The 56,937-nt window shown below is 56.3% G+C and carries 54 protein-coding genes (2 of these 54 running past the window's edge); 34 read left to right on the forward strand and 20 right to left on the reverse strand.

Annotated features, from left to right (window positions below):
- On the reverse strand, positions 1–253 hold the 5' end (the start) of the coding sequence (locus CPJ18_RS22375; RefSeq protein WP_077106081.1) for an efflux RND transporter periplasmic adaptor subunit. 935 nt of this gene lie to the left of the window's left edge; 253 of the gene's 1,188 nt are visible here — the first part of the coding sequence; it begins with the start codon at positions 251–253; its stop codon lies off the left edge, out of view.
- Positions 254–303: 50 nt separating this feature from the next.
- The gene (locus CPJ18_RS22380; RefSeq protein ID WP_103660074.1) at positions 304–1,101 is read right to left on the reverse strand and encodes an alpha/beta hydrolase fold domain-containing protein; all 798 of its coding nucleotides are present in this window, start codon (positions 1,099–1,101) and stop codon (positions 304–306) included.
- A 147-nt stretch (positions 1,102–1,248) separates the two neighbouring features.
- On the opposite strand from CPJ18_RS22380, the gene CPJ18_RS22385 reads away from it, so the two are divergent.
- A complete protein-coding gene (locus CPJ18_RS22385) occupies positions 1,249–2,217 on the forward strand; it encodes a LysR family transcriptional regulator (RefSeq protein ID WP_083716561.1) in 969 nt (322 codons plus the stop codon).
- A 3-nt stretch (positions 2,218–2,220) separates the two neighbouring features.
- On the opposite strand, the gene treZ is transcribed toward CPJ18_RS22385, so the two are convergent.
- The 3 genes from treZ to phnF all read right to left on the reverse strand — a co-directional run bounded on the left by treZ (position 2,221) and on the right by phnF (position 5,865).
- Positions 2,221–4,020, reverse strand: a complete 1,800-nt coding sequence (gene treZ / locus CPJ18_RS22390; protein WP_103660075.1) for a malto-oligosyltrehalose trehalohydrolase — start codon at positions 4,018–4,020, stop codon at positions 2,221–2,223.
- Positions 4,021–4,163: 143 nt separating this feature from the next.
- Positions 4,164–5,027, reverse strand: coding sequence for an SDR family oxidoreductase (locus tag CPJ18_RS22395; RefSeq protein ID WP_181013803.1), 864 nt, complete (start codon positions 5,025–5,027; stop codon positions 4,164–4,166).
- A gap of 103 nt (positions 5,028–5,130) precedes the next feature.
- Positions 5,131–5,865 (reverse strand): phosphonate metabolism transcriptional regulator PhnF, encoded by a 735-nt coding sequence (gene phnF / locus CPJ18_RS22400; protein WP_077106084.1) that lies wholly within the window; start codon positions 5,863–5,865, stop codon positions 5,131–5,133.
- A gap of 118 nt (positions 5,866–5,983) precedes the next feature.
- Here phnF and phnG point away from each other — a divergent pair, with 118 nt between their 5' ends.
- The 11 genes from phnG (at position 5,984) to CPJ18_RS22455 (ending at position 15,161) form a co-directional block, all read left to right on the forward strand.
- On the forward strand, positions 5,984–6,430 hold the full coding sequence (gene phnG / locus CPJ18_RS22405) for a phosphonate C-P lyase system protein PhnG (RefSeq protein WP_245445461.1): 447 nt from the start codon (positions 5,984–5,986) through the stop codon (positions 6,428–6,430).
- A complete protein-coding gene (gene phnH / locus CPJ18_RS22410; RefSeq protein ID WP_077106086.1) occupies positions 6,430–7,026 on the forward strand; it encodes a phosphonate C-P lyase system protein PhnH in 597 nt (198 codons plus the stop codon). Before phnG ends, phnH begins: the two co-directional genes overlap by 1 nt.
- A gap of 3 nt (positions 7,027–7,029) precedes the next feature.
- Positions 7,030–8,121 carry a carbon-phosphorus lyase complex subunit gene (locus CPJ18_RS22415; RefSeq protein ID WP_077106087.1) on the forward strand — a complete coding sequence of 364 codons (1,092 nt, stop codon included), beginning with the start codon at positions 7,030–7,032 and terminating at the stop codon, positions 8,119–8,121.
- On the forward strand, positions 8,118–8,999 hold the full coding sequence (locus CPJ18_RS22420) for an alpha-D-ribose 1-methylphosphonate 5-phosphate C-P-lyase PhnJ (protein ID WP_077106088.1): 882 nt from the start codon (positions 8,118–8,120) through the stop codon (positions 8,997–8,999). Before CPJ18_RS22415 ends, CPJ18_RS22420 begins: the two co-directional genes overlap by 4 nt.
- Positions 8,996–9,769 carry a phosphonate C-P lyase system protein PhnK gene (phnK, locus tag CPJ18_RS22425; RefSeq protein WP_077106089.1) on the forward strand — a complete coding sequence of 258 codons (774 nt, stop codon included), beginning with the start codon at positions 8,996–8,998 and terminating at the stop codon, positions 9,767–9,769. The genes CPJ18_RS22420 and phnK overlap by 4 nt, the downstream gene beginning before the upstream one ends.
- 1 nt (position 9,770) lies before the next feature.
- Complete coding sequence (gene phnL, locus CPJ18_RS22430) at positions 9,771–10,517, forward strand: phosphonate C-P lyase system protein PhnL (RefSeq protein WP_077106090.1); 747 nt, start codon at positions 9,771–9,773, stop codon at positions 10,515–10,517.
- The gene (locus CPJ18_RS22435; RefSeq protein WP_103586373.1) at positions 10,511–11,128 is read left to right on the forward strand and encodes a DapH/DapD/GlmU-related protein; all 618 of its coding nucleotides are present in this window, start codon (positions 10,511–10,513) and stop codon (positions 11,126–11,128) included. Before phnL ends, CPJ18_RS22435 begins: the two co-directional genes overlap by 7 nt.
- 85 nt (positions 11,129–11,213) lie before the next feature.
- Positions 11,214–12,056 carry a phosphonate ABC transporter ATP-binding protein gene (phnC, locus tag CPJ18_RS22440; RefSeq protein ID WP_077106092.1) on the forward strand — a complete coding sequence of 281 codons (843 nt, stop codon included), beginning with the start codon at positions 11,214–11,216 and terminating at the stop codon, positions 12,054–12,056.
- 25 nt (positions 12,057–12,081) lie between these two features.
- Entirely contained in the window at positions 12,082–13,077 is a 996-nt protein-coding gene (gene phnD, locus CPJ18_RS22445) for a phosphonate ABC transporter substrate-binding protein (protein WP_103660077.1), read from the forward strand.
- A gap of 68 nt (positions 13,078–13,145) precedes the next feature.
- Complete coding sequence (gene phnE, locus CPJ18_RS22450) at positions 13,146–13,955, forward strand: phosphonate ABC transporter, permease protein PhnE (RefSeq protein ID WP_083716562.1); 810 nt, start codon at positions 13,146–13,148, stop codon at positions 13,953–13,955.
- A gap of 66 nt (positions 13,956–14,021) precedes the next feature.
- Positions 14,022–15,161 carry an alpha-D-ribose 1-methylphosphonate 5-triphosphate diphosphatase gene (locus CPJ18_RS22455; protein WP_103660093.1) on the forward strand — a complete coding sequence of 380 codons (1,140 nt, stop codon included), beginning with the start codon at positions 14,022–14,024 and terminating at the stop codon, positions 15,159–15,161.
- 45 nt (positions 15,162–15,206) lie between these two features.
- Here CPJ18_RS22455 and CPJ18_RS22460 read toward each other — a convergent pair whose 3' ends face one another.
- Positions 15,207–15,644, reverse strand: coding sequence for an Lrp/AsnC family transcriptional regulator (locus CPJ18_RS22460; protein WP_103660078.1), 438 nt, complete (start codon positions 15,642–15,644; stop codon positions 15,207–15,209).
- A 128-nt stretch (positions 15,645–15,772) separates the two neighbouring features.
- On the opposite strand from CPJ18_RS22460, the gene rocF reads away from it, so the two are divergent.
- Complete coding sequence (gene rocF / locus CPJ18_RS22465; protein WP_077106095.1) at positions 15,773–16,693, forward strand: arginase; 921 nt, start codon at positions 15,773–15,775, stop codon at positions 16,691–16,693.
- A gap of 16 nt (positions 16,694–16,709) precedes the next feature.
- Positions 16,710–17,798 (forward strand): ornithine cyclodeaminase, encoded by a 1,089-nt coding sequence (locus CPJ18_RS22470; RefSeq protein WP_077106096.1) that lies wholly within the window; start codon positions 16,710–16,712, stop codon positions 17,796–17,798.
- On the opposite strand, the gene CPJ18_RS22475 is transcribed toward CPJ18_RS22470, so the two are convergent.
- The gene (locus tag CPJ18_RS22475) at positions 17,793–18,677 is read right to left on the reverse strand and encodes a DMT family transporter (RefSeq protein ID WP_077106097.1); all 885 of its coding nucleotides are present in this window, start codon (positions 18,675–18,677) and stop codon (positions 17,793–17,795) included. The genes CPJ18_RS22470 and CPJ18_RS22475 overlap by 6 nt on opposite strands.
- Before the next feature lie 251 nt (positions 18,678–18,928).
- On the opposite strand from CPJ18_RS22475, the gene CPJ18_RS22480 reads away from it, so the two are divergent.
- The 3 genes from CPJ18_RS22480 (at position 18,929) to CPJ18_RS22490 (ending at position 22,388) form a co-directional block, all read left to right on the forward strand.
- Entirely contained in the window at positions 18,929–20,077 is a 1,149-nt protein-coding gene (locus CPJ18_RS22480) for a mandelate racemase family protein (protein ID WP_077106098.1), read from the forward strand.
- A gap of 6 nt (positions 20,078–20,083) precedes the next feature.
- A complete protein-coding gene (locus CPJ18_RS22485; protein WP_077106099.1) occupies positions 20,084–20,713 on the forward strand; it encodes an SGNH/GDSL hydrolase family protein in 630 nt (209 codons plus the stop codon).
- A 76-nt stretch (positions 20,714–20,789) separates the two neighbouring features.
- Positions 20,790–22,388: an ABC transporter substrate-binding protein gene (locus CPJ18_RS22490; RefSeq protein WP_103660079.1), complete on the forward strand. Its 1,599-nt coding sequence runs from the start codon at positions 20,790–20,792 to the stop codon at positions 22,386–22,388.
- Positions 22,389–22,466: 78 nt separating this feature from the next.
- On the opposite strand, the gene CPJ18_RS22495 is transcribed toward CPJ18_RS22490, so the two are convergent.
- From CPJ18_RS22495 to CPJ18_RS22515, 5 genes are all read right to left on the reverse strand, one after another.
- On the reverse strand, positions 22,467–23,294 hold the full coding sequence (locus tag CPJ18_RS22495) for a sugar phosphate isomerase/epimerase family protein (RefSeq protein ID WP_077106101.1): 828 nt from the start codon (positions 23,292–23,294) through the stop codon (positions 22,467–22,469).
- Complete coding sequence (locus CPJ18_RS22500) at positions 23,291–24,721, reverse strand: enolase-like domain-containing protein (RefSeq protein WP_103660080.1); 1,431 nt, start codon at positions 24,719–24,721, stop codon at positions 23,291–23,293. The genes CPJ18_RS22495 and CPJ18_RS22500 overlap by 4 nt, the downstream gene beginning before the upstream one ends.
- Position 24,722: 1 nt before the next feature.
- The gene (locus CPJ18_RS22505; RefSeq protein ID WP_077106103.1) at positions 24,723–25,886 is read right to left on the reverse strand and encodes a dihydrodipicolinate synthase family protein; all 1,164 of its coding nucleotides are present in this window, start codon (positions 25,884–25,886) and stop codon (positions 24,723–24,725) included.
- A gap of 10 nt (positions 25,887–25,896) precedes the next feature.
- A complete protein-coding gene (locus CPJ18_RS22510) occupies positions 25,897–27,039 on the reverse strand; it encodes a Gfo/Idh/MocA family protein (protein WP_077106104.1) in 1,143 nt (380 codons plus the stop codon).
- Between the two features lie 244 nt (positions 27,040–27,283).
- Positions 27,284–27,988 carry a TetR/AcrR family transcriptional regulator gene (locus tag CPJ18_RS22515; RefSeq protein WP_077106105.1) on the reverse strand — a complete coding sequence of 235 codons (705 nt, stop codon included), beginning with the start codon at positions 27,986–27,988 and terminating at the stop codon, positions 27,284–27,286.
- A gap of 121 nt (positions 27,989–28,109) precedes the next feature.
- Here CPJ18_RS22515 and CPJ18_RS22520 point away from each other — a divergent pair, with 121 nt between their 5' ends.
- Genes CPJ18_RS22520 through CPJ18_RS22545 form a run of 6 tightly spaced genes read left to right on the forward strand, consistent with a single transcriptional unit; the run spans position 28,110 to position 34,415 of the window.
- Positions 28,110–29,399, forward strand: a complete 1,290-nt coding sequence (locus CPJ18_RS22520) for an ABC transporter substrate-binding protein (RefSeq protein WP_077106106.1) — start codon at positions 28,110–28,112, stop codon at positions 29,397–29,399.
- Positions 29,400–29,405: 6 nt separating this feature from the next.
- On the forward strand, positions 29,406–30,359 hold the full coding sequence (locus CPJ18_RS22525; RefSeq protein WP_077106107.1) for a carbohydrate ABC transporter permease: 954 nt from the start codon (positions 29,406–29,408) through the stop codon (positions 30,357–30,359).
- Positions 30,352–31,227 (forward strand): carbohydrate ABC transporter permease, encoded by an 876-nt coding sequence (locus tag CPJ18_RS22530; protein WP_077120126.1) that lies wholly within the window; start codon positions 30,352–30,354, stop codon positions 31,225–31,227. Before CPJ18_RS22525 ends, CPJ18_RS22530 begins: the two co-directional genes overlap by 8 nt.
- 18 nt (positions 31,228–31,245) lie before the next feature.
- Complete coding sequence (locus tag CPJ18_RS22535; protein WP_103660081.1) at positions 31,246–32,259, forward strand: Gfo/Idh/MocA family protein; 1,014 nt, start codon at positions 31,246–31,248, stop codon at positions 32,257–32,259.
- Complete coding sequence (locus CPJ18_RS22540; RefSeq protein WP_077120128.1) at positions 32,252–33,319, forward strand: Gfo/Idh/MocA family protein; 1,068 nt, start codon at positions 32,252–32,254, stop codon at positions 33,317–33,319. The genes CPJ18_RS22535 and CPJ18_RS22540 overlap by 8 nt, the downstream gene beginning before the upstream one ends.
- Positions 33,320–33,338: 19 nt before the next feature.
- A complete protein-coding gene (locus CPJ18_RS22545) occupies positions 33,339–34,415 on the forward strand; it encodes an ABC transporter ATP-binding protein (protein ID WP_077106111.1) in 1,077 nt (358 codons plus the stop codon).
- Positions 34,416–34,465: 50 nt separating this feature from the next.
- Here CPJ18_RS22545 and CPJ18_RS22550 read toward each other — a convergent pair whose 3' ends face one another.
- Positions 34,466–35,602 carry a PLP-dependent cysteine synthase family protein gene (locus CPJ18_RS22550; RefSeq protein WP_077106112.1) on the reverse strand — a complete coding sequence of 379 codons (1,137 nt, stop codon included), beginning with the start codon at positions 35,600–35,602 and terminating at the stop codon, positions 34,466–34,468.
- A gap of 333 nt (positions 35,603–35,935) precedes the next feature.
- Here CPJ18_RS22550 and CPJ18_RS22555 point away from each other — a divergent pair, with 333 nt between their 5' ends.
- Positions 35,936–37,105: a fumarylacetoacetate hydrolase family protein gene (locus CPJ18_RS22555; protein ID WP_103660082.1), complete on the forward strand. Its 1,170-nt coding sequence runs from the start codon at positions 35,936–35,938 to the stop codon at positions 37,103–37,105.
- A 129-nt stretch (positions 37,106–37,234) separates the two neighbouring features.
- On the opposite strand, the gene CPJ18_RS22560 is transcribed toward CPJ18_RS22555, so the two are convergent.
- The 4 genes from CPJ18_RS22560 to CPJ18_RS22575 all read right to left on the reverse strand — a co-directional run bounded on the left by CPJ18_RS22560 (position 37,235) and on the right by CPJ18_RS22575 (position 43,655).
- Entirely contained in the window at positions 37,235–38,287 is a 1,053-nt protein-coding gene (locus CPJ18_RS22560) for an alpha/beta hydrolase (protein WP_244554307.1), read from the reverse strand.
- A 144-nt stretch (positions 38,288–38,431) separates the two neighbouring features.
- Entirely contained in the window at positions 38,432–41,506 is a 3,075-nt protein-coding gene (locus CPJ18_RS22565) for an efflux RND transporter permease subunit (protein WP_103660083.1), read from the reverse strand.
- Positions 41,503–42,585 (reverse strand): efflux RND transporter periplasmic adaptor subunit, encoded by a 1,083-nt coding sequence (locus CPJ18_RS22570; RefSeq protein ID WP_077107357.1) that lies wholly within the window; start codon positions 42,583–42,585, stop codon positions 41,503–41,505. The genes CPJ18_RS22565 and CPJ18_RS22570 overlap by 4 nt, the downstream gene beginning before the upstream one ends.
- The gene (locus CPJ18_RS22575) at positions 42,582–43,655 is read right to left on the reverse strand and encodes an efflux RND transporter periplasmic adaptor subunit (protein ID WP_077107358.1); all 1,074 of its coding nucleotides are present in this window, start codon (positions 43,653–43,655) and stop codon (positions 42,582–42,584) included. Before CPJ18_RS22575 ends, CPJ18_RS22570 begins: the two co-directional genes overlap by 4 nt.
- 159 nt (positions 43,656–43,814) lie before the next feature.
- On the opposite strand from CPJ18_RS22575, the gene CPJ18_RS22580 reads away from it, so the two are divergent.
- On the forward strand, positions 43,815–44,381 hold the full coding sequence (locus tag CPJ18_RS22580; RefSeq protein WP_244910325.1) for a TetR/AcrR family transcriptional regulator: 567 nt from the start codon (positions 43,815–43,817) through the stop codon (positions 44,379–44,381).
- Positions 44,382–44,689: 308 nt separating this feature from the next.
- Here the strand turns inward: CPJ18_RS22580 and CPJ18_RS22585 are convergent, their stop codons facing one another.
- The gene (locus CPJ18_RS22585) at positions 44,690–45,238 is read right to left on the reverse strand and encodes a TetR/AcrR family transcriptional regulator (RefSeq protein WP_077107360.1); all 549 of its coding nucleotides are present in this window, start codon (positions 45,236–45,238) and stop codon (positions 44,690–44,692) included.
- 111 nt (positions 45,239–45,349) lie between these two features.
- Here CPJ18_RS22585 and CPJ18_RS22590 point away from each other — a divergent pair, with 111 nt between their 5' ends.
- From CPJ18_RS22590 to CPJ18_RS22605, 4 genes are all read left to right on the forward strand, one after another.
- On the forward strand, positions 45,350–46,138 hold the full coding sequence (locus CPJ18_RS22590) for an SDR family NAD(P)-dependent oxidoreductase (protein WP_103586476.1): 789 nt from the start codon (positions 45,350–45,352) through the stop codon (positions 46,136–46,138).
- A 55-nt stretch (positions 46,139–46,193) separates the two neighbouring features.
- A complete protein-coding gene (locus CPJ18_RS22595) occupies positions 46,194–47,288 on the forward strand; it encodes an alkene reductase (RefSeq protein ID WP_103660094.1) in 1,095 nt (364 codons plus the stop codon).
- A gap of 113 nt (positions 47,289–47,401) precedes the next feature.
- Complete coding sequence (locus CPJ18_RS22600) at positions 47,402–48,226, forward strand: oxidoreductase (protein WP_103660095.1); 825 nt, start codon at positions 47,402–47,404, stop codon at positions 48,224–48,226.
- Between the two features lie 124 nt (positions 48,227–48,350).
- On the forward strand, positions 48,351–49,367 hold the full coding sequence (locus CPJ18_RS22605; RefSeq protein ID WP_103660084.1) for an NADP-dependent oxidoreductase: 1,017 nt from the start codon (positions 48,351–48,353) through the stop codon (positions 49,365–49,367).
- 321 nt (positions 49,368–49,688) lie between these two features.
- Here CPJ18_RS22605 and CPJ18_RS22610 read toward each other — a convergent pair whose 3' ends face one another.
- Entirely contained in the window at positions 49,689–50,276 is a 588-nt protein-coding gene (locus CPJ18_RS22610; protein ID WP_103660096.1) for a TetR/AcrR family transcriptional regulator, read from the reverse strand.
- A 98-nt stretch (positions 50,277–50,374) separates the two neighbouring features.
- Between CPJ18_RS22610 and CPJ18_RS22615 the strand changes: the two genes are divergently transcribed.
- On the forward strand, positions 50,375–51,487 hold the full coding sequence (locus CPJ18_RS22615) for an efflux RND transporter periplasmic adaptor subunit (protein ID WP_103660085.1): 1,113 nt from the start codon (positions 50,375–50,377) through the stop codon (positions 51,485–51,487).
- A complete protein-coding gene (locus CPJ18_RS22620; protein ID WP_077107366.1) occupies positions 51,487–54,603 on the forward strand; it encodes an efflux RND transporter permease subunit in 3,117 nt (1,038 codons plus the stop codon). The genes CPJ18_RS22615 and CPJ18_RS22620 overlap by 1 nt, the downstream gene beginning before the upstream one ends.
- Positions 54,604–54,756: 153 nt before the next feature.
- Here the strand turns inward: CPJ18_RS22620 and CPJ18_RS22625 are convergent, their stop codons facing one another.
- A complete protein-coding gene (locus tag CPJ18_RS22625; RefSeq protein ID WP_077107367.1) occupies positions 54,757–55,194 on the reverse strand; it encodes a winged helix-turn-helix transcriptional regulator in 438 nt (145 codons plus the stop codon).
- Between the two features lie 122 nt (positions 55,195–55,316).
- Between CPJ18_RS22625 and CPJ18_RS22630 the strand changes: the two genes are divergently transcribed.
- The 3 genes from CPJ18_RS22630 to CPJ18_RS22640 all read left to right on the forward strand — a co-directional run.
- The gene (locus CPJ18_RS22630) at positions 55,317–55,613 is read left to right on the forward strand and encodes a YciI family protein (protein ID WP_103660086.1); all 297 of its coding nucleotides are present in this window, start codon (positions 55,317–55,319) and stop codon (positions 55,611–55,613) included.
- A gap of 73 nt (positions 55,614–55,686) precedes the next feature.
- Entirely contained in the window at positions 55,687–56,460 is a 774-nt protein-coding gene (locus tag CPJ18_RS22635; protein WP_103660087.1) for an SDR family NAD(P)-dependent oxidoreductase, read from the forward strand.
- Positions 56,461–56,535: 75 nt separating this feature from the next.
- A protein-coding gene (locus CPJ18_RS22640) for an oxidoreductase (protein WP_077120138.1) crosses the window boundary here: on the forward strand, positions 56,536–56,937 show its 5' end (the start). The gene runs 414 nt beyond the window's last position; only the first 402 of its 816 coding nucleotides appear in the window; it begins with the start codon at positions 56,536–56,538; its stop codon lies beyond the right edge, outside the window.

Genomic DNA, 56,937 nt, shown 5'->3' on the forward strand with positions numbered 1-56,937 from the left:
GTCCGGCGACACGCGAACGGATTTGAACCCGCTCGACAGCTTCAAGACGCCCGGAAAACTGTTCCCAACGCGTCACATCCCGGCTTTCAACAACCGCGACCGTCACTGGAACAGCAGGCGTTTCCGCCGGGCCGGATGCCGCCACCGCACCAGTGGTCATGGGAAGGTCGAATAAGAATGCCGCCGCTGCAACGGACACGGCAAGGCCTATGCCGGCACCCGCAAGGGCACGGCGCTTGTTCTTGAGCGTCATGGGTATCTCCTTGGCTCCATGGGGAGCCGACCAGTTAAGTCGAAAAAATTTTAATGCTTCAGGTTTTGAACGAAATCCGAAAACTCCGTGCAAACGGCAGAGAGCCATTTGCCACCTTCACCGCGGTAAAGCCCTGTCCAGCCGGAGCCGGCAAGGAAAACATGCTGCCGAACCTGAACCCCTGCGTCACTCAGCCGACCGGCATAATTCACGGTCTCGTCACGCAGAGGATCATCCTCAGCTGTAAATATCAGCGCCGGTGCAACACGGTTCAACCGCGTACACTGGCAAGGTGCAGCATATGGGTGTGCAAACCCACAGGCCTTTGCCAGATAATGGCTCCAACCCTCTGCCCAACGCTGCCGCATACCAATCTTGTCGGCATCCCGAAAAGACGTGGTTGCCATCATCGGATCGATCATTGGCGAGAGCAAAATCTGCCCCGCCAATTTTCCAGGCATTCTGTCCCGCGCTTTGAGCGCTAGACCTGCCGCCACGTTGCCGCCCGCTTCTTCTCCCGCCACAAACAGCAGCGATTTTGCACCACCATACTGCTTGCGGTTGTTGCTCAAACAGTCGAGCGCGTCGAAAGCGCAGTCGATGACCGCTGGAAACTCGTTGCAGGATGTCGTGCTATAATCTGCCTCGACCACCACCGCGCCGTTATCAGCAAGCGCTCTGGCAACCGGCAATTCCGGACACTGACCGCCCTTTTCCAGAAACGAACCACCGCGTAAATAAAGCACCAGCGGAGGTGTCCGGTTTTCGCCTTCACCCTTATAGACACGAACAGAAAGAGGCTGCTGCGCCTTCTCTCCGCTTTCGATGGTGTGCCACTGCGTGTTCATTTTATTGCCCTCGGGAGGCAATCCATCAGCCACCACTTGCGGTCATTTCTGAAATAGATATTATTGTTCGAGATAAAATACACAAGTCTGCGAAATTGAAAACACTATTCCAAATGCGCGGACAATAGGCAATAAAGGTTATGGGCGATGGATCAGTTGTCGGCAATGCGGGTTTTCGCGCGCGTAGTGGAGACCGGCAACTTCACGCGGGCAGCCACCGCGTTGAATATTCCCAAGACCACGGTCACCAATATGGTGCAAGGGCTTGAGGCACATTTGCGCACCACCTTATTGAACCGGACGACGCGCAGAGTGATGGTGACGACGGACGGCGCGCTTTATTACGAGCGCGCCATACAAATACTGTCCGAGATCGACGAACTGGATGGAAGCTTGTCCAACACGGATACGCAACCATCGGGCCGTCTGCGCGTGGAAATGGCGGGCGCTTTCGCCGACCATATCATCATTCCCAATCTCTGCGACTTCTATGAGCGGTATCCACTCATCCGAATTGACCTTGGTGTTGGCGACAGGTTGGTGGACTACATCGCAGAAAACGTCGATTGCGCTGTGCGGGTGGGAACGCCTCGGGACCAGTCGCTTATCGCCCGCAAGGTTTCTGAACTCGAATTCGTGACATGCGCAGCACCATCTTACATCGAGAGATTTGGCATGCCGCAACAACCCGAAGACCTGGAGGGAGACCATTATTGCGTTGGCTACTTCAACGCGACATCTGGCCAGATCATGACGATGCCGTTCGATAACGGAACACGCGCGGTGGAAATCACGCCGCGTTATATCGTTTCCGCCAATGATAGCCGCACCTATCAGAACGCGGTGCTGGCCGGAATGGGCGTGGCGCAGCTTGTTCCCTTTATGGTTCGCGACGACTTCGCCAGAGGCAATCTCGTGCCGGTTCTGCCGGGGTGGAAGCGGGAGCCCATGCCGATTTATATCGTCTACCCGCAAACGAGGCATGTCACGAACAAAGTCCGCGTCTTTGTAGATTGGCTTGCCAAGTTATTGCACAAAAACAATTTGGGATCGTTGGAATGGCAACCCAGCCCGTCTGATAGTGACCAAATTTTAAACAACGTAAAGATAGCCTGACGACTAGCCGGAAATGTCTCGCCGATAAAAAGCAACGGACATAGGAGGCAGATGATCGGTCGCGCCATCCGCGGTCTCAGGCCAAATGCGTTTGCCTAAATCCGAATCCAAAAGAGCTTCTGTCTTCGAGAGATTAAGGCGGAGTTGCAGGAGAATTTTGCCGATTGTCCAGTCAACGAAGACGCATTCTGCTGGGCAATCCAACACTGTTCCAGAGTTGGTTTCACCAGCGTCTGCTAGGTTAGGCGCAATGTGCGCCTGACGGATGGCTATCAAACGCTTGAGCCAGCCCGACCACGCGCGTCCCTCTTCGGTTTCTAATTGGGCCCAATCGATTTTGGAGCCTAGGAATGTCGCTTCCGCATTCGGATCCGGAATGTCGTCCGCTGAAAAGCCCTTGGGATAACCGCCGAAGTTTTCGGCTTCAGGTGCGCGATTGTCGCGGATGGTTGAAGCGAGTTCGCCCTTATAGTCGGCGAAGAAATGAAACGGGGTGTTGTCCCTGTAGGAGTCACCCATGAAGAGAAGGGGAATTTGAGGAGATAGGAGAAGCAGCGCAGTCAATGCGCGATGAAGCTGATCATCGATGGTGGTGTGCAACCTGTCGCCAAGCGCGCGATTGCCGACCTGATCGTGATTTTGAAGAAAATGGATGAAGGACGTTGATGGCAAGCTGGCAGTTGGAGGCAAATGCTTGCTGATCGTAGGTTCTCCCGCGTCTACGTAACCTTCTGCCGCGATTTTGCGCAGTTGATCAAAAGGGGTATCGGCAAACTTGTCGAAGATTCCGCTGGTTTCGCCTGTCACGATCCGGTGTACGACATGATGAAAACCGTCATTCCAGTCCGCCGTGAACAACCCGTTCGCCAACAGGTCTGTCCCGTTGGGTGGATTTTCGATCATTAAATGAATGGTACGATCCGTCAGTCTCTTTCTGATCACAGCAGGTATCTCTTCAAGGATATGTGTGCTGCTGTCGTCTTTGACCTCATTGACGGCATCAAAGCGCAGGCCATCCAGTCGAAACTCTTCAAGCCAGTACAGGGCATTATCGGTAAAATAGCGTCTGACCGGTTGACGCTCGAAGGCAATCTCCTGTCCCCAGTCATTGTGTTTATCCCGAAAAAACTCAGGCGCATATTGGCTCAGAAAGTTTCCTTCGGGACCAAAGTGATTGTAGACGACGTCGAGAAAGACCATCAAACCAAGGCCGTGGGCGATGTCTATCAATGCTTTAAGATCGTTGGGTGTACCATAGGCTGTGTGGGGAGCATATTGCAGCACGCCATCGTACCCCCATCCTCTCGCTCCTGGGAAATGTGCGAGTGGCAGAATCTCGATTGCGGTCACCCCGATCTCCTTGAGGTGATCAAGCTTGGCAGCGGCCGCATTGAATGTCCCCTCAGGTGTGAAGGTACCAATGTGAATCTCGTAGATCACGGCCTCATGCCATGGTCTGCCTCTCCACTCCCGGTGTTTCCACTGGTAGGCGTTCGGATCTGTCAGGATGGACAGGCTTGAAACATCGGATTGTTGTCGGCGTGAGGCGGGGTCCGAGACAACGCTACCGTCATCCAAAACGAAACCATATGATGAGCCAAACGGCTGTTCGTTGATGAAGATTTCGAACCAGCCGTCTTGCGAACGGGTCATGAGATGATCGCCCGATAAGCGCAGCTTGACCTGTTTCTGGTTGGGTGCCCAAAGCCTGAAACGCGTTCCGCCATCGATGAGCTGAGCGCCCCAAGCTAGAGTAGAGCGAGTTTCGGACCCAGTACGCGCAACAGCCAGTTCGTCAAGCATTTTATAAAACCCTTTGATAACATCATCATAGACTGACCGGAGCCAGACTAACGGCTGGCACCGGCGTAAGTTGCAAATCTGCAATGATGCAAATTTGTGACGTCTTCGAGTGTTCGGCGGAACTGACCTGCTGTCGGGCTGTCCTAGATCATGATCTCGCCGCCCGTTACGGGGATGACTGCTCCGGTCATGTAGCTTCCAAGCTCGGATGCGAGCAGCACATAGGCACCTGCCAATTCCGCTGGCTGGCCAGCACGGGCCAACAGCGTCTTTTCGCCGAATTTTGCGGCCTTTTCAGCAGGCATTGTGGACGGGATGAGAGGCGTCCAGATCGGGCCGGGCGCGACGGCGTTTACCCGGATGCCCTTGTCTGCCACCATTTCGGCTAAACCAGCGGTAAAGTTGGATATCGCCCCTTTTGTCGACGCATAGGCCAGCAGAGCCTGCGATGGCTGTCGTGACTGAATGGACGTTGTGTTGATGATGGAACTACCGGGCTTCATCAGCGGGACCGCTGCCTTGGAAAGGAAAAACGGCGCGTAGATATTGGTCCGAAACGTCTCGTCCCATTCCTCTGCGGTGATGTCCTCTATCGAGGCGTAAGTGCGCTGGAATGCGGCATTGTTGATCAGGATGTCGATCCCGCCCAGTTTCTCGACCGTCTGTGCCACAAGCGATCTGCAGTGCGCTTCGGATTTGATGTCTCCGGGCACGAGGATTGCTTTGCGGCCTGCTTCTTCGACCCACTTGGCCGTGTCTTTCGCATCGTCGTCTTCGTTAAGATACGAAATGAGAATATCGGCTCCCTCTCTGGCAAAGGCTATGGCCACGGCTTTTCCAATGCCGGAATCACCGCCCGTAATCAGCGCGACTTTTCCCGATAGTTTGCCGTCTCCGCGATAAGAGTGCTCGCCGTGATCAGGAACAGGCTGCATCTGTGCAGTCGTTCCCGGCGGTTCCTGTTGCTGTTCAGCGAAGGGCGGCGTGGGACGATTTGTATCGGACATCAAACTTCCAATCATGTTGCTGGCGGGAATGCCTTTCCCTCTGCTAACAAGTGATTGGCCGATACGTTCCCCCGAATAAACCCATCATTAGTCCAATCGAGCCTCAAGCCGTTTGGGCAACGTTGGAAAACACCAGCTCCATACGGTCGGCAAGAAACCGTGTGACGATGCTTTGGATGGGCTTGCTATCCATATCGACGTCGACGGCCTGGCTGACGAGAACGATGCTGTCTGCGGCGCAATTGAGAAGTTCCACGTCGCGAGCCGAGACCCGTTCGGCAGTCAATCTCGTTTCCTGACGTCGATAATCGGCCAGACCTTCACGCTCCAGCGCTTTGGTGATCGAGCCGGTTTCCGCATAACCAGCTATGATGCCCGGAAACCGATCTGCTGAGAACAAGGAAACAGACCGCGACATCGGCGCGCCGTCGGCGACTGCCAAATGCTCGACGCGGTGCAAGGGGGAGCCGAGGCCGCAGGACAGGAGCTTTGCCTGGGCGGTATCGGCCGCCACGATCTCTGCATGAATGAGACGACCGGAAGGGGCGAGCGATTGCTGCATCATGTTCTCGGAGAACCTCGCCCTTTCCCCTATGGGGTAAGCGACACGCGTCTTTGCCGCATTGACGAATGTCCCGCGGCCACGTTCAGCACGTAAAACTCCATCACTCGATAGCGCTGCAATGGCCCGCCTGACCGTATGTCTGTTGACGCCAAACTGCGTGGCGAGTTCGGTTTCCGGCGGCAATTGCTCGCCCATTTCGCCGTTGGCGATTGCGCCGCGAAGTCCATCCGCCACCCTGCGCCATCGGGATATGCCATCGTCATTTGCATTCATTTTTCTTCAAACGTCCCGCTGTCATTCCATCGTCATGATTAGTGATGTATAAAACAAATAAGAATGGTTGTCTATACAAATAGACAAATTACAAACCTACCATATCGGCGGCAAAATGATGGAAGTATTCAATCGAAAGCAAGCGCTGGATATCCTTGCCAACGCACCGGCAGATGTTCTTTTGCAAACCTACGGCGTGCTGGAGGCGCAAATGCCGCGGGCAGCGCCTGTGCGAGGGCCTGAAATCGGCACCGTAATGGTTCGCGGCAAAATTGGCGGCGGCGGCGCCGCATTCAATCTTGGGGAAGCCAGCGTCACTCGCGCAACCGTCAAGCTCGCAACCGGTGAGATTGGGCATTCGATTGTTCTCGGTCGCGATCAGCGCAAGGCACATATCGTCGCTCATCTGGATGCGTTGCGGCAAAGCCCTGACTGGGTCGCGCGCATCGATGACGAAATTGTTCGCCCCGCCTTGGCTATTCTGGAAGACACCAAACTCCGCCGGGCTGAAGAAACGGAAGCGACGAAGGTTGATTTCTTCACCGTCGCGAGAGGAGAAGACTGATGAGTACGGTCACGTTCGATGGCGGCTTTGCCGATCCGGTCTTTGCTTCGCAAGATGTCTTTCATGCCGTAATGCATGCCGTTTCAAGACCGGGAACGGTTGCAACGCTGGGTGAGCGTGCCGCTGGCCCAGCGCCGCTAAATGCTGCCGCATCCGCAATTCTGCTTACACTGGCTGACTACGATACGCCCGTGTGGATTGAGGCCTCGGACGCGATGAAGGATGTTGCAGCGTGGCTCACCTTCCATAGCGGTGCACCCATTGCGCAAGAGCCGTCGAAGGCGAGTTTCGTGCTTTTGACTGAAGCAAGCGATGTGGCGCAGTGGCAGACCTTTGCGCATGGAACGATGGAATATCCAGACCGTTCTGCGACCCTCATTCTACCGGTCCGCTCGATCAACGGTGGAGCATCGCTTGAGCTGACGGGACCAGGCATCGAGACTTCCTGCACCATCGCGCCTGCCGGTCTGCCAGAGGGTTTCGTGGGTGCCATGGAAGCCAATGCCGCCCGTTATCCGCTGGGCTTTGACATTCTGCTTGTCTGCGGTGCTGAGGCGATTGCCTTGCCGCGCACGACGCGTATTCGGGAGGTGTGATCCATGTATGTTGCAGTAAAGGGTGGCGAAGCAGCCATCGATAAAGCTCATAAGCTGCTGGCGGACCGCCGGCGTGGCGATCGCGATATTCCCGCCTTGACGCTGGAGCAGATCGCCGGCCAGCTGTCGCTGGCAGTTGACCGGGTCATGGCTGAAGGATCGCTTTACGATCCGCAGTTGGCAGCCATGTGTGTACGCCAGTCGCGGGGTGATCTCATCGAGGCGATTTTCCTGATGCGGGCCTATCGCACGACCCTGCCGCGCTTCGGATATTCGCGGCCTATCGCCACGGATTGCATGAGCATCGAGCGACGCGTATCGGCAACCTATAAGGACATCCCAGGTGGCCAGTTGCTGGGGCCCACTTTTGATTACACCCACCGGCTGATCGATCCCGATATGGCCGGTGACGAGCCGGTGGATGAACCAGCAAGACGCGCTCTGGATGATGTGCCAGCCTTTCCGAGAGTGACCGATATTCTCAACGATGAAGGCTTGATCGAACCGGATGTCCCCTCGGACAAGGAGCCTGCCGATCTGACGCGTGACCCAACGGCATTTCCCGTCGATCGCGATTTGCGATTGCAGGCTTTGGCACGGGGTGATGAAGGGTTTCTTCTGTCTCTTGGTTACTCCACCCAGCGCGGTTATGGCCGCACCCATCCCTTTGTCGGCGAAGTGCGTATCGGCATGGTCGACATCGAGATCGACGTACCGGAACTTGGCTTTGCCGTCTGCCTTGGCTCCATCCGCGTTACGGAATGCCAGATGGTCTCGCAGTTCAAGGGGCAGGGCGAGGAGGGGCCGAAGTTCACCCGTGGCTACGGCCTCGTTTTCGGCCAGTCGGAACGAAAGGCAATGGCGATGAGCCTTGTCGATCGCGCTCTCCGCGCCGACGAGTTTCAGGAACAGCGCAACGCGCCCGCGCAAGATGAGGAATTTGTTCTTGCCCATTGCGACAATGTCGAAGCCACCGGGTTTGTCGAGCATCTGAAACTGCCGCATTACGTAGATTTCCAGGCGGAACTCGGCCTGTTGCGCATGCTTCGGCGTGAAAATGAAGAGCTGCTGGCGACCAAGGAGGCCGCAGAATGAACCTGCCAAGCTACAACTTCGCCTATCTCGACGAACAGACCAAACGGATGATCCGTCGCGCCATTTTGAAGGCGATTGCCATTCCCGGCTATCAGGTGCCGTTCGCATCGCGTGAAATGCCCATGCCCTATGGCTGGGGAACCGGTGGCGTACAGGTTACCGCTGCCATTCTCGGTCCGGACGATGTTCTAAAAGTCATCGATCAAGGTGCCGACGATACCACCAATGCAGTCTCCATCCGCGCCTTTTTCGCAAAGACGGCAGGCGTTGCCACGACGACGAAGACGGAGGAGGCGACAGTCATCCAGACACGTCACCGCATTCCGGAGACGCCGCTGAAAGCTGGCCAAACGATCGTCTACCAGGTTCCCATTCCCGAACCGCTTCGGTTTCTTGAGCCGCGTGAAACGGAGACGCGTGTCATGCATGGGCTGGAGGAATACGGCCTTATCCACGTAAAGCTCTACGAGGACATCGCCCAGCACGGTCATATCGCTACGACCTATGCCTATCCGGTGAAGGTCGAGGGGCGTTATGTCATGGACCCGTCGCCGATCCCGAAGTTCGACAACCCGAAAATGAACGATTCACCTGCGCTGCAATTGTTCGGTGCCGGGCGCGAGAAGCGCATCTACGCCCTGCCGCCGTTCACGGAAGTGGTCAGCCTCGATTTCGAGGATCACCCTTTCGCTATTCAGCGGTTCACCGCTCCCTGTGCGCTCTGCAATGCCACCGGCGTTTATCTCGATGAAGTGGTGACGGATGATCGCGGGGGCCGGATGTTTGTTTGCTCTGATACCGACCATTGCGAAACCCGCCAGGCAGAGGGTCATCACGGCCCAGGCTTGCCCCAACTGGCGACAGGAGAACAGTCATGACCGGTCCGATCCTTTCTGTTCAAAAGCTGGAGCGTCGCTACGGTGATTTCATCGGATGCACGGATGTCTCTTTCGATGTCTGGCCGGGTGAGGTTGTTGCTATCGTCGGTGAATCCGGCTCCGGCAAAACAACGCTGCTCAACTGCATATCGGCACGGCTTGAACGCTCCTCGGGTAGCGTCCAGTACCGCATGCGGGATGGGCGGTTTCCTGATCTTGAGGAGCTTTCAGAGGCGGAGCGCCGGTTTCTGATGCGCACCGACTGGGGTTTCGTTCATCAAAATCCTGCCGACGGTCTGCGCATGCGGGTGTCAGCCGGTGCCAATGTCGGTGAGCGGCTGATGGCGGTCGGCGAGCGACACTATGGTGATATCCGCAAATCCGCCGGTGAGTGGCTGTCACGCGTGGAAATCGCGGTGAACCGTATCGACGACCAGCCGGTGGCCTTTTCCGGTGGTATGCGTCAGCGATTGCAGATCGCCCGCAATCTCGTCACCCATCCGCGCCTGATTTTCATGGATGAGCCGACTGGTGGCCTCGATGTGTCCGTGCAGGCCCGCGTGCTCGACCTGTTGCGCAATCTCGTCAACGACCTCGGTCTTTCCGTGGTCATCGTAACGCATGATCTGGCTGTCGCACGCCTACTGTCGCAGCGGATGATCGTCATGAAAAGCGGTCGCATTGTTGAACAAGGGTTGACCGACCGGGTGCTGGACGATCCGCAGCATGCCTACACCCAGCTTCTTGTCGCCTCGATACCGGAGAGCTGAAATGACGCTTCATCACACATCTTCGGCGCTTGCAGAGACGATCGTTCTTTCTGTCGGCAATGTCGCCAAATCCTTCACCATGCATCTGCGCGACGGCATCGTCTTGCCAGTGGTACGCAACGTCAGCTTCAATCTCCATCGCGGAGAATGTGTCGTGCTTGGCGGCCCATCCGGTGTCGGCAAGTCTTCGATCCTGCGCATGGTCTACGGCAACTATGCCATCGACCAAGGCCATATTCTGGTTCGCGATGGTTCGACCGACACCATGAATGACCTTGGCAGCGGCGATCCGAGACTGATCCTTGCGCTGCGACACAATAGTATCGGTTACGTCAGCCAGTTTTTACGGGCCGTGCCGCGCGTTTCGGCGCTTGAGATCGTAGCCGAACCTTTGACGGCACGTGGTGTCGGCAAGGAAAACGCCGTCGCTCGCGCGGCCGCTTTGCTAACCCGGCTCAATCTGCCGGAAGCATTGTTCGGCCTGCCGCCTGCGACGTTCTCGGGCGGTGAGAAACAGCGCGTCAACATCGCGCGTGGCTTCATCACCGATCATCCCATTTTGCTGCTGGATGAACCAACGGCCTCGCTGGACGCTGAAAACCGCGATGTTGTGGTTGATATGATCAAGGAAAAGCTCGGCCAAGGCACAGCCATTCTCGGTATTTTCCATGATCTTCCCGTGCGCAATGCGGTTGCCACTCGCATGCTTGATGTATCGGGCTTCTCGGCAAGAAAGGCAGCATCATGACCAAGCTCTCCATTGAACCGCTGATCGATCCAACCGCCCAGGTCAAGTATTGCGTTTTTGGACGCTATACGGAAGTAGCCGCCGGTTGCCATATCTCGGAAACCGAAATGGGCGACTATTCCTATATCGAACGCGGCGGCCAGGTCTGGTGCGCGACGATCGGAAAGTTCGTCAACATCGCGGCCAGCGTGCGTATCAATGCCACCAACCACCCGATGGATCGTGCAAGCCTTCATCATTTCACCTATCGCGCTGGTGACTATTGGGAGGGTGCAGGCGACGAGGCGGATTTCTTCGCTGCCCGCCGCGCCAAGCGGGTGGTGATTGGTCACGATGTCTGGATCGGTCATGGGGCGACACTTCTTCCCGGCGTCACTGTCGGTAATGGAGCCGTGATCGGCGCAGGAGCCGTCGTGTCCCGCGATGTCGCGCCTTACACCATCGTCGGCGGCGTACCTGCCCGTGTGATCCGCGAGCGGTTTACTGCTGAAATTGGTGCTCGAATGGACCGGCTTTCCTGGTGGGATTGGCCGCACGACAAGCTTTTTGAAACGCTTGCCGATTTCCGCTCTCTGCCTGTTGAAGAATTTCTCAGCCGTCACGGCGGCTGACATAAAAACTTCATTAAATCGTCACCGTACGATCATCGAAAGCCGTCCAATGTCCCTTCGAACAGACCGGCATCAGGAGCAAAAAATGACTGCGATCACCGTATCCAATCTTTCGAAAAAGTACGGAAATACGCTTGCTCTCGACTGCGTGGATCTGACGCTCGAGCGGGGCGAGATGGTGGCTTTGATCGGGGCGTCCGGTTCCGGTAAAAGTACGTTGATCCGCCATATCGCTGGCCTTGAGACGGGAGATGGTCAAAATGGACGGATCGAGATTTTGGACACCGTTTCGCAAAAAGCTGGCCGGTTGACCGGATATGTGAAGCGTGGTGCCGTATCGGTGCTGTTCCAGCAGTTCAATCTCGTCGGTCGCCTGTCCGTACTGACCAATGTGCTGATCGGTCTTCTTGGCCGCGTGCCGCGCTGGCGCGGAACGCTGGGACTGTTCAACGCGGAAGAAAAAGCCGCAGCCCGCGCAGCGCTTACCCGTGTCGGTATTCCGCAGGTTGCTCTGCAGCGTTCTTCTACGTTGTCCGGTGGACAGCAGCAGCGCGCGGCCATTGCCCGCACACTCGTGCAGGGCGCTGAAATCCTGATTGCCGACGAGCCCATTTCGGCGCTCGATCCATCATCGGCGCGCCGGGTGATGGATGTACTTGCCGATATCAATACGCAGGACAGGATCACGGTCCTCGTCTCACTGCATCAGGTTGAATATGCCCGTCGCTATTGTAAGCGCACGATCGCCATGCGCAACGGCGCTATCGTCTTCGATGGTCCTTCGACTTCGCTGTCCAACGCATTTCTGGCCGAACTTTACGGTTCGGCATCGGAAGAACTGGTCCTGCCGGATGCCCCGGCGGAGCAATCGGCTCCTGTGCCTGCCACGGAGCTGCCCAACCGTCAGCCGGCGTTTACCACGGCCTGACTTTCCCTGTTATCGGAGACCTCTCATGAACGCGATACTGAAAAGCATGGCGGCGGTGTCTATCGCCTTTACAATGACGTCCGTAGCGCTTGCGCAGGACACGATCAATTTCGGCATCATCTCGACCGAGTCTCAGCAGAACCTCAAGACCAGCTGGGATCCGCTTCTCGCCGACATGAAAAAGAAGACCGGCCTGGACGTAAAGGCGTTCTTCGCTTCCGATTATGCCGGCATTATCGAAGGCATGCGTTTCAACAAGGTGCAGATCGCCTGGTACGGCAACAAGTCTGCCATGGAAGCCGTTGACCGCGCCAATGGCGAAGTTTTCGTGCAGAGCGTTCCTGTCGGTGGCGAGCCTGGCTACTGGTCTGTGGTCATCGTTCCCAAGGATTCCCCGATCCAGACCATTGATGACGTTTTGAAGTGCGACAAGTCGATCAACTTCGGCCTTGGCGACCCCAATTCGACCTCTGGCTACCTTGTTCCAATGACGTTCGTCTTCGGCGCACGCGGTATCGATCCGAAGTCTTGCTTCAAGAACGTGACCAACGCCAACCATGAAACCAACGCCATGGCCGTTGCGAACAAGCAGCTGGATGCCGCTGCCAACAACACCGAGAACATGGCTCTGATCAAGCAGAACAAGCCGGATGCATTTGCCAATATCCGCGAAGTCTTGCGTTCGCCTCTGATCCCGTCTGACCCGATCGTATGGCGCAAGGACGTGCCGGAAGAAACGAAAACCAAACTTCGTGAATTCTTCCTGACCTATGGCACCGATAAGTCCACCGGCAATGTTGCAGAGGAAAAGAAGGTCTTGGCCGGTCTCAAATGGGCTCCTTTCCGCGCCTCGACCGACAAGCAGCTTCTGCCGATCCGCGTCATGGAGCTGTCGAAGTCGATTGCCCAGGCGCAGGCCGATGCATCGCTTTCCGCTGAAGCCAAGGCCACCAAGATCAAAGATCTGACGGAACAGAAGAGCAAGTTCGAAGCCGAACTCGCAACAGCGTCCAAGACCTGATCTCTCCAAAATTTTCTGGGCGGGACCATCGGCCCCGCCCAGCTTTCTCTGACAGCGGATTGACGACAATGAGCGAAACATCTCTGCAAAACAAAGCGATCCCGATGGCGGTTGCGAAACAGCCGGGCGGCCTGCGCAACGGCCTACTCACCTTGGGCCTGGTTGCAGCGTTGTTGATCAGCTGGGGACCTGCCGAGATGGGGCGGTGGACTTATCTGTTCAGCGACAGCGGCAACATGGCCACCTATGCCAAGGATTTCCTGAAGCCGGATTTCAGCACCTGGCAATATTACCTCGAAGAAATGATCGTCACGGTTCAGATCGCACTCTGGGGCACCTTCCTTTCAGTGCTTCTGTCGATCCCGTTCGGCATCCTTTCTGCCCACAACATGGCGCCATGGTGGATCAACCAGCCGGTACGACGTCTGATGGACATGTTCCGGGCCATTCATGAAGTCGTCTTCGCTGTGTTGTTCGTGGTGGCGGTGGGGCTTGGACCTTTTGCGGGTGTCATGGCCCTATTCATTCACACGACCGGTATTCTCGCAAAGCTGTTTTCCGAAGCGGTCGAAGCCATCGATCCGCGTCCCGTCGAGGCTATCCGTACGACCGGTGCCTCGCGCATGCAGCAGGTTATTTTCGGCGTCATCCCGCAAGTTTTGCCGCTTTGGATCTCGTTTTCGCTCTATCGCCTTGAATCGAACATACGTTCCGCAACCGTGCTGGGGCTTATCGGCGCGGGTGGTATCGGCCAGGTTCTCTTTGAATCGATCCGCGGTTTTTATTACCCGCAGGCATCCGCCATCATCATCATCGTCGTTTTGACGGTTACGCTCATGGACCTCATCTCGCAGCAACTGCGCCGGATCGTGATCTGACCGCCGGTTACGACTGCTTTCTCTTCACAGCCGTTTCATGACGGCGTATCCAACCGAATGAACATCATGCAAAAAGATCTCGTCTTCACCAACTGCGCAATCGTTCTCCCGCAGGAAATCATCAACGGCACCTTGCTTATTCGCGATGGGAAAATCGCAGACATCACCCACAGGAACTCATCTTCCGGTATCGATTTGGATGGCGATTTTGTGATGCCGGGTTGCGTCGAGTTACATACGGACCATCTCGAAACCCACGTCCAGCCGCGCCCGAAGGTCCGTTGGAATCTGGATGCAGCCCTTCAGGCGCATGACGGTCAGATCGCCACAGCTGGCATCACCACTGTTTTCGATGCTTTGCGCGTCGGGATGGATGGCGACACGGAACTCGGTTCGGACGATATGTCTGCCATGGCGCAGACCATTTCGGCGGCAATGGCAGCAGACCGGTTGCGGGCCGAACATTTCATTCACCTTCGCTGCGAAGTTTCGATGCCTGATGCCGTCGAGCATTTCGACCAGATGAAGAGCAATGATCGTGTCAGACTTGCATCTTTGATGGATCATGCTCCCGGCCAGCGGCAGTTCGTCAGTCTTGAAGCCTATCGCATCTATTATCAGGGCAAGAAAAAGCTGTCCGACGCGGATTTCGCTGCTTTCAGTGAAAGGCGCATTGCGCAGTCCGACGCCTACTCAGCAAAACACCGGCATCTAATCGCCGAGCGTTGCCATGCAAGCGGCATCTCTGTCGCATCTCATGATGACGCGACCGCAGAACATGTGGCCGAAGGGGTTGAACTCGGCATTTCGCTGGCGGAGTTTCCGACAACCGTAACTGCAGCGCAGCTTTCACGAGAGGCTGGCCTGCAAGTGCTGATGGGCGCACCGAATGTGGTGCGCGGTGGCTCTCATTCGGGCAATGTCTCGGCCATTGAACTTCTGGAAAAAGGGGCGTTGGATATATTGTCGTCCGACTATGTCCCCTTCAGCCTTGTGCAGGCGGCGTTCCTTCTATCCGAGAAGCAGATTGTTGATCTGCCACATGCCATTCGCCTGATTTCCGCCAATCCCGCTGACGCTGCAAAGCTTTCCGACCGCGGACGTATTGAAATCGGGCTCAGGGCGGATCTCGTCAGAGTTCGCTCGACTTCGGGTTTGCCGCCTTTGATTGCGGGCGTTTGGCGCGAGGGACTTCGTGTCGCCTAAGGGCAAAACATGAACCGTTTAGGGCACGGGTCCGATCGTGCCCTTTCAAAGCCGGGCTTTTGTCGAACGGGATGTTGAAAGAAGAAGGCTTGTTTCACTCCCCGTTATGCCGGGGACGAGGCGTATGCGACGCAGGACGGAATCGAAGTCGCTTAAGGTAGAGGCGCTGAGTTCGACAATCAGATCCCACCGACCGTTGGTGGAGTGAATTTCCGAAATTTCAGGAAATCCGCCAAGAGTGCGGATGACCTTATCCGTGACGTGGCCTTCGATTTCAATCATCATGGTGCCACGTATGGCCTCTTCCACGGCGTCGGCCCGCAATATCACCGTGTAACCGATAATCGTGCCGCTCGCTTCCAATCGTTCGATGCGAGCACGCACCGTGGCGCGAGACGTTTTTGTTTCGAGCGCAAGATCCGAGATACTACGACGACCGTTGTGGCGTAGAAGCGTGATCAGCTTCTCATCCAGATTATCCATGACATTCCATTTTGCTCAATATATTTCTCATTGTGGTAAGAGAATAATGCTATTTTGCCAATCTTTATCGTTCAATCTGCCGCAACCTTTTGCTTCAATTTACCCGTTGGATCGAAGGGGAGAAAAACATGGAATGCAGGCTAATTGGGGTGCCGTTACAGATTGGTGCCGGGCAATTGGGGTGCGAGATGGGGCCGAGTGCTTTGCGCATTGCGGGGCTGAAGACCTCGCTTGAAGACCTCGGACATTCTGTTGTCGACGTTGGCAATGTAACGCCTGCTCCGTTTCGCGATTTTAACCATCCCAACGGCGCAGTTCACCATTTATCCGAGACAGTTGCGTGGACCGAAGCATTGGCCGAGATTGCCTATCGCGAAAGCGAAAATGCGATGCCGATCTTTCTTGGTGGAGATCACGCCATTTCAGCAGGAAGTGTGACGGGTGTGGCGCGCAGAGCGGCAGAGCTTGACCGACCATTGTTCGTGTTGTGGCTGGACGCACATACGGATTATCACACGTTGGAAACCACGCGCAGCGGCAATCTACACGGTACGCCGGTGGCTTATTATAGTGGACGTGAAGGCTTTGAAGGCTACTTCCCGCCGGTTCCCCATCCTGTCCATCCATCCCATATCTGCATGATCGGCATCCGTAGTGTTGATCCCGCCGAAAGTGCAGCGCTGGAGGAAACCGGCGTCACTATTCATGACATGCGAATGATTGATGAACACGGTGTTGCCGTGCTTCTGCGTGCGTTCATAGAGCGTGTCACTGCCGCGAATGGTCTCCTGCATGTCAGTCTGGACGTGGATTTTCTCGATCCTTCCATCGCTCCCGCCGTCGGCACCACCGTGCCGGGCGGTGCGACGTTCCGGGAAGCGCATCTCGTCATGGAAATGCTGTGCGACAGCGGGTTGGTGTCCAGCCTCGATCTCGTGGAACTCAATCCATTTCTCGATGAGCGTGGGCGCACGGCGCGCTTGATGGTGGACCTGACCGCAAGCCTGATGGGCAAGCGCGTCATGGACCGCCCGACGAGAGCAGGTTGAGGGGGGGGGCAGGATCATGGCAGCAACACCCAATCTCAACATCGTCCCGTTCATCAGCGTCGATAACATGATGAAGCTAATTTTGACGGTCGGCATGGACACGTTTCTTCGTGAACTCGCCGATACTATCGAAGAGGATTTCCGTCGCTGGGACGCGTTCGACAAGAGGTCGCGCATCGCGTCTCACTCGGAAGAAGGCGTTATAGAATTGATGCCTACAAGTGATGGGAAGCTCTATGGCTTCAAATATGTCAACGGACATCCGAGAAACACGAGGCAGGGCAGGCAGACAGTGACCGCCTTCGGTGTTCTCTCAGATGTTGGCAATGGCTACCCTATGTTGCTGACGGAAATGACGATCCTGACGGCATTGAGGACGGCGGCGACCTCTGCTGTTGCGGCGAAATATCTCGCCCGCAAGGATGCGCGCTCGATGGCCATCATCGGTAACGGTGCGCAGAGCGAATTTCAGGCCCGTGCCTTCAAGGCAATTCTGGGAGTCGATCAACTCCGGCTTTATGACATCGATCCTGCCGCTAGCCTCAAATGCCAAAGAAATTTGAAGGGACAGGGCTTTTCAATAACGATCTGCAAAAGCGCGGAAGAGGCGGTTGAAGGTGCCGATATCATCACGACCGTTACCGCAGATAAACAATACGCCACCATCCTTACAGACAACATGGTTGGTCCCGGGATTCACATCAACGCGGTGGGCGGAGATTGTCCGGGGAAAACCGAACTGCATAGGGACATTCTGCTCCGCTCCGATATTTTCGTTGAGTACCCGCCACAGACCCGTATCGAAGGCGAAATTCAGCAATTGCCACAGGATCATCCCGTGACCCAGCTTTGGCAAGTCATTGCGGGCAGCACGGTTGGGCGAAAAACGGATCGGCAGATTACGCTGTTCGACAGTGTTGGCTTTGCCACCGAAGACTTTTCTGCGCTTCGCTATGTCAGATCGAAGCTTGCCCAAACGGGCCTCTATGAGGAACTGGATTTGCTGGCCGACCCCGACGAGCCGCGCGATCTCTACGGCATGCTGTTGCGGTGTGAGGCCTCGACAAAGGGTTTGTCACCCACCCAGCCTGAAGCGGTATTATAGCCGCTCCAGACGTTTTCTTCGGGCTGCCATTTGCTCCCGCCAGATGGTGAACAAACCTGCCGCGATAACGATTGCTGCCCCGCCGACCATGTGCGGGCTCAATACTTCTCCGTAAAGGCTGACGCCAACAATGGAGACCAGCACGAGTTGGTAGTAGGAGAACGGCTGAACCGAAGCCGCATCGGCAAATTCGAAGGCGCGGATGAGCATATAGTGGCCGCTCATGCCGGTTATGCACAGCGCCAGCATCCAGCCCCAGTCATAAGGCAGCATGTTCACCCAATAAAACGGCCCGACCAGCGTCAAGGCGAAAGCGCCGGGAACACCGGTATAGAAGAAGCTTGTCATCGCCTTGTCCGTGCGGCTGGCGAGCCGTGTCAGCACGCCATAGAGGCCGAGCAGGAAGGCTGCGGCAAATGTGACGATGAGTATCGGGTCGAAGCCGTTTTCATCAGGCTTGAGGATGACGAGGACACCGAGAAAGCCAACGAGAATGGCCGACCAACGCTTCCAACCCACTTGCTCGTTTAAAAGCGGAACGGATAAAGCCGCGACGATCAGCGGTGTGGACGCGAGAATGGAATGGGTGTGAGCCAGCCCGACAGTCGAAAACGATATGATGGAAAGCACGATCTGGACGGCGAGAATGACACCGCGGCTTGCCTGTAGCCAGAACCGGTTTGTTGACACCGCCTGCCGGATGCCACCGTTCGATCTCAACGCGAGAATGATCACGAAAACGGCAAAGGCCCAATACCGCAACATGGTCACGAATATCGGCGGATATGCCGAACCGAGATGTTTCGAGATGCCATCCTGAACGGCGAAAATAGTGAAGGCCGCTAACGCGTAAAGATAACCTACGGACTGAGGAGGCATTGGAAACTCTGAATATGGGCAGACGATGGGCGGAGAGGCCTGAACCTCTTAGACGATTATAGCCGAATGCAAAACCGACAAAGTGGATCATTTCGCTTTGCCGGCATCGATTACTGCCGACCCGCCATCACACCAGAACAGCGCAACATCAAAAAACAACATGTCATACATGTTTGACAATTATTTGAATATCTGTCTAATAAGGGGTGTTATGGATTGCCGTTGGCCGCCGGGCTGCATTGGGAGGACAGATGATTATTACCGACATCGAAGTGCGGGTCTTTAAGACAACAACGCGCCGACATTCCGATAGCGCCGGCCATGCTCATCCTGGTCCTGCGCATCAGGTCGAGCAGGCGATGCTGACGGTCCGCACCGAGGACGGTAAGGAAGGGCATTCCTTTACGGCACCTGAGATCGTCCGGCCCCATGTGATCGAGAAGTTCGTCAAAAAGGTGCTGATCGGCGAGGATCATCGCGACCGTGAACGGCTGTGGCAGGACCTTGCTCACTGGCAGCGCGGCTCTGCCGCCCAGTTGACCGACAGAACCCTGGCAGTCGTTGACTGTGCATTGTGGGATCTGGCGGGTCGTTCGCTCAACCAACCTGTATACAAGTTGATTGGTGGTTATCGCGACAAGGTGCTGGCCTATGGCTCGATCATGTGCGGCGATGAGCTTGAGGGCGGTCTCGCGACGCCGGAAGACTATGGTCGTTTCGCTGAGACGCTGGTCAAGCGCGGCTATAAGGGCATCAAGCTGCACACCTGGATGCCACCTGTCAGTTGGGCTCCTGATGTGAAGATGGACTTGAAGGCCTGCGCCGCCGTTCGCGAAGCGGTCGGTCCGGATATCAGCCTCATGATCGATGCCTTCCACTGGTATTCCCGCACGGATGCGCTGGCCTTGGGTCGCGGTCTTGAAAAGCTCGATTTCGACTGGATCGAGGAGCCGATGGATGAGCAGTCCATGTCATCCTACAAATGGTTGGCCGATAATCTCGACATTCCCGTTGTTGGTCCGGAAAGCGCTGCTGGTAAGCACTGGCACCGCGCTGAGTGGCTGAAGGCGGGTGCCTGCGATATTCTCAGAACCGGCGTCAACGATGTCGGCGGCATCACGCCCGCTTTGAAGACCATGCATTTGGCCGAAGCCTTTGGCGTGGAGTGCGAGGTCCACGGCAATACGGCCATGAACCTGCATGTGGTTGCAGCGACGAAAAACTGCCGCTGGTATGAGCGCGGCTTGCTGCACCCCTTCCTAGAGTATGATGTCGGCTTCGATTATTTGAAGTCACTGTCCGACCCGATGGATAAGGATGGCTTTGTGCATGTTCCGGATCGCCCCGGTCTTGGTGAGGACATAGACTTCAACTTCATCGAGAACAACCGCGTAAGGTAAGTTGAGATGAAAACCATACTTGCATTTGGCGATAGCCTGACATGGGGCGCAGACCCGACGACCGGACTGCGCCATCCGCCGCAATATCGGTGGCCGGAGGTGCTGGAAGCCGAGCTTGCAGGTGAGGCGAAGGTTCTGGCGGAAGGCTTGGGCGGGCGCACCACGTGTTATGACGACCATGCTGGCCCGGCCTGCCGCAACGGTGCAAAAGCTTTGGAAGTTGCGTTAGCCAGCCACATGCCGCTCGATCTGGTCATCATCATGCTGGGGACGAACGATCTGAAGCCCGTTCACGGTGGACAAGCTGAAACGGCAGTATCAGGCATGCGACGCTTGGCGCAGATCGTGGAGACTTTTCCCTACAAGCCGCGCTCAGCGCTGCCGAAAGTGCTTATCGTTGCGCCGCCGCCATGTGTTGCAGGGCCCGCCGGTGCGCCAGCGGCGGGTCGTAGAATTGCCGAATCCGAACGCTTGGCACCGCTTTACGAGAAGCTTGCCGGTGAAACCACCTGCGCATTTTTCGATGCGGGTACCGTTGCGCGCGCGTCATCGGTCGATGGCGTTCATCTCGACGCCGAGACAACCGCAAGAATAGGGCGGGCGCTCGTTGCACCCGTTCGCGCCGTTTTGTGCTGATCAGCATCGCCGCAGAGGAGTGTGGCCTGATCGAAATTTGAACGCCGTCATGAAACACGGCTCATTGGGAGGAAACATGAGACAGTTTTTTACAACAGTAGCGCTCGGTGCCTTATTGATTGGTGCCATGCCGCTGACGTCTCTGGCCGAAACGCCGAAGGATCAGCTGGTCGTCGCAACGACCATGAGCAACATTCTGACGCTCGACCCTGCCGCGATCACGGGTCGCGAGACCGTTCAGGTTCTGAACAATGTCTATGACACGCTGGTCATCCTGTCGGAGAAAGACCGCAGCATTCAGCCACGTATTGCCGAGCGTTGGGAGATTGCCGAAGACCGCAACTCCATCACGTTTCATCTGCGCAAGGACGCAAAATTCGCGTCCGGCAATCCCGTAACGGCCAATGATGTCGTCTGGAGCCTGAAACGCGTCCTGTCGCGCAATCTCGCACAATCGTCTTTCCTCAAGACCCGCGGTTACAAGGTCGAGGATGCGGACAAGCTGTTCGTTGCCAAGGACGAGTACACATTCGTTCTCAACCTGCCAAAGCCTGATGACCCGAACCTGTTGCTGATGATCCTTGGTCAAAACGGACCGGGTTCCATCATTGACAGCAAAGCCGTGCTGGAACACGAAAAAGACGGAGATCTCGGCGCTGGTTGGCTGACATTGAATTCTGCAGGCTCCGGCCCCTTCAAACTGGGGAAATGGAAATCAAACGAATTCATCATTCTAACCCGTAACGACGATTACTGGGGCGAAAAGCCTGCGATGAAACGGGTTTTGATGCGCCATCTGCCGGAGTCGCAGTCGCAGCGCCTCATGCTCGAAAAGGGTGACATCGATGTCGCCTATTCCTTGCAGGCACCCGATTTGAGGTCGCTTGAGGCGGACAAAGACATCGCGATAGAATCCACACCTGGTTCGGGCTTTTATTATCTGGGCGTTTCGATGAAAGACGAGCGTTTCGCCAATAAAAAGGTCCGCGAGGCGCTCCGCTATCTCATCGATTACGAAGGTTTGGATAAGGCCGTGATGCCCTATTACGGCAAGCTTCACCAGCGTCCGATCAGCACCGGTGTTCTGGGCGCTCTGCCGGATGAAGGTTTCAAGCTCGATGTACCGAAAGCTAAGGCATTGCTCGCCGAGGCCGGATATCCCAATGGCTTCAAAACGACTCTGCGCGTGCTCTCCGAAGATCCCTTCATGAAGGCCGCGACCGCGATCCAGAACACGCTGGGCCAAGCTGGCATTCAGGCTGAACTCATCAGTGGTTCCGGCGACCAAATTTACGGCGCAATGCGCGAGCGCAAGTTCGAGTTGCTCGTTGGTCGTGGCGGCGGTGGTCAGCAGCCGCACCCGGACAACAATCTACGCGCCATGGTCTATAATCCGAACAATGCCGACGAGGCAAAGCTCACCAATTATCAGGGCTGGCGCACGAGCTTTTTCGATGAAAAGCTCAACACCATGATCGAGCAGGCGCTGGTAGAGCGCGACACTGCCAAGCAGGCCAAGGCTTACGCAGACATTCAAGCCTATATGGATGAGCTGGTCATTTCGATCCAGCCATTCTCGGAAGTGGTCGATACGGCGGCTTATCGCAGCGATGTCGAAGGCATGATCGTAAGCCCCTGGTATTCGCGTTTCGAAGTTGTGACCAAGGAGCGGTGATCGCTTCAGAGCGATGAAGCAAAACAAAGGGCGCGTAGTTTACGCGCCCTTTTTAATGTTGTCCGGTGGAAGCTTAATTTATGGCTGACAAACAGTCTGGAAGCGTTCGACTACTGTCGACAGCACCTCATCGATAGGCCGCGCATTCCAATTGTAGGAGAATATCTCCACCTCTTGGGGGCCGAAAAAGCCAGCTTGTTCGATCATCCGGCGGAAGCCCCTGAGATCGATGACGCCGTCGCCCATCATGCCGCGATCATTGAGGGGGTCCGTCGTCGGCACCAGCCAGTCGCAGATGTGATGAGCAAATATCTGGCCATTGCGACCGGCCCGGGCAACCTGCTCTTCCAGCTCCGGGTCCCACCATACGTGATAGACATCGATCGCAACGCCGGTGCCTTCACCCAATTTATCGCACAGGTCGAGCGATTGCTTCAGCGTGTTGAAGCAGGCGCGATCTGCTGCATAGAACGGATGCAGTGGTTCTATGGCGAGTGGAATGCCAGCCTGTCTGGCATAGGGCAGAAGCTCTGCCATGCCGTCTTCCACCATCTGCCGCGCGCCTTTGATGTCTTTTGATCCGGCTGGCAAGCCACCGACCACCAGCACAAGGCAATCGGCATTCAAGGCTTGGGCCTCATCCACTGCGCGCTTGTTGTCCTCGATGGCGTTGCGGCGTCCTTCCGCGTCTGGTGCGGGAAAAAATCCACCACGACAATGTCCGCTGAGGCGAATGCCATTTTGTGCCACGATGCGCGCCGCTTCTTCCAGACCTACGCCATGTACCTGGTCTCGCCAGGGGGAGATGGTGGTGATGCCCTGTGCGAGGCAGGCATCCACCAGCGTGCCGAATGATCCGCCCTGTTTGATAGTGGCGAAATTGATGGAAAGACCTTCAAGGCTCATGCGGCATTCTCCTTTTCTTGAAGGGTCTGAAATGTTGCCTGAGCAGCGGCTTGCGCGGCGCCAAGGCCCTTGGCTGCCAGAATTGTATCGAGCGAAAGCTGGCCGTTCTGCATAGTTAAACGCGCACGCCCTTGGTGATCGCGGTAGAGATCGCCATGGGCGGAAAGCCACGCGGCATCCTCCGAGGCCGATGCGCCCTGCATTCCATCGACATAATGGTGCCCGTTGCGCTCGATGTGTCCGAGGTTGAGAAGCGATGCCAGTGCCAGATCCTGCTGCACGGCAATGCCCGCCTGCGTCGTCAAATCTTCGGCCGACATGAAATAGCCGCCACCCGTTTCCGCATTCCATTTCTCCACCCGCATCTTGTTGAGAAACGAGCGATAAAACCCTTTGCAGGATTTGGAGGAGACGCCGAGATAGCCCTGTTCGCGCGCCTCTAGAAACGCATCCTTGGTGCCGTCGGACTCATCGATTTCCAGCGCCACCCGCTTAGCCAGCGTCTTGACCGGCTGGGATAGCGCCATTGTACGAATGATCGGCTGCTCCACAAAAAGCAGCGATTGCCGCAGCCTTGCGAGCGCGGGCTCTTTCTCGATGCGGTCCATCAGATCGATGACGGCGGCTTCATCAGCAAATTGCTCGTTGCCATCCAGTGTGGCTTTGTAACCCGGCAATCGATCGAGGACAGCGGCGATATCCTTCAATCGCTCCGTATCTTCCTGCGGCCTACCGGAGACTTTCAGTTTGAAATACTGAATGCCGTAGGTCTCTATCTCTTCTCTCAGGCACTCGGGCAGGCCATCATCGCGACGAGGTCCGTTTATCTCTTGCGGGGTCAGCGGATCGATGTAACCGACGGTGTGGCGCAGATAGAGCGTCTTGTGTGGTATCACCTGTTTTAGAAAACCGGCAACGTCGAAACCATCGAGATCGGGTGTGGTCGATAGGTCCATGGCTGGCAGATTGGATCTGATAACATCCACCAGAGGCAGAGCATGCAGCCTGCAAAGCGCATCCAGAATGGCGCGGTCCACAAGTGCGAGGCCGAAGGATGCGATTAGCCCATTGAGGCCTTCTGATGCTGCCTGGGCATGGTGTTGTGGTTCGAGCCCTGCGTGCAGCCCAAAGGCTGTGGAAGCCGGCGCTTCTTTCGAAAGTGCCACTGCCAAATGCACAGAGCGGCGTAGCTGCTGTTCATTGTCAGCATTGCTGAGCGCAGGGTTCTTGTCGAACCATTTCGGCACCATCAGCTCTGCTGAATAGCCAGTGGCGATCCGTCCCTGTGCATCCTCGACGTCGAGTGATAGGAAAATCTGCGCGGCTTCGGTCACTGTTGCCGCCCCGAAACGGAACGGCATCCGCATTGTGAAGCGACGCTCGAAAATCGAGGCATCCTTGACCTTTAATAGAGGAGCCTCAGCCATCTCAATGCACACCTCTGACCGAGAGAATCGCCTTCATGCGCCGCGCGGCATCATCCGGGTCAGCAAGCACATTTGCCTTGTCCGCCAGTCGGAAAAGCTCGGCAAGATGCAAAGTGGAGCGCGTGCTTTCCTGCCCACCGATCATGGTGAAATGCTCCTGCAACCCGTTGAGATAGGCCAGAAACACGACGCCGGTTTTGTAGAATCGGGTAGGGGCTTTGAAGATGTGGCGCGATAGGGCCACGGTCGGTTCGAGAATATCGAAGAATTCGTTGTTCGCCCCGCTTTTCAAACTTGCCAAAGCCTTGGACGCTGCCGGAGCAATTGCGTCGAAAATGCCGAGCAGGGCATCGGAATGTCCGTGTTCATCACCCGCGATCAGTTCCGCATAATTGAAGTCATCGCCCGTATACATGCGAACCCCTGCCGGAAGGCGGCGGCGCATCGTGATTTCCTTTTCCTTGGACAGGAGAGAAATCTTGATACCGTCGATCTTGTCGGCATTGGCTTTGAGCATATCAAGGCAGGTGTCCATGGCCGCCATATGGTCACTGGCACCCCAATAGCCTTCGAGCGCGGGATCGAACATTTCGCCGAGCCAGTGAATGACGACTTTCTCCTTGGCCTGCGCAAGCACGCGGGCGTAGGTTTCCAGATAATCATCGGGCGATTTCGCACTGGCGGCCAATGCTCGGCTCGCCATTAGGATCACGCGCCCGCCTTCGCCCTGCACGAAATCCAGCTGCTCTTGGTAGGCATCGACAATCTGATCGAGGCTATAACCGGTGCCGGTCAGGTGATCGGTCCCCACGCCGCAAGCGATCAGCGCATCTTGTCGTGTTGCGGCTTCCTTCAAGGCTCTGGAGATCAATTCCTGCGCCTGCGGCCATGCTAGCCCCATGCCGCGTTGAGCCGTGTCCATCGCTTCTGCGACGCCCAAACCCAGATCCCACAACCGATGCCGGAAGCGAAGCGTGGCGTCCCAGTCAATGGCTGGTGTCAGCCACGGGTCATTATCTGCAAACGGATCGGCCACCACATGGGCTGCGGCAAAGGCAATGCGATTGAAATCAGCAGCACTGCGTTTTTCCAAAGCAATCGGTGTTCCGCTGAGCGTGTAAAGCTCAATCGAGCGATCTTCTCTGGGCAGGTTGAGTTGGGTCATTTGAGCCTCCTCAAGCTATGGCGGGAACGTCGAGCCAGCGGCGCTCCTTCCAGGATCTCAGACCGAGTTCGGCAAGCTGCACACCCTTGACGCCTTCCATCAGCCCATAAGGCCACGGGTCGTTGTCGACCAGATGCCGCACAAACATCTCCCACTGCGCCTTGAAGCCGTTGTCGTAAACCACGTTATCTGGCACTTCCTGCCAGGTTTTGTAGAAATCGATGGTTTGCGGCTGGTCCGGGTTCCAGACTGGTTTTGGCGTGTTGGTACGATGCTGCGTGAAGCACTTCGTCAGGCCAGCAACGGCAGATCCATGGGTGCCATCCACCTGAAATGTTACGAGATCATCGCGACGTACGCGCACAGCCCAAGAAGAATTGATGTGGGCAATGACGCCGCCTTCGAGTTGGAATGTCGCATAGGCGGCATCATCCGCGTCGGCGACGTAAGCGTTGCCCTGTTCATCGAAACGCTGGGGAATATGGGTTGCGCCAATGCAGCTGACGGCTTTGACCTCGCCGAACAGGTTGTCCAGCACGTAACGCCAATGGCACAGCATATCGAGAATGATGCCGCCGCCGTCCTTGTTGCGATAGTTCCAGGAGGGGCGCTGGGCTGGTTGCCAGTCGCCTTCGAAAACCCAATAGCCGAACTCGCCTCTTACGGAAAGAATTTTGCCGAAGAAGCCGCTGTCGCGCAGCATGGCAAGCTTGCGAAGGCCGGGGAGGAAAAGCTTGTCCTGCACCACGCCGTGTTTGATGCCAGCATTTTCGGCCAGCTTTGCAACGGCGATTGCCTCTTCCATATTATCGGAAATGGGCTTTTCGCAGTATACGTTCTTGCCGGCCTTGATTGCCTTGGTCAGCAGGCTGCCACGCATTTGGGTCGTGCCAGCGTCGAAAAACAGCGTATCGTCAGGGTTGGCAAGCGCCGCATCGATGTCCGTCGTCCAGCGGGCGACATTGTGCTTTTTGGCAATCGCTTCGATTTTCTCTCCGTTGCGGCCCACCAGAATCGGATCAAGCATGACCTTCTCGCCGCTTTTGAGGCTCACGCCACCCTGATCGCGGATCGCCAGAACGGAGCGAACGAGATGCTGATTATATCCCATACGGCCGGTAATGCCGTGCATGATGACGCCGATACGTTGCATGAAATTTCCTCCCAAAGCGCCTCACTCCCGTCAAGGCACGATCTCCTGGTTTCTATTTTGTAACCATTTAGTTATTTGTGGCCGTGAAACGCCGTTTCTGTCAAGACGTTTTTGATGTGAAAAATCGCGATGGAGTTCATGTGTCCATCAGCTTTATCGACGCATCCTGTGTCGCGATCATGAGGGCTTTCGCATCTGCGAAGATGCGGGCAATTGTTCTTGTTGGATAATTTGGCGCAGGCATTCAAAATGGCCGCAGTGCAGCAATAACCGTGTTGACGATGTGCTGGCCCCAACGCTCCAGTTCAGCGGGCGCTACGAGATCGCGCTGGAAGATCGTGGAAAGCGTAAAGCGGTTGGACAGATAAAAAAATCCGAGCGAGGCGATGGTTAGATAGACATCGACGGGGTCCAGTCCGGAACGAAAATCCCCCGTTTTCTCGCCACGCAGCAATACGTCCTTTAATTCCGAAATAAAGTTGGAATGCATCTCCGGAATGCTTGTTGATTGGCGCAAGTATCTGGCCTGATTGATATTTTCCGTCGCCAGAATGCTGAGAAACTCCGGGTGATCGAGAAAATAATGCCAGGTGAACAGGGCAAGTTCCCGCAATCCTTCCACGGGCGGTTTGCGGGTTAAATCCAACCGATGCTCCGCGTTGCGGATGTGTTGATAGGCATCTTCCAGCACGGCCAGATAGAGCGCATCCTTATCGCCGAAGTAGTGATAAATCATTCGCTTGTTGGTGCCAGCACGTCTCGCCACAACATCGATGCGCGCACCGGCAAGGCCCTTGGCCGCGACTTCGCGGCGGGCTGCTTCGAGAATAGCCGCACGGGTTCGCTCAGGATTTCGAGATTGGGTCGCCGGTTTTTTGCGGGTTGCCACCGTCTTTTTTTCGGCCGGATCGCCCGTTTTCTCGAAAACGGTTTTGTTGGTGTCATCCATCTTTATTGGCCGCTTGACAATGGTGTTGATCAGTGTTCCCATGTAACCAGATAGTTATAAAACGGCAAGCGCTGTTTACCAACATCATTCAATTTGGCAGTCAATTAGGGAGGAGTTGCCAATGTCCATGATGCTTCAAAGACGTGCGGTTTTGACCGCGGGTCTAGCTGCACTTTCGCTCGCAACAGTGGGTGGAGGGTCAGCATTTGCGCAGGCGGCGCGTATTCGCTTGCTCTGGTGGGGATCGCAAGAGCGTGCCGATCGCACGAACAAGGCGATAGCGGCGTTTAAACAGGTCAAGCCCGACCTCGACATAGCCGGTGAGTTTGCTGGCTGGTCGGATTATTGGCCGCGTCTTGCAACACAAGTGGCCGGTCGCAATGCGCCCGACCTGATCCAGATGGATTACCGCTATATTTTCGAATACGCCCGACGCGGGGCTCTTGCGCCGCTGGATGAATATCTGGGCAAGGGCTTGAAGATCGATGATTTCGGCGCTCCGAATATCGATTCTGGTCGAGTGGATGGTAAGCTTTACGGCATCAACCTTGGCGTAAATTCCAGCGCCGTCTTCTTTGATGCGGCAGGCTGGGAAAAAACCGGCGCAAAGCCACCATCCGCTGGGCAAACCTGGGAGGAATTTGCCAAGAGTGCGGCTGAATTCGGCAAGAACAAGCCAAAGCCCGGCTATTACGCCACAGCAGACGCCAGCGGCGTCGAGCCCAGCTTCGAAAACTGGCTAAGACAGAGCAAAAAGTCTCTGTTTAGTGAAGACGGGGCACTTGGTTACGACGCAAAGGACGCAACGCAATGGTTCGCGATGTGGGCCGATATGCGTGCAGCCGGTGCCTGCGTACCTGCCGACATTCAGGCGCTTGACCAGCTGAGCATCGAAACCAACCCATTGACAACCGGCAAGGCAGCAACTGCCTTTGCACACTCCAACCAGTTCGTCGGTTATCAGGCTGTCAATAAAGCGAAGCTCTCCATAACGTCCTATCCGAAAGTGTCCAAAGACACGCCATCCGGCCATTATCTGAAGCCTTCGATGCTGATGAGTGTGGCAAATGGCAGCGCGGGTATCGCAGCGGCGGTTGATTTCATTAACTTCCTCGTTGCAGTCCCTGAAGGTGTGGATATCCTCGGTGTCGAGCGCGGGGTTCCAGCATCCGCTTCCATGCGCGATCAGCTTAGCCCCAAGCTCAACGATGTCAGCAAGGCGATGGTCGAATATATCGCTGAAGTCACGCCGGGAGTTGGGCCGTTGCCGCCAGCACCACCTCCGGGTGCCGGGGAGTTTGCCTTCGTTCTCAAGCGTACCTCCGAAGAGGTCGCTTTCGGCAAGATCACGCCGGAACAGGGCGGCGAAAAACTCGTCAAAGAAGCGGAAACCGTCATCAAGCGGAAGTAAACATCCATGACGTTCCAATCCGATACGACCCACAGGGAGGGCCGCTCAGCGGCTCTCCCAAGGCAAGGCCGACTGCGTAAGGTTTTTGACCGCAACGTCCACGCCTATGTCTTCCTGCTGCCTTGGCTGATCGGCTTTTTCGGGCTGACGCTCGGGCCAGCGCTGGCTTCGCTGTACCTGTCCTTTACGAATTACGATCTGCTGCAATCGCCGGACTGGGTGGGTGCATCCAACTATGTGCGCATCGCGACGGCAGATCCGAAATTCGCGGCGGCTATGAGGGTCACGTTCACATATGTCATTCTGTCCGTACCGTTAAAGCTGATGTTCGCGCTCATGGTTGCCATGGCGTTCAATCGCGGCATCAAAGGGCTGACGATGTATCGAGCAGTCTTTTATCTGCCGTCGCTGCTGGGCTCGAGCGTTGCCATTGCGGTGTTGTGGCGTCAGCTTTTTGCGTCGGACGGTCTGGTCAACATGGTGCTGTGGCAACTGTTTGGTTACGAAGGGCCGAGCTGGATATCAAATCCCAATTACTCCATCTACACGCTGGTCATTCTGTCTGTATGGCAGTTCGGCTCGCCGATGATCATCTTCCTTGCCGGTCTTCGCCAGATTCCGCAGGATATGTATGAGGCTGCCGATATGGATGGGGCAGGCAAGGCGCGTCAGTTCTTCCGCATCACGCTGCCATTGTTGACGCCGGTGATATTCTTCAACGCCGTGATCCAGACAATCGATGCCTTCAAGGCGTTCACCCCTGCCTTCATCATTTCCGATGGCTCCGGCGGACCGATCAACTCGACGCTGTTTTACACGCTCTATCTCTATCAGGAAGCTTTCGGTTTCTTCCGCATGGGCTATGCCTCGGCCCTGGCGTGGATATTGGTCATCATCATTTCGCTCTTCACGGCCTTTTCGTTTCTGAGCGCACGTTATTGGGTACATTACGATGACTGATGCCGTTACCTCTTTACGCCCCGGTCAGGGGGGCAACCGCCCGCTTTGGAAATCTGCGCTACTGCACTTGGTGCTGATCGCAGCCTCCATCGCGATGATGTATCCGATCCTGTGGATGATATCGGGGTCGTTTCGCCCGCAGGATGAGCTGTTCGGCTCATCGTCTCTTATCCCCTCTGCACTCGATCTGGGCGGATATATTCGCGGCTGGACCGGCCTTCAGGTGTCGTTCGGCAAGTTCTTTTGGAACTCGTTCTTCATCGCGGTGCTTGCCACGATCGGCAACGTGGCCGGTTGTTCGCTCGCGGCATTTGCCTTCGCGCGGCTTCGTTTTGGCGGACGGAATTTCTGGTTTGCACTGATGCTGGGTACGCTGATGCTGCCCTATCATGTGGTGCTTATCCCGCAATATATCCTGTTTCTAGAGATGGGCTGGGTCAATACGTCTCTGCCTCTGATCGTTCCGAAGTATCTCGCCACGGATGCCTTTTTCATCTTCCTGATGGTGCAGTTCTTCCGCGGCATTCCGCGTGAGCTGGATGAGGCGGCGGTAATGGATGGGTGCAGTCCCTTCCGTATTTACTGGAAGATCATGCTGCCGCTGTCATCCCCGGTGCTGGCGACGGCTGCCATCTTTTCCTTCATCTGGACTTGGGATGATTTCTTCGGGCCGCTGATCTACCTCAATGATATCAACACCTACACCGTGCAACTGGGCCTTCGATCTTTCGTGGACAGCACCGGTAGTTCGGACTGGACAGCCCTGTTTGCCATGTCCAACCTCTCGCTTGTTCCCGTTTTTCTCTTTTTCCTTTTCTTCCAGCGCCTCCTCATCGAGGGCATCGCCACAACAGGCATGAAACGCTGAAACACCAAGGCATGGACAATGAAATCCGTTCGATTTGCAACAATCGGTATCAACCACAATCACATCTTTGGGCAGACCAACTGCCTGTTGAATGCAGGCGCTGAGCTGGTCGGCTTTCATGCCATCGAGGATGATTTGGCGAATGAATATGCCGAAGCGTTTTCCGGCGTTGAGCGTATCGACGATAAACGTCGGCTGCTGGACGATCCTTCCATCGACCTCATCATAACCGCTGCCATTCCAGATGAGCGTGCGCCGCTGGCCATCGAGGCCATGCGGGCCGGCAAGGACGTGATGACTGATAAGCCAGGCATGGTCACGTTTGCCCAGCTGGAAGAGGTCAAAAAAGTTCAGGCTGAAACCGGACGCATATTTTCGGTGCTCTACTCGGAGCATTTCGAAAATCGCGCTACGGTGAAGGCGGGCGAACTGATTGCGGCGGGCGCAATTGGCAAGGTCGTTTCGACGGCCGGTTTCGGACCGCACCGTCTGCGGGCTTCGACCAGGCCGGACTGGTTTTTTGAGCGCGCCCGATACGGCGGCATTCTGGTCGATATTGCGTCGCATCAGTGTGAGCAGTTCCTGTTTTTCACAAATTCGGACAAGGCAGATATCCTGTCAGCCAAAGTCTCGAACCGTGGGAACCCGCAATTGCCAGGCTTGCAGGACAGCGGCGATATTCATCTCTGCACGAAGGATGCCGATGGCTTTATCCGAGTCGACTGGTTCACGCCGGATGGTCTGCCGAGCTGGGGTGACGGGCGGCTTTTCATCACCGGTACGGAAGGTGCAATAGAGATTCGAAAAAATGTCGACATCGCGGGAAGGGATGGCGGCAATCACCTGTTCCTGACTGACAAAAAAGGTGTGCAGCATATCGATTGTGCCGACGTGGCGCTGCGCTATGGGCCACAGCTTCTTTCTGACATTCGCAACCGCACCGAAACGGCCATGCCGCAGGCACGCTGTTTTGCAGCCATGGAAATCGCTCTGAAAGCCCAGCAGATTGCGGAGGGTCGTCAGCATGACTAAACGATACAAAGTCGGCATCATCGGCTGCGGCATTGGCAGGTCCCACATCTCCGAGGGATATGCGATGCACCCGGATAAATATGAGGTCGCCGTTCTCTGCGATCTCGACGCGGTGCGGTTAAATGCTGTTGCGGATGAGTTCAGTGTGCCATGCCGTATCACATCATCTGACGAGTTGATGGAAATGCCCGATATCGACATCATCGATATTTGCACGCCGCCTGCCATCCACACCAAGCTCATCCTTCAGGCACTTGCTGCTGGAAAACACGTCGTGTGCGAAAAGCCGCTGACAGGCTCGCTTGCAGAACTTGACGAGGTGGTCTCTGCCGAGCAGACGGCGAAGGGCATGTTGATGCCGATCTATCAGTATCGTTATGGGGACGGCGTCCAGCAGGCGCGTCGCATTATCGAGAGCGGTCTGGCGGGTAAGCCCTATGTCGCTACGGCGGAAACGTTGTGGAAGCGGGATGCTGCCTATTATGACAATCCATGGCGTGGACGCTGGGCGACGGAACTTGGCGGCGTGTTGATGACCCACGCCATCCACCTTCATGACATGATGACCTATCTGATGGGCCCCATCGACCGCGTCTTTGCCCGTGCAGCGACGCGGGTCAATTCAATCGAAGTTGAGGATTGCGTCTCGGCCAGCCTTCTGATGAAAAACGGCGCTTTGGTCTCGTTGACCGCGACGCTGGGCTCTCAGGAAGAAATCAGCCGTTTACGGTTGGCTTTTGAGAATGTGACGTTCGAGAGCAATCACGCGGCTTATTCGCCGGGCGACGGACCATGGCGCATCATCCCTGCCAATGAAGAGATTGGCAACAAGATCGACGCGTTGCTGAGTGACATGCCAACCGTTGGTCGCCGCTTCAACGGACAGATGGAAGCCTTTTATCACACGTTGGAAAAGGGCGAAAAACCGCCTGTGACAACTTCGGACGCGCGGGGTTCGCTGGAGCTTGTCGCCGCGATTTATCACTCGAACGATATCAATGCGGACGTAGCCCTGCCGATTACGAAGGGCCACCCGAAGTACATTAGCTGGCGACCATAGGTCTGTCGGGAGGAACGGTATGGCAAGCAGCATTACTCTAGAAAAAATCGTCAAGCGTTTCGGCGCGTTTCCGGTCGTGCACGGTATCGATCTTCAGATAGAGCCGGGAGAGTTCACGGTCTTCGTCGGTCCATCCGGCTGCGGAAAATCGACGCTCTTGCGCATGATTGCAGGTTTGGAAGAGATATCGGAGGGCGATTTGCGCATCGATGGAGAGCGGGTCAACGAAACAGCCGCCTCCAAACGTGGCATCGCTATGGTGTTCCAGTCCTATGCACTTTACCCGCATATGAGTGTCTACAAAAACCTTGCCTTCGGGCTGGAAACGGCTGGCTATAAAAAGCCTGAGATTGAGGCCCGCGTCAAAAAAGCGGCAGATATTCTGCAGATAAACCCGTTGTTGCAACGCAAGCCCAAAGCGCTCTCAGGCGGACAACGCCAGCGTGTTGCGATTGGTCGTGCCATCGTGCGCGAACCAAAGATATTCCTGTTCGATGAACCGCTTTCCAACCTCGATGCGGAATTGCGCGTGCAGATGCGCGTTGAAATCGCCAAGCTTCACCAAACCCTTGGCAGCACCATGATCTATGTGACGCACGATCAGGTGGAGGCTATGACCATGGCTGACAAGATCGTTGTCCTGCGTGAAGGGCGCATCATGCAGGTGGGGCGGCCGCTGGATCTCTACAATCATCCGGCCAACCAGTTCGTTGCCGGGTTCATCGGCTCTCCGAAGATGAATTTTCTGGCCGCAAAGCTGGTGGTATCCGATACGTCGCGTCGCACAATCGAGATTGCGGGCCAGCACATCGTTCTGGAGCGTCCGCTGGACGCAAAGGATGGCGAGGCCCTAACCTTGGGTGTTCGACCAGAGCATATCCAGGCCCAGACGCAATCCGCCAGTCTCGGTCAGGGCAACATACAGTTGGTCGAACACTTGGGTGGTTCGACGGTCCTTTACACCAATACCGCAGATGGTCAGCCGGTCACGGTTTTGCTGGAGGGACAGAAGTCATTGCGGATGGGTGAAACCGTGCCGCTCTCCTTCGATCTTGCCAATGCCCATGTCTTCGGCGCGGATGGCCGAAGGGTCTGAGGAAAGGCAGGCTCTTCGACGGGATTGGCTTACCGAGGAGTTGGCGCGTCTCAGGCTAGTCCCGCGCCACTCAGATCCTTGAATTCACCGCTGTCGATGAAGGTTTCCAGCATCTCCCGGTATGGGGTGATGTTGATGCCGTTTTTTTCCAGCCAGTCGGCGTTGTAGTAAGTGGCTGCGTAGCGGTCTCCGCTATCGCAGATCAAGGAAACGAGCGAGCCTTCCTTGCCCTCCTTCATCATCGCGGCGGCAATCCAGCATAGCCCGAAAAAGTTTGTGCCCGTTGAGCCGCCGACGCGTCGAAACAGCCGCTCTGACAGAACATGCATTGCCGCGATTGAGGCTGCATCCGGTATCTTGATCATGTGATCGATGACGCCGGGAATGAAAGAAGGCTCCACTCTCGGGCGTCCGACGCCTTCAATACGTGATGGTGTTGGGCAGGTGACGTTACGATCACCGGTCATGTAGGACGCGTGAAAAGCCGAATGCTCTACATCCACCACACACAGGCGGGTGCGCAGATTACGGTAGCGGATAAAACGACCAATCGTGGCTGATGTGCCGCCCGTTCCCGCATTCATGACCACCCATTCCGGCTCCGGATGTTCTTCACTCTTCATTTGCTCGAAAATCGAGTCGGCAATGTTGTTGTTGCCACGCCAGTCGGTTGCGCGTTCGGCATAGGTGAACTGGTCGAGATAATGCCCGCCCGCTTCGGCAGCCAGTCGTTCCGCAACGGTATAAACTTCGGATGGCTTGTCGACAAAGTGACACCTTCCGCCGAAACGTTCGATGGCTTCGACCTTCTGCGGACTGGTCGAGTGCGGCATGACAGCAATGAAGGGCAAGTCCAGAAGATGGGCAAAATAGGCTTCGCTGACCGCCGTCGAACCCGACGAGGCTTCTACGAGCGTCGTTCCCTGCGCAATCTTGCCGTTGCAGATGCCGTAAAGAAACAGCGAGCGCGCCAGACGGTGCTTGAGACTGCCGGTTGGGTGTGTCGATTCGTCTTTCAGATAGATCGAAATGCCTCTTAGCCCCTTAAAAACAGGCTTGACGAGATGCGTGTCCGCCGAGCGACGACCATCGCCCTGAAGGATACCGATAGCGCGTCTGGCCCAATCACGATCTTCACAGGCGGGCAGGGGTGTCAGAGGTGGTGTCGCGAGGCATTCCAATGTCATAGTGCGATCCCTCTAGTCAGAAAAGAAGACCTTTTGTCATTCTTGCGATCAACACGTGTCACGATTTTTCGCCTATTTTTGAATGATTTGGAAGAATATATTTCTATTAATGAACAATATATTAGAAAGTATCGGTCGCCAAGTGAAAAATCCGTCTTCGAGCATGAAGCACCATCATTTCTGCCGCTCGAAAGTGCATAACTGGATTGTCGAACGCTGGACATGACGAGTAAGCCCTAATAGACATGATCAGGGAGAATTGTCAGACATCCTGGCAATGGTAAAAGCTTCGCTGGAGGGCGCGGTTTTACCTGACAATGTGGAGGACTAACTTTGAAATCCGAACGTGTGCTGCGCGCAGAGTCCGTCTTGCCGGAGGATGCCGCCAATGCTCTTTTGGTCGGGCGCGTCTGGTCGAACGCAAAGGGCGGGCCGTGCCCCGTGCTGATTTCTGGTGATCGCGTTCTGGATTCGACCAGCATCGCTGCTACGATGTCCGGTCTAATGGAAACGGAAAACCTCGTAGACCATCTGCGCCAACCCCGTGATCTGACAGATCTCGGTGACCTGCAAGGCTTCCTCTCTGGCGAAGCCGGTAAAATTCTAGCGCCTATCGATCTTCAGGCCATCAAGGCCGCCGGTGTGACGTTTGCAGACAGCATGTTGGAACGTGTCATCGAGGAGCAGGCGAAGGGCGATCCGCGCCGCGCCCAGGATATCCGCGTCAAGCTTGCGCCGGTTCTTGGTGATAGCCTGCGTGGGCTGGTGGCCGGTTCGGAACAGGCAGCGGCTGTTAAAAAGCTGCTTCAGGATATGGGGCTATGGTCTCAATATCTCGAGGTCGGCATCGGGCCGGATGCTGAAATCTTCACCAAGTCCCAGCCCATGTCTTCTGTCGGTTGCGGCGATCTGGTCGGCATTCACCCGATTTCGCAATGGAATAATCCAGAGCCTGAAGTCGTCCTCGTGCTAAGATCCGATGGCACGATCGTCGGTGCCACCCTCGGCAATGACGTGAACTTGCGCGATGTCGAGGGACGCTCCGCCCTGTTGCTAGGAAAGGCAAAGGACAATAACGCCTCCTGCTCGATTGGTCCCTTCATACGATTATTCGATGACAGCTTCTCAATGGAAGACCTGCGCCGCGTCCGTGTCGGTCTTGAAGTGCATGGCGAGGATGGATTTAAAATGACGGGTGAAAGCCCGATGGAGGCAATCAGCCGTTCACCTGAAAGCCTTGCCGCGCAACTCATGAACCGCAGCCACCAGTACCCCGATGGAGCGGTTCTGTTTTTGGGCACGATGTTTGCGCCTGTGAAAGACCGCCGCGGTGCCGGCGAAGGCTTTACCCATGAGGTCGGCGATCGCGTGGAAATCTCCACCGCTAAACTCGGCCGGCTGGTGAATTGGGTTGAGCGCACCGATGTTTGCCCACAATGGACTTTTGGCGTCGGGGCGCTCATTCGCAATCTGGCTGGTCGCGGTCTCTTAGATCGGATGTGAACCAAGCGGCCAGCATGACGAGAGTGATGCTCGCACATTTCAGGGCTTATCTGGCGATTAAAATTTCTGTTCTGGTTCGGAGCAGCCGGATGCAATGTTGTTCGAACGCTTCAGTCTCCGACGTTCGCATCATTGGCGTGCTATCTGCCCGGCGAGTTTGAAGGGGCTCGCCACGGCAGCGCCTGCGGCATCGAACACGAAAGCACCTATGTTTCCACCGTTGCTGCGCATCCGTGCATCGGCCTTGTCGATATCCCCTGCAAAACGGGCGAGCGAGGCATAACGGTCGTGGCCGAGGCCGTCCGAGGATTGCAGGGAGGAAATGTCGATCACCGTCAGATGTTCGGCTTTGGCGGTTTGTTGAATGACCGGGTCATTGATATCGAGAAGCCCGATGCGTGGTCGCTCGCCTCCGACAAAACTCGAAATGCTCAGCGCATTGTCCGATTTCGACACCAGCAACGTCACCGGGTTTGGAATGCGGCCTATGTCCTTGAGCTGCGATTTGAAGACATCGACATCAATATCGGGGGCGGCGAGGACGATCTGGAGCTTTGCGAGAACGTCGTCGTGGCCCTGAAGCTTGAGTTGTCTTGCGACTTCCATGGAGAGAAAGCCGCCCATGCTGTGCCCGAACAGAACAATCCTCTTTATCCTTGGTGTATTCGCAAGCGCTTTAAGAAGGGCATCTAGCTCGGTGCGGGAATATAAAACTGCATCCTTGTCTGCGACGTAACCTGTTACGCTTGCCGAGGACGGCCAGGAAAACATGATTGGGGGGCTCATGGAGACGGCATCGGCTGACATCTGCGCGGTTCGGAACAATGCTTCCTGATAGGAGTAATTGTAGCCATGCACGAACACGGAGACCGTGCCATCGAACTTTGACGATGCGGTGGCGTCCATTACAAGTTGATCACGTGACAGCGTCTCGCGGTTCGTAACGATGAACTGCCGCTTGGCATCCGGCTTGCTCGAGGGGTAGGTAATTGCCGCGCCTTTTCTCTCTGGCGGGATTGAGAAAACGAAGCGATCATAATGGACGTCTGATGCCCAACGATTGCCAAAGGAGTTGTCTTTGCTTTGGCGGTCGCGGTTTGTAACAGAGAGGATGCTGACTTTTTGGCCTGGGTCTGTCTTTAAAACGACGGGTTGCAGAACCTCTGTTGTCGGGCGAGACACACATCCGGACAATATCAACACTGTGGCGACAATCGCTAATACAGCGGGCGAGCAGCGATAATCGCTTGATGGAAAAAGAAACATAAATGCTTCGCTTCAAAGAAGGACCAAAGGGAGGAGGGCGCTAACGCGCCCTCGTTGAATTCAAACAGCCGCAGGCTTCTGCGTCGCCTCGGTTTCGTCTTCGCGTGGAATTCGGAACCAGGCAACATAGAGTGCAGGCAGGAATAGAAGCGTAAGAACCGTTCCCACGACAATCCCACCCATCATCGCGTAGGCCATGGGTCCCCAGAAAATTTCGCGCGAGATGGGAATCAATGCAAGTGTTGCTGCCGCAGCCGTCAACATGATTGGCCGCATGCGGTGCTCCGTTGCTTCGATGACCGCACGCCAGGGACTGACGCCTTCTTCTCTGAGATGCTCGATCTGCACGATAAGAATGACGGAGTTTCTGATCAGAATGCCGATCAGTGCTAGAATGCCGAGAATGGCGACAAACCCCATGGGCGCGTTGCTGAGCAAGAGCGCCGCAACGACGCCAATGAGTGCCAGCGGGGCGACAGCGAAGACCAGAAACAATCGACTGAAATTCTGCAACTGGAACATAAGGATCGTTGCCATTGCCAGAAGCATCATCGGGAACACGGCCGCGATTGGTCCTTGAGCCTCTCCACTCGATTCAACCGAGCCGCCATTTTCCACCTTGTAACCGGCTGGAAGAGAAGCGGAGAACTTTTCGACTGCTGGCTTCAACTGTTCAACGATCGTCGCTGGCTGCGTGGGTCCGATGACGGCTGCCTTCAGCGTGATTGTTGGCATGCGGTCTCTGCGGCCAATCATGGGCTGCTCGAGTTCATAGTGAAATTTCGCGACGGCAGAAAGAGGAACGGACTTTCCGTTCGAGCCAGCCAACTGCAGGTTCCTCAGCGTTTCTATCGAGCCACGCTCCACATCTTCGGCTCGGCCGACAACATCAATCAGATAAATGTCATCTCTGACCTGAGTTGCCGAAGTTCCCTCGACGACGTCGTTGAGAACCGTCGCAATATCCTGCGAGGAAACTCCCAGTTGTCGGGCCTTATCCTGCAGAACATCAACCTTTACGACGCGTGTGGGTTCGTTCCAGTCATAAGCCATGTTGGACAAAAGCGGATTGGCATTGACGATGGTGCCGAATTGCTGCGCAAGTTGGCGGACCTTTTGTACATCCGGTCCGCTGAGACGGTACTGTACGGGCTTCCCAACCGGCGGTCCGATATCCAGAAGCTTTACAAACGCGTCGGTGCCGGGAAATGTCTTGGCGAGGTAAGCCTGAAGATCACCTCTGAGGCGGTTTCTGGCCTCCAGATCCTTCGCAACGATAACAATCTGGCCAAACCATGCCGACGGGCTCTGCACATCGTAAGACAGGATGAAGCGAGGCGCCCCTTCACCGACATAGGTTGACCAGTGATCTATATCGCCATTACCGACGAGTTTTTCCTTTTCGAACTGAGCCATCTGCCTGTTCGTTTCGGCCAGGGTACTGTTTTGCGGCAGGCTCCAGTCAATCACCAGTTCAACACGGTCGGAGGCTGGAAAAAACTGCTGCTGGACCAAGCCAAGCCCGCCGATAGAGAGGGCGAAAACGGCGACCGTTGCCCCGATCGTTATCCAGCGCCACCGCATCGCCAGGCGAAGTAACCAAGCAAATGCGCTTGCAACGCGCCCCTTCTTGTCATGGTGCGACTTCATGGTTTTCGGCAAGATGACGACGCCAAGCAGCGGCGTAAAGACCACCGCGACAATCCATGACACCACGAGCGATACAGCAATGACAACGAAGAGTGTGAAAGTGAATTCGCCAGCAGCGCTGCTGTTGAGGCCAATCGGAATAAAGCCTGCCACCGTGACGAGCGTGCCTGTCAGCATCGGAAATGCAGTGGACGTATAGACATAGGTGGCAGCTTTTCGCAGATTATCGCCCACCTCAAGCCGAGATACCATCATTTCGACCGCGATCATTGCGTCGTCCACCAGAAGCCCGAGGGCGATGATAAGCGCGCCAAGCGAAATGCGCTGAAGCGAGATGCCGGTATATTCCATCACAACAAACGTTATGGCGAGAACAAGCGGGATAGAGATCGCAACCACCAGGCCTGCGCGCACGCCCAAGCTGATGAAGCTAATTGCCAGGACGATGACGATGGCTTCGAACAGTGCAGTCGTAAAGCCGGACACTGCCTCCTCGACCACCGCCGGCTGATCGGACACACGCTCTACGGTGACGCCGATGGGAAGATCGGCCACGACGCGTTTCATTTCGGCATCCAGATTTTCGCCGAACGTCAGCAGGTTTGCACCCGGTGTCATGCCGATAGCCAGTCCAATCGCAGGCTGACCCTTGAAGCGGAAAAGAGAGGAGGGAGGATCGACATAACCGCGCTTGATGGTGGCGATGTCCGTCAAAGGGAAATAGCGGTCGTTGACGCGAAGATTGATCGTCTTCAGGCTTTCCTCAGACAGGAATGCACCGCCAACCCTCAGCGCGATACGTTCCGGGCCAGCATCGACAAAGCCTGACTGTGTCACGGCGTTTTGCGCTTGGAGGGTATCGATGATCGATTGACGATCAATGCCGAGCGCGGCGATCTTGCGGGTCGAGAACTCCAGATAAATGACTTCATCCTGCTCACCCACAACATCGATTTTACCCGCGTTTGGAACGGTCAGCAGCTTTTCGCGCGCGTCTTCTACGAGATCACGTAGCTGCCGTTGGGACAGTCCATCCGAGGTGAACGCGTAGATATTGCCGTAAACGTCACCGAACGTATCGTTGAAGGTTGGCCCGAGGACCCCGCTCGGCAGGTCCCCCTTGATGTCGTTCACCATGTTGCGGACCCGGATCCAGTTACCGGTGACGTCCTTGGCCTTGGTGGTTGCAAGAAGTTCGACATAGATCGTCGTCTGGCCCGCCTTGGTCTCGCTGCGGGTGTAGTCCAGAGCGTCGAGTTCCTGGAGCTTTTTTTCGATCCTGTCGGTGACCTGTTTCGTCACCTCTTCCGCGGAGGCACCGGGCCATTGCGCATTGATGATCATCGTCTTGATCGTGAAGTCCGGATCTTCTTCACGGCCCAGATTCAGGTACGAGAACGTGCCTGCGATGATGAAGATGATCATGAAGTACCAGACGAGCGAACGGTGATCGAGCGCCCAGTCGGAAAGATTGAACGATTTCACTGGGCATTCTCCTGCTCGACACGAACGGCCTGGCCGTCTTTGAGTTGGTTGACGCCTGCGACCACGATGCGGTCGCCAGCATTGATCCCCGAGGAGATAACGATTGTCCCACCAGGGACCGAGCCCGCCTGCGGGGTTACCTCACGAGACGAAACCTTGCCCGCTTTGTTATCGACGACCCACACGAAAGCTTTTGAACCATCACGCCTGATGGCTGATGACGGTAACCTGATAACGGGATGCTCATCCACTGTCGCGCTTGCAGTGATGACCGAACCCAGTCGCAACGCTTCAGGCGGGTTCTGGAGTGCCAGCTTCGTCCGTCTGGAGCGGGTTGCATCGTCCGCTTCGGGAGCGATTTCACGAACGAGGCCTTTGGCCTTGATCGTCGGGTCCAACTGAAGTGATACATCGAATGCGGCACCCGACTTTAGCAAGGCACCGGCAGCTTCAGGCACGTCGATGACGGCATCACGCTCGTCGGGTCGTGCCACGGTTACCACGCTCTGCCCTGCAGAAACGACCTGGCCAACCTCTGCAGAGGTGCTTGTGACGACGCCGTCGAATTCGGTGATGAGCCGGGTGTAGCCTACCTGTTCGTTCGCCTTGTCGAGATTGGCTTGCGCCTTGTTCACGTTGGCTTCAGCCGTCGCGCGCTCCTGTTGCGCGGTTTCAAAGGTTGCTTTCGCCGCCGACTGCCGTTCGAACAACGTTTGCTGTCGCTTCTCGTTGGTCACGGCGTTTGCAAGTTGGGCTTGGGCGTTCGCAAGGTCGGATTGCGAGCTTCTGACGGCAAGTTCCAGGGAGAGGGGATCTATCGTGGCAAGGACATCACCCTTTTTGACGACGTCGCCTACCTGTACATTCCGAGCGACGATACGACCAAGAATACGAAAGCCGAATTGGGTCTCTAAACGTGCATTGACGGTGCCGGGCAGGGTAAGTGTCGCCTGTGGGGCGGGTTCTACAACAACGGAAAGAACGGGTCTCGGTTTTTCGACCGTTTCGTCTTCCTTCTTGCAAGACATGAGGAATGTTGTCGTCAGCAATAACGCAAGGGCAATTTGGGGGGATTTCATTGTGCGGCTCCTTCGTATGCCACGATTTCGCCGATGGACAGAAACTTGGTGCCATCAGTGACCACAGTTTCTCCCTCGGACAGACCCGATCGAACCGAAAAATGCTCGTTCACATAGGTGCCGACTTCGATTTTGCGCAAGGATACGGCGTTGCTTTTGGGGTCAATGATCCAAACGGAAGGCTGACCAGATGACGAAGCCATCGCGGACCAAGGTAGCTGAATCGTGCTGACCGGCTTGTAGTGAGCCGTTGCGACAACGACACTTCCGAGCCGAACATCTGCCGCTGGATCCAGTGCTAGCTTCACGCGGATCGTACCGGTGGTGGTATCGATCGTCGGTGAAACCTCCCTTATCGTCGCTTTTATCGGCTCTCCGCCTGAGATCATCCTGACGACGACATCATTCTGGATTTCGCCCCCAAGGAGAGTGGTCTCATCAGCGTTGATGACGGCGTCGCGTGGTCCGTCGTGGGCGAGCGTGAATATGAGTTGAGCGGCCTGAGCGACCTGGCCGACCTCCGCACTTCGCACAGTAATGATGCCATCGGCATCGGCCTTCAGTTCTGTCTGCTCCAACGCGTCGCGAGCAGTATCCACCTGCGCCTGAGCCGATTGAACGGTGCCCTGGCCCGTAAGCAGCGTTTCCTGTGCCTGATCTAGCGCTGCTCTGGTGGTAACGCCTGTGTTGAAGAGGCTTTGCTGGCGGTCGAACGCCTGCTGGGCTTGGGTCTGCTGGGCCTGCGCCGATTGAAGGGTGGCCAATGCCACTTGAAGATCGGCCTTTTGTTCCTGTGGGTCTATGCGCGCCAGAACCTGACCATCTGACACATGCTGGCCGACGTCCACGAGGCGTTCGACAATCTGACCGCTGACACGGAACGACAGGTCGGACTGCACACGAGCACTGATCTCGCCGGTTGTCGAGATTGTATCTGCTATTTCAAGGGTCTTAACTCGGGTCACCTCTACATGTCGCAGAGGTTTCTCCTGCGCTTCTTTTTCAGGCGCGCAGGCGGACAAACCTGGCAGTGTTGCCGCCAAAAAGGCGATTATTGCGTAGCGTCTCATAAATTGCCTCTTGAACCATCATGATTAACTGATACATTTGACTTACCAGACAGTCAATGAAATTGTTTGCGAGTCGAATGGTCGCAATGCAAATGGTTAAGGGTTATTATGAAACGGCTGACACGCGCCGAGCAAAAGGCACTTCGACCGACGCAGATTTTGGAAGCCGCGTTTGAAGAGTTTGTCGAACATGGCTTTACGTCTGCGCGGGTTGAGGACATTGCCGAGAGGGTCGGGGTGACCAAAGGGACTGTCTACGTCTACTTCTCGACGAAGGAAGAACTTTTCGCAGCAATGATCCGCCACATTGCAACACCCTTCGAAGATATCCTTGCCGATATCAATCAGCTCAAAGGAAGCTGCGCAGATCGCCTAAGAGGGATGATTCTGCTTTTTTATGATGGCATGCTGGAAGAGCGAAGGCTCACCGAGTTGTTGCGCTTCGTCATATCGGAAGGAAAGCGCTTTCCTCATGTCATAGACAGGCACCGAGAGGAACTTTTTGAGCCGTTGCTCGTGCAAATGCAAACGATCCTCGATGAAGGCGTTGACGTCGGAGAGTTCTCAGGAGGCTCCCGCGCATCCGCCCGCATCCTCTTTTCCCCCATCATGGCCATGGCCGTCGAAATACTGATCCGCGGCGGCCGTCACGATCTTCATCTCAACGAGTATGTCGAGTCACATGTCGATCTGGTGATGGGAAGTTTGGTGCGTGATAGGGCGTAAAGCTCACTCAAGCTTCCGACGACCTCGTTATCGGTTTTTGTCAGGCTGCGAGATGTAGACATCGTAGGGGGCGAAAGATCCTTTTCCATGCGCTTTTATCTCATCCAACACGTGGGGTTCGCTTGTTTCCTTGAAGCGCACGTTTGCCTCATGGTTCTCTAATCCATAATTTTCGTGCCTGAGTGTTGCGATCGAAGGGGTAACGTTGGGTTGCGGCAGACCAGATGTTTCCAGGGAGATCGTTCCTCGTTGTGGTGAGCTTTGGCCTCTACCGGATCGAATGCGCAGATTGTGCGCTCTCTGACGCCTCAGCCGACACGGGTGTCGATCCATGTGCGGGTCTGCTCGAGAACCTCGTCCGACAATTCGGGATCATCGACAGCACGGGCGAGGATGACGGCTCCCACCATTGCGGCCCAGCTTCCTATCGCCGCACGTCGCTTTTCGGCTGCACCTTGCTCCGGCAACGCCTGCTCAATGCGCGCGATCTGGGTGCGCAGCCCTTCTGTCATGACGGCTTTTGCGGCAGGCGTCTGGTGACGAATAGCGGCAGCGAGGCCTGCTGTCGGGCAGCCGTTGCCGGGATTATCCCGATGACGAGGTGCGAGGTAAGAACGTACGAAACTGTTGAACTCGCCGTCTCCGACACTGTCAGATGCTAGCGCCTGTGCAAGCGTCTGGGCCACAAGATCGTCTTTTGATGTGAAGTGTCCGTAAAAGCCGCCATGTGTTAGTCCGGCTGCCTGCATGACTTCGGCCACACTGACCGCATCGAACCCCTTGTCTTTAAACAACCGGCTCGCGACATCCAGAATCCTGCGACGGTTTTCTGCCATCTGTTCTCGGCTGACCTTCATTTTCAAAATTCTCCGCAACGCCTGTTGACATTTACATGATGGCGATCATATTTAAATCCAATCATGATGATGATCATGAATATAGGTTCAATCAGAGAAAAGAGCAATCCAATGAGCCAAATTTCCGCAGTCCTGATTACCGGTGCATCCACTGGTATCGGTGCCACCTATGCTGAACGGTTCGCACGCCGCGGCCATGATCTCGTGCTGGTCGCCCGAGACGGTGTGCGCATGGAAACGCTTGCAAGCCGCCTGCGCCAGGAAACCGGCGTGACAGTCGACATCCTCCCGGCCGATCTCACCCAGACGGCGGATCTTGCAAAGGTTGAGACCCAACTGCGCGACGATGCGCGCATCGGTATTCTCGTCAACAATGCCGGAACGGCGATCGGTGGAAGCTTCGTCGACCAGAGCGTCGATGACATGACCAAGCTCGTTGCGCTCAACGCGATCGCGCTCGTCAGGCTTTCCAGCGCTATTGCTCCCCGTCTTGCCAAGGCAGGGGAAGGCGCGATCGTCAATATCGGTTCGGTCGTCGGCCTCGCCCCGGAATTCGGCATGACCGTCTACGGTGCGACAAAGGCTTTCGTCCTTTTCCTGTCACAGGGACTTGCGCAAGAGCTCGGACCGAAGGGTGTTTACATTCAGGCGGTGCTTCCCGCCACGACCCGGACCGAAATCTGGGATCACGTCGGCGCCGACGTCAATGCCATGAACCATGTCATGGAAGTGGGTGATCTGGTCGATGCAGCCCTTGTCGGTTTCGACCGCCGCGAACTGGTGACCATCCCGCCGCTGCACGAGATCGGCCAGTGGGACGCCTTCGATGGCGCGCGCAAAGCCATGCTCGGCAATCTCGCCAATGCGCTTCCTGCCGAACGCTATCGCACGCCGGTGTGAGCTTTCAGAACTCGATGAACCCACGCCGATCCAGAAGAAATATCAAAGTGATATCATGACAAAAAACACGCTCTTCGAACCCTCCAGTCTAGGCGCAATCACGCTTGCAAACCGTATCGTCATGGCACCACTCACCCGCAATCGTGCCGGCGCGGGCTTCGTGCCCTGCGACTTGACAGCCGAATATTACGCCCAGCGCGCGTCTGCAGGGCTGATTATTTCCGAGGCCACCCAGATTTCTCAGCAGGGCCAGGGCTATCAGGACACGCCCGGCATCTATACGAAGGACCAGATCGACGGCTGGCGCAAGGTGACGACCGCTGTGCACGCAAAGGGTGGACGCATCCTCCTGCAGCTCTGGCATGTTGGTCGCGTCAGCCATGTCGACCTGCAGCCCAATGGCGGCCTGCCTGTTGCGCCCTCGGCCATTCGTACTGCGACCAAGACCTTTGTCAACAATGGCTTCGTCGATGTGTCCGAGCCACGCGCCCTGGAGATTGATGAGCTAGCCGGTATCGTCAACGACTTCCGCAAGGCGGCAGCCAATGCCATCGAGGCCGGTTTCGACGGTGTTGAAGTTCACGGGGCCAATGGCTATCTGCTCGAGCAGTTCGCAAAAGACGGTGCCAATGTTCGAACGGATGCCTATGGCGGCTCAGTGGAAAACCGCGCGCGTCTCATGCTCGAAGTCACCGCCGCAGTGGCGAAGGAGATCGGCGCGGAGCGCGTAGGCATTCGCATTTCGCCGGTCTCGCCCGCCAACGGCATTTCCTGTAGCGATCCCCAGACGCAATACGATTACATCGTTGATAAACTCGATGCTCTCGGCATCGCCTACATTCATGTCGTAGAAGGTGCGACCGGCGGCCCGCGCGACGTCGCGCCCTTCGATTACGGGTCGCTGCGCCGCCGCTTCAGCAAAATCTACATCGCCAACAATGGCTTTGATCTTAAGCTTGCGACGTCGCATCTGGCCGATGGCAGTGCGGATCTCATTGCCTTCGGACGCCCCTTCATCGCCAATCCCGATCTCGTGGAGCGACTGCAAAGCGGTGCGCCCTTGGCTGAGATCAATCCGGCCACGCTCTATGGCGGTGGAGCTGCGGGTTACACCGACTATCCGCGTTTTACTAAGACCTCCGGTCGTTGAGCCATCAGGGGCCATACTTCGGCGCGGCCCCTCTCATGTCGATCACCATCAATTCCTGACAACTCCCAAGGCTGCGCGTACGGATGTCGCGCACCAAATCGAGAAGAAAGCCAATGGCGACCTCTGCATCAAAAGGACAGAAGACTGCATTTGTAACCGGCGCCTCAAGCGGCATTGGCAAAGCGGCGGCATTGGCGCTCAACCGCGCGGGTTACAGGGTGATTGGCACCAGCCGCAAGGCGTTACCCGACGAGGTCCGCGACGGCATACGCATGATCGCGTGCGATGTGACCTCCGACGCTTCCGTTGCCGCCGCGGCGTCGCTGGCACTTGCAGAACTCGGCCAAATCGACCTCCTGGTCAACAATGCCGGATACGCCATATCAGGTGCTGCGGAAGAAAGCTCGATCGAGCAGGTTCATGCGCTGTTCGATACAAATTTTCTGGGCGTGGTGCGGGTGACGAATGCAGTTCTTCCGATCATGCGTCAACAGGGTTTTGGGCGGATACTGAACATTGGCTCGGTCGTGGGGCTTATTCCTGGTCCCTTCGGCGCCTATTATACGGCGAGCAAGCATGCGATCGAGGGCTATTCCGAATCTCTCGATCACGAAGTGCGGCCTTTTGGCATTCGGGTCGCCGTCATTGAGCCATGGGCGACGAAGACGTCCATCGAAGCCAACTCGCCGCGTGGCGACCGTCCTGTTGCGGCCTATGGTCAGACATTCGCCCGATATCAAGCGGCGTTCAATGCCGCCATGGCAGCCGGCGACACGGCAGACGATGTCGCCACGACCATTCTTACCGCAGCACAGACTAAGACGCCGCGCTTGCGCTACCCCTCGGGCAAGACTGCCCGAGAGACTTCATTCGCTCGGCGTTTTCTTCCGCGTGCGGTGTTTGATCGTATCTTGCGCAAGCAATTCAACATAGCCTGAGATTTGATGATCTTTGACGACGCCCGCCAAGGTGCGATCTTGCCTTACCATGCCGAGTTCGTGCTGAAAGCTCTGGCTTTCCCGGCGGTCTGACCCGATAATCGTCTCACACCGGAGAAAACCCGTGAAAGCCTTCGTCGTCGACAAATACAAGAGGAATTACCCCCTGCGTCTTGCGGACATGCCGGATCCTGAAATCGGTGCCAATGACGTGCTGGTTCGCATCGAGGCTGCAGCCATCAACCTTCTCGATTCCAAGCTGCGTGACGGCGAATTCAAGCAGTTCCTGCCCTATCGCCCGCCCTTCATCCTCGGTCATGATCTGGCTGGCACGGTCCTCCGCGCCGGCGCCAATGTCCAACAGTTCAAGGCAGGCGACGAAGTCTATGGCCGTCCGCGGGATCACAGGGCTGGCACCTTCGCAGAAATGATAGCGGTTGACGCAGCAGACCTGGCGCTGAAGCCGAAAAGCCTCTCCATGGTGCAGGCTGCCTCGATCCCGTTGGTCGGATTAACCGCGTGGCAGGCGCTGGTTGAGGTGGGCAAGGTCAAGCCCGGTCAAAAGGTGTTTATCCAGGCTGGGTCTGGCGGTGTTGGCACATTCGCCATCCAACTTGCCAAACATCTTGGTGCCAGCGTGGCAACCACCACCAGTGCCGCAAATGTCGAGCTTGTCAAAAGCCTCGGCGTGGATGTGGTCATCGACTACAAAAAACAGGATTTCGAACAGGTGCTCTCGGGATATGATCTCGTGCTGAACAGCCAGGATGCCAAAGCGGTAGCAAAGTCGGTGAATGTACTGAGGCCCGGCGGTAAACTGATCTCGATCTCCGGACCGCCGGACGTCGCCTTCGCAAAATCCCTGCGGCTGAACCTCATCCTGCGCCTTGTGATGCGGATGCTCAGCAGAGGAATTCTGAAAAAGGCAAAGAGCCGGGGCGTCGACTATTCCTTCCTATTCATGCGGGCGGAAGGTGAGCAACTGCAGGAGATCGCCAAGCTGATCGACGTTGGTGCCATCCGTCCTGTTGTGGACAAGGTGTTTTCCTTTGCGCAGACGGCGGAGGCCTTGGCCCATGTCGAGACCGGACGCGCGAAAGGGAAGGTTGTCGTTGCCGTTTCACAATCATCGTGCCGCTAACAGGCAGCTCTTTTCAAAGCGGAATGTCCGCTTCTATGGCACTTGCGAAGAGGAGCGTATGTTCTCCTTGCGGCCGTCTTCTTCGAACATTCGGAACAACCCCTCCGTGACAAGGAACAGATACGCGGCTCGCGCTTTGGCTGTTCTTCACGGAACGGTATATCTCGCTGTGACCTAGGCGAACCTGGAATGACGCGGGAACCCGCCGCCGAAAGAAGAAGAAATCGGCTTAGCGCCGCATATGGTTAGACATCGCCAAATGCACCTTTTTGGGGTGCCGTATGGCGGCACTCCCAACGGATCTCAGGTTTGGGCCGCTTTTCAGGGCGTATTAGCCCGACCTGCGATACGCCGGACCTCGCCAGCCGCTGACTTCAAGACGCCCTGAGACAGGGTCTCATCTTGCGTAAGACGTGAAAGCGTGACCGCACCCACCATGAGGGAAAGGATCGCCATAGCCTTGTGGCTGGCTTCCGGGTCACCGGCTCCGCCTACCAGGTTTTCCAGCACATCGAAATGGGCGAGAATCCCGTCCTCGAATGGTTGCTTGACCTCTGCGTTCTGGCGAGCTGCGTCCGATCCCAAAGCGACCAAAGGACAACCTTCTGTCTTTTCTCCCCGGTGTTCGGTCGACAGGTAGAAGTCCATGACAGCTTCGAGCGGATCCGAGCTGTTTGCGGCGGCTTCGGACCATCTCATTGTGGCGCTCTCCATGGCTCTCGCCGATGCCAGTGCCGCGAGGTCGTCCTTGGAAGCGAACTGTTTGTAGAAAGCGCCCTGGGTGAGACCAGCACCTTTCATCAGGTCCTTCAGCCCTATGCCATCGAAGCCATGCTCTCGAAACAGACGGCTTGCGACATCGATAACCCTATCCCGGTTCTCCTCTGCCTGCGCTCGGCTCACTCTCATGACCATCTCCAATTAGATTTCGATTGACATCTATAATATAAATAGAGTTAGGTCGCAATCTATTTTGTTTGTATCGCTCGTCAAGAAGAGAACTGAAAATGAAACGCAAACATGTCCTGATCCTATTCGGCCTCGTAGTCGCAGCAGGCGCTGGTGCCTTTGTAGTGATGTCGCAAACATCTGCGCAGACGGCGGTAGTTGCAGATCCAAGAACCGCGTCACCACTGGTACGTGCCGCGCAGGCAACGAAAACGCATGCGTTAGAGCGTTCATTTACTGGAACAGTCGCTTCAAGGGTGCAAAGCAACCTCGGCTTTCGAGTTCCAGGCAAGATAGTCGAGCGCATGGTTGATGTTGGCCAGCGGGTGAATATTGGACAGCCGTTGATGAGGGTCGACGAAGCTGACCTGCAACTAGCGCTCACAGCCAGACGAAATGCGGTCACCGCAGCACGTGCTGTCCTGATCCAGGCACAGGCTGATGAAAAACGCTATGCGGCGCTGGTGAAAAATGGCCTTGCCGCTACGCCCCAGAGATACGAGCAGGCAAAGGCGGCTCTGGATACGGCAACGGCGCAGCTCGCCGCCGCGCAAGCGGAGGCGGAGGTTGCTGAAAACGCAACACGCTACACCACTCTTCTGGCTGACTCGGACGGAACGGTCGTTGAAACTCTTGGCGATCCAGGACAGGTGGTGGCGGCGGGCCAGACGGTGGTGCGATTAGCAAAGGCAGGTCCCCGTGAAGCGGTGGTTTGGTTGCCTGAGACACTACGCCCCGAGGTTGGGTCTGAAGCCCAGGCCAGTGTCTATGGCAGCAACGGGCTCAGTGGAAACGCGCGACTGAGACAGATCTCCGATGCCGCAGACCCGCAAACCAGAACCTACGAGGCCCGCTATGTCCTCGATGGTGATGCCGCCTCGGCCCCTCTTGGTTCGACCGTCACAATCAAAATTCAAGACGTCGACCGGCAGTCGGAAGTCTCTGTCCCGGTCGGTGCTATTCTTGATGACGGCAGCCGCACCGGCTTGTGGGTGATCGACGGTACTTCATCGTCGGTGAAATTCGCGCCGATTACCGTAAAGAGAATTGGCGAAGAGAACGCCTTTGTCACTGGCATCGAAGTTGGCCAGCACGTCGTTGCACTGGGCGCTCACCTTCTTGAGAATGGCGCGATCGTCAGGGTCGCCGCACAGCAGGAAGGGGCCGAGTAATGAGCTTCAACCTTTCCGCCATCGCCGTTCGCGAACGCGCTGTCACTCTTTTCTTCATCGTGCTGCTGGCTGCTGCGGGCGTCTACGCCTTTATAAAGCTGGGACGCGCCGAGGATCCCTCCTTCACCATAAAGACTCTGACGGTTACATCGGTCTGGCCGGGTGCAACCGCCCGCGAGATGCAGGATCTCGTGGCCGAACCTCTCGAAAAGCGCATCCAGGAACTGACATGGTACGACCGCGTCGAAACGACAACTCGACCTGGTTATGCATTTCTTACAGTCACGCTGAAAGACAATACGCCCGCGTCTGCCGTTGGAGAGGAGTTCTATCAGGCACGTAAGAAGCTTGGCGATGAAGCCCGAAACCTGCCTCCGGGCGTGATGGGCCCGTTTGTCAATGATGAATATTCCGACGTTACCTTCGGTCTCTACGCCCTGAAAGCAAAGGGCATGCCGATGCGAGACCTGGTGCGGCAGGCGGAGGTCATCCGTCAGGATCTGCTTCACGTCCCCGGTATCAAGAAAATCAACATCGTCGGTGAACGCCCCGAGCAGATCTTCCTCGAGTTCTCCTTCGCGAAGCTCGCTACGCTCGGCATCTCCGCTCTGGATATTGCCACAGCTTTGCAGAGACAAAACACCGTCACGCCTGCAGGGTCGATCGACACGAAAGGGCCGCAAGTCTTCATAAGGTTCGACGGTGCTTATAACAGTGAGCAGGCAATAGCCGACACGCCGATTGCGGTCGGTGGAAGGACACTCAAGCTGTCCGATCTGGCGGAGGTGGGGCGCGGCTATCAAGATCCAGCGACCTATATCATTCGCCATGAGGGCGAGCCGACGATCATGCTGGGTGCTGTGATGCAGGCGGGATGGAACGGGCTCGATCTCGGCAAGGCGCTTGAAGCACGATCGGCGGCGATCGCGCAGACGCTGCCGCTGGGTATGACGCTCACCAAAGTCAGCGATCAGGCGGTCAATATTGATGAGGCCGTTGGCGAGTTCATGCTCAAGTTCGCAATGGCACTTGGCGTGGTCCTGTTCGTAAGCCTGGTCGCATTGGGCTGGCGTGTCGGGATCGTCGTCGCGCTGGCCGTGCCGCTCACTCTTGCCGTCGTTTTTCTCATCATGTTGGAAACCGGGCGGTTTTTCGACCGCATAACACTCGGAGCACTGATCCTGGCGCTCGGACTTCTGGTTGACGATGCCATCATCGCCATCGAAGTCATGGTCGTGAAAATGGAAGAAGGCATGGACCGCATCAAGGCCGCCGCCTATGCTTGGAGCCATACCGCAGCCCCTATGCTATCTGGTACACTCGTCACGATCATCGGATTGATGCCCGTTGGTTTCGCGAAATCGGCGGCTGGCGAATACGCCGGAAACATCTTCTGGGTCGTGGGTTTTGCCCTCATTGTTTCATGGCTGGTCGCCGTGACCTTCACACCTTACCTCGGCGTCAAGATGCTGCCGGACATCAGGCCTGTCGAGGGCGGCCATGAGGCCATCTATAATACACCGAACTACCGACGCCTGCGATCAACAATCGCGTTCGCGGTTCGCCACAAGTTCATGACCTGCGCAATCGTTGGCATCACAATGGCTGTCTCTGTTGTCGGAATGGGTGGCGTAAAGCAGCAATTCTTCCCGACATCGGATCGGCCGGAGGTGCTTGTCGAGGTGCGCATGCCGGAGGGAACGAGCATCGAAGCGACGACATCTGCGGTCAAGAAGGTCGAGGACTGGCTGCAAACGCAGCCCGAGACCAATATCGTTACCAGCTATGTGGGTCAGGGTGCTCCAAGGTTCTTCTTCGCCATGTCACCGGAATTGCCGGATCCCGCTTTCGCCAAGGTCGTCGTACTCACACCAGATGCTCATGCACGAGAAGATTTGAAGCACCGTCTTCGTGCCGCCATATCGGAAGGTCTGGTTCCCGAGGCGTCGGTGCGCGTGACCCAGCTTGTGTTCGGTCCTTACACACCGTTCCCGGTCGAGTTCCGCATTATGGGACCTGATCAGGATGAGCTTTACAAGATCTCCGAACAGGCTTTAGCCATCATGAAAACCGTTCCCGATGTCCGTCAGGCAAACAGGGATTGGGGCAACCGAACCCCTGTCCTGCGGTTCGTGTCCGATCAGGAGCGGCTCAATCTGATAGGCCTGTCGCCTTCGGAGGCAGCACAGCAGATGCAGTTGCTGCTGAGCGGCATCCCGGTGACACAGGTGCGCGATAACATCCGCAACGTACCAGTCGTGGCGCGCAGCGCAGGTGAAAATCGCCTCGACCCATCACGCCTGGCGGACTTCTCACTGATGAGCAGGGACGGCCGTCAGGTTCCGCTGGATCAACTCGGGCACTCCGAGATCCGGTTCGAGGAACCGATACTGAAGCGTCGCGACCGGACACCGGTCATCACGATCAGGTCCGATATCAGCGAGGCGACCCAGCCTCCGGAAGTGTCTCAACAGGTGATGAAGGCCCTACAGCCGCTGATCGCTTCGCTTCCTGTCGGATACCGGATCGAGATGGGCGGCAACATCGAAGAGTCGCTCAAGGCCAACACGGCGCTGGTTCAAGTCTTCCCGCTTATGATCGCGGCCACATTGATTGTCATCATCTTGCAGGTTCGAAGCTTGTCAACGATGACGATGGTGGTGTTGACGGCACCTCTCGGTCTCGCCGGAGTGGTCCCAACCTTGCTTCTGTTCAATCAGCCGTTCGGCTTCAACGCGATTCTCGGACTGATTGGACTGGCGGGTATCCTCATGCGCAACACGTTGATCCTGACGGAGCAGATCAAGGAAAACCAGGCGGCGGGGCTCGATGACTATCACGCCGTTATCGAAGCAACAGTGCAGCGAACACGACCTGTGATCCTGACGGCGCTTGCGGCGATCCTGGCATTCATTCCTTTGACCCATTCGGTGTTCTGGGGATCTATGGCTTATACGCTGATCGGTGGAACGGCGGCGGGGACAGCGATGATCCTGCTTTTCCTGCCAGCGCTCTACGCCGTTTGGTTCCGCATTAAGCCCCCGAAAGCTGAAGCTTTTCTGCAGACTGATATTCAGCGGGAGCCGGGCCATGGGCATGCTATGGCGGCGGAGTAGGCTAACCGATCCAGCGAAAATAACCCGCCATTTAACGGATGCTGCCAGAAGTTGGCAGCATCCAGAAGCGGCCATCGCTCGGTCGATGGTCAGAGGCTCGTGGTGTGGCAACCATAAAACCGGGAAACAACGCCGTTCTGCAACTACGTCTTGTTAGTTTAAGGTCGGCATGACGATCTTGATAGGGCGCGATCCAATGGGTGCACCCGTTCTTTGGTCTATGGTCACTGGATCGATTTCCTCGCCCGTTTCTTCATCGTAGAACCTCGTATACGCGCCCCCGCCACGATGTTTTCCGCCCCATGCTCCAAGAGCGAAGAGGACTGGCAAAAAGTCGCGGCCCGACGCCGTGAGCTGATATTCGTCTCTTGGCGGGCGTTCGGAGTATCGTCGCTTCTCAAGAATTCCTTCTTCGGCCAGAGCGGTAAGCCTTGTCGTCAGCATCGTTGGCGCGATGCCCAGATTTTTGCGGAATTCCTCAAAGCGTGTCGATCCTGCATGGGCATCGCGGAGGATCAACATACTCCACGCGTCGCCGACCAGGGCGAGGCTTCGAGCGATAAGGCAGGGTTGGTCTGCAAGATTTTTCACGTCAGTCTCATTTTAATAGTGACATAATATCAAATTAATAGTATCCCATCGGTCATCGACATTCCAGCGCAAATTTCAAGGAATTTAGAAGCAACCTATTTCCATTCAATCAGGACCCGATCATGAAATACTACCTCTGCAGATACATACCCCCGCGCGCCGATTTCCTGGCCACAATGAGTGCGGACGAGAAGAACTGGATGGAACAACACGGCGCATATCTCGACAAGCTCTTAGGCGACGGAAAGATCGTGGCCCATGGACCTGTCATGGATCCTGCGGGCGGCTACGGTGTTTCGCTCTATCAGATCGCCGATGACGAAGAGATCGAGACGCTGACATCCAAAGACCCGATCGTGCAGAACGGTGTCGGCCACTACGAGCACCATCCAATGCTCCACCTAAAGTCCCGCGGCTAATGCTGTAAATCTCGCCACTTCATCTTGCATCTATCAACAACTGGCAGTCCAGGGACCGCCTGAAGGAACCCTCATGACCATCGCACTCATCACTGGCACTTCAAGCGGCATCGGCACGGTCTATGCACGTCGCCTTGCTGCTCGTGGCCACGATCTCATTCTGGTTACCCGCGCCACCGATCGACTGGAGGCGCTCGGTACTGAGCTTCAGCAGGAACATGGTGTCGCTGTCGAAACCATCACGGCGGACCTGACGGACGAAAACCAACTCGATAATGTCATGACGCGCCTCAGGGCTGCTCCGCATATCGACATCCTCGTCAACAATGCCGGGGCAGGGATGCTCGGAGGCTTTACGTCAGCCGATCCCGCCGCGATGGACAAGCTGCTGCGGCTGAATGTTCTGGCTCCGACCTTGCTCACATCCGCCGCTATCGCAGGAATGGTGGAGCGTGGCAGTGGATCGATCGTAAACATTGCGTCGGTACTGGCACTTCTACCGGAGCACTCCCATGGAATCTACGCGGCGACGAAGTCCTATGTGCTGACGATGTCACAGAGCCTTGCCGCCGAAGTCTCTTCCAAGGGTATATATGTGCAGGCTGTTCTGCCAGCCGCAACGCGCACGGAGATATTCGAACGGGCCGGAGGCGACATCAGCCGCGTTCCAAACGTCATGGAAGTTGAAGACCTCGTCGATGCCGCGCTGATCGGTTTCGACCGCAAGGAACTCGTAACGATCCCGCCTGTGCCGGATGTCGCAGCATGGGAAGCATTCGAGCAGGCACGAGGTGTTCTGGCCGCAGGCTTCAGCAATTCCGAACCAGCCACTCGATACCGAAAATAAAGTATTATCCGCGTCTGGTCCGTCCAGCGGCACTCACCCACTCAACTGCCTCGTCAGCAAATGGAAGTTATCGAAATGGATACAAATAATCGCAGCGTAGCAGTCGTATCAGGGGCGGCATCAGGCATCGGCCTTGCTACTGCCAAAGCCCTTCTGTTGGCAGGGTATCGGGTCTTTGGCACCAGCCGGAAAGCAAGGGCGGGGTCATCAGCAGGCATCACCATGCTCGAATGTGACGTGACCGACAGCGCGTCGGTTGCCAGCATGGTCGCGGAAGTCGTCAATCAGGCGGGTCGCATCGACGTGTTTGTGAACAACGCCGGTGGTGCTTTGATCGGCGGAGCCGAGGAGTCGTCGGTCGAGCAGGCGCAGGCGCTTTTCGACCTCAACGTTTTTGGTATCATCCGGGTCACCAACGAGGTGCTGCCCATCATGCGCCAGCAGCGCAGCGGGCGCATCATTAATATCAGCTCGGTT

Source organism: Agrobacterium rosae (assembly GCF_002915175.1).
Classification (GTDB): domain Bacteria; phylum Pseudomonadota; class Alphaproteobacteria; order Rhizobiales; family Rhizobiaceae; genus Agrobacterium; species Agrobacterium rosae.

What these genes read in the sequence shown, in the direction of transcription:
- CPJ18_RS22520 (WP_077106106.1), top strand. Translation starts at nt 28,110, where the DNA reads ATGTCCATGATGCTTCAAAGACGTGCGGTTTTGACCGCGGGTCTAGCT.
- CPJ18_RS22595 (WP_103660094.1), top strand. Translation starts at nt 46,194, where the DNA reads ATGACAAAAAACACGCTCTTCGAACCCTCCAGTCTAGGCGCAATCACG.
- CPJ18_RS22475 (WP_077106097.1), bottom strand. Translation starts at nt 18,677, where the DNA reads ATGCCTCCTCAGTCCGTAGGTTATCTTTACGCGTTAGCGGCCTTCACT.
- CPJ18_RS22380 (WP_103660074.1), bottom strand. Translation starts at nt 1,101, where the DNA reads ATGAACACGCAGTGGCACACCATCGAAAGCGGAGAGAAGGCGCAGCAG.
- CPJ18_RS22500 (WP_103660080.1), bottom strand. Translation starts at nt 24,721, where the DNA reads ATGGCTGAGGCTCCTCTATTAAAGGTCAAGGATGCCTCGATTTTCGAG.
- CPJ18_RS22415 (WP_077106087.1), top strand. Translation starts at nt 7,030, where the DNA reads ATGTATGTTGCAGTAAAGGGTGGCGAAGCAGCCATCGATAAAGCTCAT.
- CPJ18_RS22515 (WP_077106105.1), bottom strand. Translation starts at nt 27,988, where the DNA reads ATGGATGACACCAACAAAACCGTTTTCGAGAAAACGGGCGATCCGGCC.
- CPJ18_RS22485 (WP_077106099.1), top strand. Translation starts at nt 20,084, where the DNA reads ATGAAAACCATACTTGCATTTGGCGATAGCCTGACATGGGGCGCAGAC.
- phnL (WP_077106090.1), top strand. Translation starts at nt 9,771, where the DNA reads ATGACGCTTCATCACACATCTTCGGCGCTTGCAGAGACGATCGTTCTT.
- phnH (WP_077106086.1), top strand. Translation starts at nt 6,430, where the DNA reads ATGAGTACGGTCACGTTCGATGGCGGCTTTGCCGATCCGGTCTTTGCT.
- CPJ18_RS22620 (WP_077107366.1), top strand. Translation starts at nt 51,487, where the DNA reads ATGAGCTTCAACCTTTCCGCCATCGCCGTTCGCGAACGCGCTGTCACT.
- phnD (WP_103660077.1), top strand. Translation starts at nt 12,082, where the DNA reads ATGAACGCGATACTGAAAAGCATGGCGGCGGTGTCTATCGCCTTTACA.
- CPJ18_RS22540 (WP_077120128.1), top strand. Translation starts at nt 32,252, where the DNA reads ATGACTAAACGATACAAAGTCGGCATCATCGGCTGCGGCATTGGCAGG.
- phnC (WP_077106092.1), top strand. Translation starts at nt 11,214, where the DNA reads ATGACTGCGATCACCGTATCCAATCTTTCGAAAAAGTACGGAAATACG.
- CPJ18_RS22575 (WP_077107358.1), bottom strand. Translation starts at nt 43,655, where the DNA reads ATGAGACGCTACGCAATAATCGCCTTTTTGGCGGCAACACTGCCAGGT.
- CPJ18_RS22420 (WP_077106088.1), top strand. Translation starts at nt 8,118, where the DNA reads ATGAACCTGCCAAGCTACAACTTCGCCTATCTCGACGAACAGACCAAA.
- CPJ18_RS22455 (WP_103660093.1), top strand. Translation starts at nt 14,022, where the DNA reads ATGCAAAAAGATCTCGTCTTCACCAACTGCGCAATCGTTCTCCCGCAG.
- CPJ18_RS22505 (WP_077106103.1), bottom strand. Translation starts at nt 25,886, where the DNA reads ATGACCCAACTCAACCTGCCCAGAGAAGATCGCTCGATTGAGCTTTAC.
- phnF (WP_077106084.1), bottom strand. Translation starts at nt 5,865, where the DNA reads ATGAATGCAAATGACGATGGCATATCCCGATGGCGCAGGGTGGCGGAT.
- CPJ18_RS22510 (WP_077106104.1), bottom strand. Translation starts at nt 27,039, where the DNA reads ATGCAACGTATCGGCGTCATCATGCACGGCATTACCGGCCGTATGGGA.
- CPJ18_RS22525 (WP_077106107.1), top strand. Translation starts at nt 29,406, where the DNA reads ATGACGTTCCAATCCGATACGACCCACAGGGAGGGCCGCTCAGCGGCT.
- CPJ18_RS22610 (WP_103660096.1), bottom strand. Translation starts at nt 50,276, where the DNA reads ATGAGAGTGAGCCGAGCGCAGGCAGAGGAGAACCGGGATAGGGTTATC.
- treZ (WP_103660075.1), bottom strand. Translation starts at nt 4,020, where the DNA reads ATGCTTGACGAACTGGCTGTTGCGCGTACTGGGTCCGAAACTCGCTCT.
- CPJ18_RS22635 (WP_103660087.1), top strand. Translation starts at nt 55,687, where the DNA reads ATGACCATCGCACTCATCACTGGCACTTCAAGCGGCATCGGCACGGTC.
- CPJ18_RS22470 (WP_077106096.1), top strand. Translation starts at nt 16,710, where the DNA reads ATGGCAGCAACACCCAATCTCAACATCGTCCCGTTCATCAGCGTCGAT.
- phnE (WP_083716562.1), top strand. Translation starts at nt 13,146, where the DNA reads ATGAGCGAAACATCTCTGCAAAACAAAGCGATCCCGATGGCGGTTGCG.
- CPJ18_RS22570 (WP_077107357.1), bottom strand. Translation starts at nt 42,585, where the DNA reads ATGAAATCCCCCCAAATTGCCCTTGCGTTATTGCTGACGACAACATTC.
- CPJ18_RS22480 (WP_077106098.1), top strand. Translation starts at nt 18,929, where the DNA reads ATGATTATTACCGACATCGAAGTGCGGGTCTTTAAGACAACAACGCGC.
- CPJ18_RS22630 (WP_103660086.1), top strand. Translation starts at nt 55,317, where the DNA reads ATGAAATACTACCTCTGCAGATACATACCCCCGCGCGCCGATTTCCTG.
- CPJ18_RS22615 (WP_103660085.1), top strand. Translation starts at nt 50,375, where the DNA reads ATGAAACGCAAACATGTCCTGATCCTATTCGGCCTCGTAGTCGCAGCA.
- CPJ18_RS22550 (WP_077106112.1), bottom strand. Translation starts at nt 35,602, where the DNA reads ATGACATTGGAATGCCTCGCGACACCACCTCTGACACCCCTGCCCGCC.
- CPJ18_RS22495 (WP_077106101.1), bottom strand. Translation starts at nt 23,294, where the DNA reads ATGAGCCTTGAAGGTCTTTCCATCAATTTCGCCACTATCAAACAGGGC.
- CPJ18_RS22600 (WP_103660095.1), top strand. Translation starts at nt 47,402, where the DNA reads ATGGCGACCTCTGCATCAAAAGGACAGAAGACTGCATTTGTAACCGGC.
- CPJ18_RS22395 (WP_181013803.1), bottom strand. Translation starts at nt 5,027, where the DNA reads ATGTCCGATACAAATCGTCCCACGCCGCCCTTCGCTGAACAGCAACAG.
- phnG (WP_245445461.1), top strand. Translation starts at nt 5,984, where the DNA reads ATGGAAGTATTCAATCGAAAGCAAGCGCTGGATATCCTTGCCAACGCA.
- CPJ18_RS22585 (WP_077107360.1), bottom strand. Translation starts at nt 45,238, where the DNA reads ATGAAGGTCAGCCGAGAACAGATGGCAGAAAACCGTCGCAGGATTCTG.
- CPJ18_RS22545 (WP_077106111.1), top strand. Translation starts at nt 33,339, where the DNA reads ATGGCAAGCAGCATTACTCTAGAAAAAATCGTCAAGCGTTTCGGCGCG.
- CPJ18_RS22535 (WP_103660081.1), top strand. Translation starts at nt 31,246, where the DNA reads ATGAAATCCGTTCGATTTGCAACAATCGGTATCAACCACAATCACATC.
- CPJ18_RS22530 (WP_077120126.1), top strand. Translation starts at nt 30,352, where the DNA reads ATGACTGATGCCGTTACCTCTTTACGCCCCGGTCAGGGGGGCAACCGC.
- phnK (WP_077106089.1), top strand. Translation starts at nt 8,996, where the DNA reads ATGACCGGTCCGATCCTTTCTGTTCAAAAGCTGGAGCGTCGCTACGGT.
- CPJ18_RS22590 (WP_103586476.1), top strand. Translation starts at nt 45,350, where the DNA reads ATGAGCCAAATTTCCGCAGTCCTGATTACCGGTGCATCCACTGGTATC.
- CPJ18_RS22385 (WP_083716561.1), top strand. Translation starts at nt 1,249, where the DNA reads ATGGATCAGTTGTCGGCAATGCGGGTTTTCGCGCGCGTAGTGGAGACC.
- rocF (WP_077106095.1), top strand. Translation starts at nt 15,773, where the DNA reads ATGGAATGCAGGCTAATTGGGGTGCCGTTACAGATTGGTGCCGGGCAA.
- CPJ18_RS22460 (WP_103660078.1), bottom strand. Translation starts at nt 15,644, where the DNA reads ATGGATAATCTGGATGAGAAGCTGATCACGCTTCTACGCCACAACGGT.
- CPJ18_RS22490 (WP_103660079.1), top strand. Translation starts at nt 20,790, where the DNA reads ATGAGACAGTTTTTTACAACAGTAGCGCTCGGTGCCTTATTGATTGGT.